At 73.8% G+C, this 57524-nt stretch carries 47 protein-coding genes (1 of these 47 running past the window's edge); 24 read left to right on the forward strand and 23 right to left on the reverse strand.

Translation table 11 applies throughout. From position 1 onward, the window contains the following. Positions 1-9317: SDR family NAD(P)-dependent oxidoreductase (locus ABTX81_RS29030; protein WP_350551487.1), on the reverse strand; the 9317-nt coding region annotated here is incomplete at its 3' end. A gap of 285 nt (positions 9318-9602) precedes the next feature. Next, a complete protein-coding gene (locus ABTX81_RS29035) occupies positions 9603-12305 on the reverse strand; it encodes a helix-turn-helix transcriptional regulator (protein WP_350551490.1) in 2703 nt (900 codons plus the stop codon). A 751-nt stretch (positions 12306-13056) separates the two neighbouring features. On the opposite strand from ABTX81_RS29035, the gene ccrA reads away from it, so the two are divergent. The 3 genes from ccrA to ABTX81_RS29050 all read left to right on the forward strand — a co-directional run bounded on the left by ccrA (position 13057) and on the right by ABTX81_RS29050 (position 15673). Beyond that, the gene (gene ccrA / locus ABTX81_RS29040) at positions 13057-14415 is read left to right on the forward strand and encodes a crotonyl-CoA carboxylase/reductase (protein WP_350551711.1); all 1359 of its coding nucleotides are present in this window, start codon (positions 13057-13059) and stop codon (positions 14413-14415) included. A 162-nt stretch (positions 14416-14577) separates the two neighbouring features. Further along, a complete protein-coding gene (locus ABTX81_RS29045; RefSeq protein ID WP_350551493.1) occupies positions 14578-15192 on the forward strand; it encodes a class I SAM-dependent methyltransferase in 615 nt (204 codons plus the stop codon). A 43-nt stretch (positions 15193-15235) separates the two neighbouring features. After that, positions 15236-15673, forward strand: a complete 438-nt coding sequence (locus ABTX81_RS29050; protein ID WP_350551496.1) for a GNAT family N-acetyltransferase — start codon at positions 15236-15238, stop codon at positions 15671-15673. A gap of 49 nt (positions 15674-15722) precedes the next feature. Here ABTX81_RS29050 and ABTX81_RS29055 read toward each other — a convergent pair whose 3' ends face one another. Next, a complete protein-coding gene (locus ABTX81_RS29055; protein ID WP_350551499.1) occupies positions 15723-17135 on the reverse strand; it encodes an amidase in 1413 nt (470 codons plus the stop codon). Between the two features lie 116 nt (positions 17136-17251). Between ABTX81_RS29055 and ABTX81_RS29060 the strand changes: the two genes are divergently transcribed. From ABTX81_RS29060 to ABTX81_RS29085, 6 genes are all read left to right on the forward strand, one after another. Continuing rightward, positions 17252-17905 carry a TetR/AcrR family transcriptional regulator gene (locus tag ABTX81_RS29060; protein WP_350551502.1) on the forward strand — a complete coding sequence of 218 codons (654 nt, stop codon included), beginning with the start codon at positions 17252-17254 and terminating at the stop codon, positions 17903-17905. A 131-nt stretch (positions 17906-18036) separates the two neighbouring features. After that, on the forward strand, positions 18037-18570 hold the full coding sequence (locus ABTX81_RS29065; RefSeq protein WP_350551505.1) for a hypothetical protein: 534 nt from the start codon (positions 18037-18039) through the stop codon (positions 18568-18570). 120 nt (positions 18571-18690) lie between these two features. Further along, on the forward strand, positions 18691-20094 hold the full coding sequence (locus ABTX81_RS29070) for a pyridoxal phosphate-dependent aminotransferase (RefSeq protein WP_350551508.1): 1404 nt from the start codon (positions 18691-18693) through the stop codon (positions 20092-20094). A gap of 89 nt (positions 20095-20183) precedes the next feature. Further along, entirely contained in the window at positions 20184-20720 is a 537-nt protein-coding gene (locus ABTX81_RS29075) for a GNAT family N-acetyltransferase (protein WP_350551511.1), read from the forward strand. A gap of 265 nt (positions 20721-20985) precedes the next feature. Beyond that, on the forward strand, positions 20986-21528 hold the full coding sequence (locus tag ABTX81_RS29080; protein ID WP_350551514.1) for a hypothetical protein: 543 nt from the start codon (positions 20986-20988) through the stop codon (positions 21526-21528). Between the two features lie 48 nt (positions 21529-21576). After that, positions 21577-22413: a class I SAM-dependent methyltransferase gene (locus ABTX81_RS29085; RefSeq protein ID WP_350551517.1), complete on the forward strand. Its 837-nt coding sequence runs from the start codon at positions 21577-21579 to the stop codon at positions 22411-22413. A gap of 7 nt (positions 22414-22420) precedes the next feature. On the opposite strand, the gene ABTX81_RS29090 is transcribed toward ABTX81_RS29085, so the two are convergent. From ABTX81_RS29090 to ABTX81_RS29100, 3 genes are read right to left on the reverse strand one after another with little or no spacing between them, the layout of a single operon-like run. Then, on the reverse strand, positions 22421-23068 hold the full coding sequence (locus ABTX81_RS29090) for an HAD-IA family hydrolase (protein ID WP_350551520.1): 648 nt from the start codon (positions 23066-23068) through the stop codon (positions 22421-22423). 10 nt (positions 23069-23078) lie between these two features. After that, positions 23079-24065 (reverse strand): YdcF family protein, encoded by a 987-nt coding sequence (locus tag ABTX81_RS29095; RefSeq protein ID WP_350551523.1) that lies wholly within the window; start codon positions 24063-24065, stop codon positions 23079-23081. A gap of 17 nt (positions 24066-24082) precedes the next feature. Continuing rightward, entirely contained in the window at positions 24083-24907 is an 825-nt protein-coding gene (locus ABTX81_RS29100) for an NAD-dependent epimerase/dehydratase family protein (protein WP_350551526.1), read from the reverse strand. Positions 24908-25223: 316 nt separating this feature from the next. Between ABTX81_RS29100 and ABTX81_RS29105 the strand changes: the two genes are divergently transcribed. Next, complete coding sequence (locus ABTX81_RS29105) at positions 25224-26357, forward strand: MFS transporter (RefSeq protein WP_350551713.1); 1134 nt, start codon at positions 25224-25226, stop codon at positions 26355-26357. A 172-nt stretch (positions 26358-26529) separates the two neighbouring features. Here the strand turns inward: ABTX81_RS29105 and ABTX81_RS29110 are convergent, their stop codons facing one another. After that, on the reverse strand, positions 26530-26922 hold the full coding sequence (locus ABTX81_RS29110; protein WP_350551529.1) for a winged helix-turn-helix transcriptional regulator: 393 nt from the start codon (positions 26920-26922) through the stop codon (positions 26530-26532). Positions 26923-26999: 77 nt separating this feature from the next. On the opposite strand from ABTX81_RS29110, the gene ABTX81_RS29115 reads away from it, so the two are divergent. Further along, complete coding sequence (locus tag ABTX81_RS29115; RefSeq protein ID WP_350551532.1) at positions 27000-27698, forward strand: NADPH-dependent F420 reductase; 699 nt, start codon at positions 27000-27002, stop codon at positions 27696-27698. Here ABTX81_RS29115 and ABTX81_RS29120 read toward each other — a convergent pair. Further along, positions 27664-28479: a thioesterase family protein gene (locus ABTX81_RS29120; protein WP_350551535.1), complete on the reverse strand. Its 816-nt coding sequence runs from the start codon at positions 28477-28479 to the stop codon at positions 27664-27666. The genes ABTX81_RS29115 and ABTX81_RS29120 overlap by 35 nt on opposite strands. 192 nt (positions 28480-28671) lie before the next feature. Here ABTX81_RS29120 and ABTX81_RS29125 point away from each other — a divergent pair, with 192 nt between their 5' ends. The 5 genes from ABTX81_RS29125 to ABTX81_RS29145 all read left to right on the forward strand — a co-directional run bounded on the left by ABTX81_RS29125 (position 28672) and on the right by ABTX81_RS29145 (position 32702). Beyond that, the gene (locus tag ABTX81_RS29125; RefSeq protein ID WP_350551538.1) at positions 28672-29691 is read left to right on the forward strand and encodes a hypothetical protein; all 1020 of its coding nucleotides are present in this window, start codon (positions 28672-28674) and stop codon (positions 29689-29691) included. 4 nt (positions 29692-29695) lie between these two features. Beyond that, entirely contained in the window at positions 29696-30046 is a 351-nt protein-coding gene (locus ABTX81_RS29130) for a paraquat-inducible protein A (RefSeq protein ID WP_350551541.1), read from the forward strand. Between the two features lie 34 nt (positions 30047-30080). Beyond that, positions 30081-30527 (forward strand): DUF4265 domain-containing protein, encoded by a 447-nt coding sequence (locus ABTX81_RS29135; RefSeq protein WP_350551544.1) that lies wholly within the window; start codon positions 30081-30083, stop codon positions 30525-30527. A gap of 161 nt (positions 30528-30688) precedes the next feature. Further along, positions 30689-31597, forward strand: a complete 909-nt coding sequence (locus ABTX81_RS29140; protein WP_350551547.1) for a helix-turn-helix domain-containing protein — start codon at positions 30689-30691, stop codon at positions 31595-31597. Between the two features lie 166 nt (positions 31598-31763). Continuing rightward, positions 31764-32702 (forward strand): aldo/keto reductase, encoded by a 939-nt coding sequence (locus ABTX81_RS29145; RefSeq protein ID WP_350551550.1) that lies wholly within the window; start codon positions 31764-31766, stop codon positions 32700-32702. Between the two features lie 15 nt (positions 32703-32717). On the opposite strand, the gene ABTX81_RS29150 is transcribed toward ABTX81_RS29145, so the two are convergent. The 7 genes from ABTX81_RS29150 to bioB form a co-directional block, all read right to left on the reverse strand. Next, positions 32718-33368 carry a hypothetical protein gene (locus ABTX81_RS29150; RefSeq protein WP_350551552.1) on the reverse strand — a complete coding sequence of 217 codons (651 nt, stop codon included), beginning with the start codon at positions 33366-33368 and terminating at the stop codon, positions 32718-32720. A gap of 33 nt (positions 33369-33401) precedes the next feature. Beyond that, complete coding sequence (locus ABTX81_RS29155; RefSeq protein ID WP_350551555.1) at positions 33402-34223, reverse strand: WD40 repeat domain-containing protein; 822 nt, start codon at positions 34221-34223, stop codon at positions 33402-33404. 102 nt (positions 34224-34325) lie between these two features. Further along, a complete protein-coding gene (locus tag ABTX81_RS29160; RefSeq protein ID WP_350551557.1) occupies positions 34326-34754 on the reverse strand; it encodes a hypothetical protein in 429 nt (142 codons plus the stop codon). Between the two features lie 44 nt (positions 34755-34798). Next, a complete protein-coding gene (locus ABTX81_RS29165; RefSeq protein WP_350551559.1) occupies positions 34799-35245 on the reverse strand; it encodes a hypothetical protein in 447 nt (148 codons plus the stop codon). Between the two features lie 118 nt (positions 35246-35363). After that, positions 35364-36137 carry a dethiobiotin synthase gene (gene bioD, locus ABTX81_RS29170; protein ID WP_350551562.1) on the reverse strand — a complete coding sequence of 258 codons (774 nt, stop codon included), beginning with the start codon at positions 36135-36137 and terminating at the stop codon, positions 35364-35366. Further along, on the reverse strand, positions 36134-37438 hold the full coding sequence (locus tag ABTX81_RS29175) for an adenosylmethionine--8-amino-7-oxononanoate transaminase (protein WP_350551565.1): 1305 nt from the start codon (positions 37436-37438) through the stop codon (positions 36134-36136). The genes bioD and ABTX81_RS29175 overlap by 4 nt, the downstream gene beginning before the upstream one ends. Before the next feature lie 68 nt (positions 37439-37506). Continuing rightward, the gene (gene bioB, locus ABTX81_RS29180) at positions 37507-38751 is read right to left on the reverse strand and encodes a biotin synthase BioB (RefSeq protein ID WP_350551567.1); all 1245 of its coding nucleotides are present in this window, start codon (positions 38749-38751) and stop codon (positions 37507-37509) included. 307 nt (positions 38752-39058) lie between these two features. On the opposite strand from bioB, the gene ABTX81_RS29185 reads away from it, so the two are divergent. Beyond that, positions 39059-39811 carry a hypothetical protein gene (locus ABTX81_RS29185; protein WP_350551570.1) on the forward strand — a complete coding sequence of 251 codons (753 nt, stop codon included), beginning with the start codon at positions 39059-39061 and terminating at the stop codon, positions 39809-39811. Between the two features lie 100 nt (positions 39812-39911). Here ABTX81_RS29185 and ABTX81_RS29190 read toward each other — a convergent pair whose 3' ends face one another. The 4 genes from ABTX81_RS29190 to ABTX81_RS29205 are packed head-to-tail and all read right to left on the reverse strand — an operon-like array spanning position 39912 to position 45842. After that, positions 39912-42404, reverse strand: coding sequence for a DEAD/DEAH box helicase (locus tag ABTX81_RS29190; RefSeq protein WP_502892888.1), 2493 nt, complete (start codon positions 42402-42404; stop codon positions 39912-39914). Positions 42405-42460: 56 nt separating this feature from the next. Next, a complete protein-coding gene (locus ABTX81_RS29195; protein ID WP_350551575.1) occupies positions 42461-43090 on the reverse strand; it encodes a hypothetical protein in 630 nt (209 codons plus the stop codon). A gap of 4 nt (positions 43091-43094) precedes the next feature. After that, complete coding sequence (locus ABTX81_RS29200; RefSeq protein ID WP_350551578.1) at positions 43095-45368, reverse strand: hypothetical protein; 2274 nt, start codon at positions 45366-45368, stop codon at positions 43095-43097. A 24-nt stretch (positions 45369-45392) separates the two neighbouring features. Next, positions 45393-45842 (reverse strand): WXG100 family type VII secretion target, encoded by a 450-nt coding sequence (locus ABTX81_RS29205; protein ID WP_350551581.1) that lies wholly within the window; start codon positions 45840-45842, stop codon positions 45393-45395. A gap of 224 nt (positions 45843-46066) precedes the next feature. Between ABTX81_RS29205 and ABTX81_RS29210 the strand changes: the two genes are divergently transcribed. Together ABTX81_RS29210 and ABTX81_RS29215 are read left to right on the forward strand one after the other, a co-directional pair. Continuing rightward, positions 46067-47278, forward strand: a complete 1212-nt coding sequence (locus tag ABTX81_RS29210) for an 8-amino-7-oxononanoate synthase (protein WP_350551584.1) — start codon at positions 46067-46069, stop codon at positions 47276-47278. A 242-nt stretch (positions 47279-47520) separates the two neighbouring features. Continuing rightward, positions 47521-48057: a hypothetical protein gene (locus ABTX81_RS29215; RefSeq protein WP_350551586.1), complete on the forward strand. Its 537-nt coding sequence runs from the start codon at positions 47521-47523 to the stop codon at positions 48055-48057. Here ABTX81_RS29215 and ABTX81_RS29220 read toward each other — a convergent pair. From ABTX81_RS29220 to ligD, 3 genes are all read right to left on the reverse strand, one after another. Beyond that, positions 48054-48920, reverse strand: coding sequence for an aminoglycoside phosphotransferase family protein (locus tag ABTX81_RS29220; RefSeq protein WP_350551589.1), 867 nt, complete (start codon positions 48918-48920; stop codon positions 48054-48056). The two genes, ABTX81_RS29215 and ABTX81_RS29220, sit on opposite strands and share 4 nt — an antisense overlap. Next, the gene (locus ABTX81_RS29225) at positions 48917-49558 is read right to left on the reverse strand and encodes a GNAT family N-acetyltransferase (RefSeq protein ID WP_350551592.1); all 642 of its coding nucleotides are present in this window, start codon (positions 49556-49558) and stop codon (positions 48917-48919) included. Before ABTX81_RS29225 ends, ABTX81_RS29220 begins: the two co-directional genes overlap by 4 nt. A gap of 67 nt (positions 49559-49625) precedes the next feature. Next, the gene (gene ligD, locus ABTX81_RS29230) at positions 49626-50636 is read right to left on the reverse strand and encodes a non-homologous end-joining DNA ligase (protein WP_350551594.1); all 1011 of its coding nucleotides are present in this window, start codon (positions 50634-50636) and stop codon (positions 49626-49628) included. 66 nt (positions 50637-50702) lie between these two features. Here ligD and ABTX81_RS29235 point away from each other — a divergent pair, with 66 nt between their 5' ends. Further along, a complete protein-coding gene (locus ABTX81_RS29235; protein ID WP_350551597.1) occupies positions 50703-51764 on the forward strand; it encodes an ATP-dependent DNA ligase in 1062 nt (353 codons plus the stop codon). A gap of 36 nt (positions 51765-51800) precedes the next feature. Here ABTX81_RS29235 and ABTX81_RS29240 read toward each other — a convergent pair whose 3' ends face one another. Then, positions 51801-53264: a serine hydrolase domain-containing protein gene (locus ABTX81_RS29240; RefSeq protein ID WP_350551600.1), complete on the reverse strand. Its 1464-nt coding sequence runs from the start codon at positions 53262-53264 to the stop codon at positions 51801-51803. 280 nt (positions 53265-53544) lie between these two features. Here ABTX81_RS29240 and ABTX81_RS29245 point away from each other — a divergent pair, with 280 nt between their 5' ends. From ABTX81_RS29245 to ABTX81_RS29260, 4 genes are all read left to right on the forward strand, one after another. Then, a complete protein-coding gene (locus ABTX81_RS29245; protein WP_350551603.1) occupies positions 53545-54447 on the forward strand; it encodes an ATP-binding cassette domain-containing protein in 903 nt (300 codons plus the stop codon). Continuing rightward, the gene (locus tag ABTX81_RS29250; RefSeq protein WP_350551606.1) at positions 54444-55100 is read left to right on the forward strand and encodes a hypothetical protein; all 657 of its coding nucleotides are present in this window, start codon (positions 54444-54446) and stop codon (positions 55098-55100) included. The genes ABTX81_RS29245 and ABTX81_RS29250 overlap by 4 nt, the downstream gene beginning before the upstream one ends. Before the next feature lie 327 nt (positions 55101-55427). After that, on the forward strand, positions 55428-56456 hold the full coding sequence (gene tdh / locus ABTX81_RS29255; protein WP_350551608.1) for an L-threonine 3-dehydrogenase: 1029 nt from the start codon (positions 55428-55430) through the stop codon (positions 56454-56456). Positions 56457-56498: 42 nt separating this feature from the next. Further along, a protein-coding gene (locus ABTX81_RS29260; protein WP_350551611.1) for a glycine C-acetyltransferase crosses the window boundary here: on the forward strand, positions 56499-57524 show its 5' portion. The gene runs 168 nt beyond the window's last position; 1026 of the gene's 1194 nt are visible here — the first part of the coding sequence; its start codon is at positions 56499-56501; its stop codon lies off the right edge, out of view.

A 57524-nucleotide genomic window follows, 5' to 3' on the forward strand; every position in this document is an offset into this window, starting at 1 on the left:
GCGACCCCGGAGGCGGCCTGGGTGTGGCCGATGTTGGACTTCAACGCGCCCAGCCACAGCGGCCGTTCCTCCGGCCGGCCCTGGCCGTAGGTGGCCAGCAGCGCGCCGGCCTCGATCGGGTCACCCAGCGTCGTCCCGGTCCCGTGCGCCTCCACCGCGTCGACCTGCTCGGGCGTCAGCCCCGCGTTCGTCAGCGCGGCCCGGATCACCCGCTGCTGGGCGGGACCGTTCGGCGCGCTGAGGCCGTTGCTGGCGCCGTCCTGGTTGATCGCGCTGCCCCGGAGCACGGCGAGCACCTGGTGCCCGTTGCGCCGCGCGTCCGACAGCCGCTCCAGCAGCACCATTCCGGCGCCCTCGGACCAGCTCGTCCCGTCGGCGGCCGCCGAGAACGCCTTGGAACGGCTGTCGCGCGCCAGTCCGCGCTGCCGGCTGAACTCGATGAAGAGGCTCGGCGTGGACATCACGGTGACACCGCCGGCCAGCGCCATCGAGCACTCTCCGCGCCGCAGCGACTCCGCCGCCAGGTGCAGCGCCACCAGCGAGGACGAGCAGGCGGTGTCGACCGTCACCGCCGGACCCTCCAGGCCCATGGCGTACGCGATCCGGCCGGACACCACGCTGGCCGCCTTGCCGGTCAGCAGGTAGCCCTCCAGGTCCTCGGGCAGCTGCCGCAGGTGCGAGGCGTAGTCCTGCCCGTTGGTGCCGATGAACACGCCCGTCGGCGTTCCGCGCCGGCTGGACGGGTCGATGCCCGCGCGCTCCACGACCTCCCAGGACGTCTCCAGCAGCAGCCGCTGCTGGGGGTCCATCGCCAGCGCCTCACGGGGCGAGATCCCGAAGAACTCCGGGTCGAAGTCGTAGGCGTCGTAGAGGAACCCGCCCTCCTTGGCGTAGGTCTTGCCGCGCTGGTCCGGGTTGGGGTCGTAGAGCTCCTCGACGTTCCAGTTCCGGTCGGTGGGGAAGGTGGAGATGACGTCGCCGCCGTCGGCCACCAGCCGCCACAGGTCCTCCGGGCTGCGCACGCCGCCGGGCAGGCGGCAGCTCATCGCGACGATGGCGATCGGGTCGTCGTCCGCACCGGCGGTGGTGCCCGCCACCTGCGCGGGTGCGGTGTCCGACTCCCCGAGGGCCGAGGTGTGGATGTACGCGGTGAGCGCCTCGGGGGTCGGGTAGTCGAAGAGCAGGCTGGTCGGCAGCCGCAGCCCGGTGGCGGTGTTCAGCCGGTTGCGGAGCTCCACCGCGGTCAGCGAGTCGAAGCCGACCTCGCGGAACGCCCGGGCCGGGGAGATCGCCTCCGGAGAGCCGTGCCCCAGGACGGCCGCGGCGTGGGAGCGCACCAGGTCCAGCAGGAACCGGTCGCGCTCCGGTCCGGGCAGCGCCGCCAGCTGCTGGGCCAGCGAGGAGGCGCCGGCGTCGGCGAGGCCCCGGGCCGCCCGCCGGTTCGGCGTCCGGACCAGGCCCCGGAACAGGTGGGGCACCGGCCGGGTGTCGGCCTGCGCCCGCAGCGCCGCTAGGTCCGTACGGGCCGGGACGAGCGCGGCGTCGCCGAGCGCGAGAGCGGTGTCGAACAGGGCCATGCCCTCCGCCGAGGGCATGGCGGCTATGCCGGAGCGGGCCATCCGCTGCACATCGGTGTCGTCCAGGTGGACGCTCATGGTGCTGCGCTCGGCCCACAGGCCCCAGGCGAGCGACTGGCCGGCCAGGCCGGCGGCCCGGCGCCGGCGGGCCAGCGCGTCCAGGAAGGCGTTGGCCGCGGCGTAGTTCGCCTGTCCGGCGCCGCCGATGGTGGCGACGACGGAGGAGTACAGCACGAAGGCGGTCAGGTCCAGGCCGGCGGTCAGCTCGTGCAGGTTCACCGCCGCGTCGACCTTGGGCCGCAGCACGGCGTCGACCCGCTCCGGGGTCAGGGCCGCGACGACGCCGTCGTCCAGCACACCGGCCGTGTGGATCACCGCGGTCAGCGGGTGCCCGGCGGGCACGGCGGCCAGCAGCTCCGCGAGCGCCGCGCGGTCCGCGACGTCGCACGCCGCCACCGTCACCGTGGCGCCGAGGGCGGCCAGTTCGGACCGCAGCTCCTCCGCACCCGCCGCGGCGAGACCGCGGCGGCTGGTCAGCAGCAGGTGCCGCACGCCGTACTCGGTCACCGCGTGGCGGGCCGCCAGCGCGCCCAGCGTCCCGGTGCCGCCGGTGATCAGCACGGTGCCGTCCGGGTCGAACGCCGGGGGGACGGCCGGGGCGTCGGCCGGGACCCGGGCGAGCCGGGGGACCAGCACAGCGCCCTCGCGGACGGCGAGTTGGGGCTCGCCGGAGGCCAGCGCGGCGGGCAGCGCGCGCAGCGACTCCGGGGCCGCGTCGAGGTCCACGAGCACGAACCGGTCCGGCTCCTCGGTCTGCGCCGAGCGGACCAGCCCCCACAGCGCGGCGTGCGCCAGGTCGGGCACGTCCTCGTCGGGGGCGGCCGCCACGGCGCCCCGGGTCACGAACACCAGCCGGGAGGCGGCGCACCGCTCGTCGGTGAGCCAGCGCTGGGCGAGGGCCAGGGCCCGGTGCGTGACGTCCCGTACGGCGTCCGCCGTGCCCGGCTCCGCGCCGGTGCCGTGCGGCGGCTCGGTGCAGGCGATCAGCACCGCGTCGGGGACGTCGGCGGTGTCCGCGTCCCAGTCGAAGACCGGCAGGTCGAGGCCGGCGCGCAGGGCGAGGCCGTCGTCACCGAGGACCGCCCACCGGCGCGATCCGGCGGATCCGCCGCCGCGCACCGGGCTCCACGCCACCTGCAGCAGCGACGGGTGGAAGGCGGGACGCCCGCCCCGGATCTCCTCCGGGCGCGTGGCGCGCAACGCCACCTCGCCGACGGCGGCCACGGGCCGGCCGGTCGGATCGGCGAGGGCGACGGACATCCCGTCGGGGCCGGTCGGGGTCAGCCGCACCCGCAGCGCGGACGCGCCGGTCGCGTGCAGCGAGACGCCCTTCCAGGCGAACGCCAGCCGGGCGTCGAGGTCCGCGCCCATACCGCCGTTCGCGTCGCCGCCCTCGCGGCCGAGCACGTCGGCCGCGCCCAGCGCGGCCTCCAGCAGCGCCGGGTGCAGGCCGAACAGCCCGGCCTCGCCCGCGGTGTCCTCGCTGAGGACGGCCTCGGCGCACACCTCGTCGCCGAGCCGCCACAGGGCGGTGATCCCGTCGGGCCGCTCGCCTTCCACCGGGACGGCGCCGGCCGGCGGCCAGGCCGTCAGGTCGAACGGCTCGGCCGTCCCGCCGGCCGCCAGGAGGCCGGTGGCGTGCCGCCGCCAGGGCCGGTCCGCCCCGCCCTGCTCCGCCCCCGGCTCCGTCTCGGCCTGCTCCGGCCGGGCGAACACCTCGAAGGTCCGCCGCTCGTCCTCGCCCGCGCCCAGCCGCACCTGGAGCACCACCGCGCCCTGGGCCGGCAGCGCCAGCGGCGCCTCGACGACCAGCTCCTCGATCCGCTCGTAGCCGACGTGGTCCCCCGCGCGGACGGCGAGCTCCACGAAGGCGCCACCCGGCAGCACCGGGGTGCCGAGCGCCGTGTGGTGGGCCAGCCAGGGGTGCGTCTGCACGGACAGCCGGCCGGTGAACAGGTGGCCGTCCGCCCCGGCGAGGGCGACCGCGGCGCCGAGCAGCGGGTGATCGGCCGGCTCCAGACCCGCCGTCGACACATCACCGCTCGGGGCGGGCCGGGAGAGCCAGTACAGCTCGCGCTGGAAGGCGTAGGTCGGAAGGTCCACCCGCCGCGCGCCGTGCCCGGCGAAGACGGCCGCCCAGTCGGGTTCGATGCCCTGGACCTGGGCCTGCGCCAGGGAGCTGACGAAGCGCCGCGCCCCGCCCTCGTCGCGGCGCAGCGTTCCCACGGCGGCGATCGCGGCGGTGCCGGCGTCCTCGGCGGTCTCCTGCAGCGCCGTCAGCAGCACCGGGTGCGGGCTGCACTCGACGAACCCGGTGAAGCCGGCGGCCAGCAGCTCCCGCGCGGCCCGCTCGAACTCCACCGTGTCCCGGATGTTGCGGTACCAGTACCGGGTGTCCAGTTCGCGAGTGTCCAGCCGCTCGCCGGTCACCGTGGAGTAGAACGGGATGGCGGAGGCCGTCGGCGCCACCGTCCGCAGCCCCTCCACCATGCGCTCGCGCAGCACGTCCACCTGGGCGGAGTGGCCGGCGGTGTCGACGCCGCGGATCCGGCGGGCCTGGACGCCCTCGGCCTCCAGGGCGGCCAGCAGCTCGTCGAGCGCCGCGGGGTCGCCGGAGACGGTCACGAACCTCGGGCCGTTGACGGCGGCGATCGACAGCCGGTCCGACCAGCGCCCGATCCGCTCGCGGGCCTCCTCGGCGGGCAGCGAGACGGCCATCATGCCGCCCTTGCCGGTGAGCTCCGACCAGAGCAGGCTGCGCAGGGCGACGATGCGGGCCGCGTCCTCCAGGGTCAGCCCGCCGGCGACGTACGCCGCGGCGATCTCGCCCTGGGAGTGCCCGATCACGGCCGCCGGTTCGATCCCGTACGACCGCCAGACGGCCGCCAGCGACACCATCACCGCGAACAGCGTCGGCTGGATCACGTCGATGCGCTCCAGCGAGGGCGCGTCCGGCTCGTCGTGCAGCACGTCCATCAGCGACCAGTCGATGAACGGCCGGAACGCGTCGGCGCACGCCCGCAGCTGCTCGGCGAAGACCGGCGAGTCCCGCCACAGCTCCTGCGCCATGCCGATCCACTGCGAGCCCTGGCCGGGGAAGACGAAGGCGACCTTGCGCCGCTCGGCGCCGGCGGCCTGCACCAGGTGGGGCGCGGTCGCGCCGTCCGCGAGCGCGTCGAGGCCCTGGAGGAAGCCCGCGCGGTCGTCCGCGACGATCGCGGCCCGGTGGCCGAACGCGGTGCGGGTGGTGGCGAGCGCGTACCCGGTGTCGGCGAGCCCGGTACCGGGGTGGGCCGCGAGGTGCACCCGCAGCCGCTCGGCCTGGGCGCGCAGCGCCTCCTCGGTCCGGCCGGAGAGCGTCCACGGGAGCGGGCCGGCCAGGCCGTCCGGCTCCGCGTCGGCGGACGGGGCCTCGGCCTCCTGCGGGGCCTGCTCGATGATGGCGTGGGCGTTGGTGCCGCTGATCCCGAAGGAGGAGACGCCGGCGCGCCTCGGCCGTCCGGTCGACGGCCACGGCGTCGGGTCGGTCAGCAGCCGCACCGCGCCCGACTCCCAGTCCACGTGCGGGGACGGCTCGTCGACGTGCAGGGTCTTCGGCAGCAGGCCGTGCCGGATGGCCATCACCATCTTGATCACCCCGGCCACGCCGGCCGCCGCCTGCGGGTGGGCGAAGTTGGACTTCAGCGAGCCCAGCCACAGGGGCTGCCCGTCCGCCCGCTCCTGGCCGTAGGTCGCGAGCAGCGCCCCGGCCTCGATCGGGTCGCCGAGGGCGGTGCCGGTGCCGTGCGCCTCGACGGCGTCGACGTCCCCGGTGGACAGGCCCGCGTCGGCGAGCGCCGCCCGGATCACCCGCTGCTGGGAGGGGCCGTGCGGGGCGGTCAGGCCGTTGCTGGCGCCGTCCTGGTTGACGGCGCTGCCGCGGATCACGGCCAGTACCTGGTGGCCGTTGCGCCGGGCGTCGGAGAGCCGCTCCAGCAGGATCATGCCGGCGCCCTCGCCCCAGCCGGTGCCGTCCGCCCGGGCGGAGAAGGCCTTGCAGCGGCCGTCGGCGGAGAGCGCCTTCTGCCGGCTGAGCTCGACGAAGATGCCGGGGCTGGACATCACGGTGACACCGCCGGCCAGCGCCAGTGAGCACTCGCCCCGGCGCAGCGACTGCACGGCCAGGTGGATCGCCATCAGGGAGGCCGAGCAGGCGGTGTCCACCGAGACGGCGGGGCCTTCGAGGCCGAGGGTGTAGGAGATCCGGCCGGAGATGACGCTGGTGGTGCTGCCGGTCAGCAGGTAGCCCTCGTACCCCTCCGACGGTTCCTCCATCCGGGGCCCGTAGTCCTGGGGCATCGCCCCGACGAACACCCCGCAGCGGCTGCCCTTCAGCGACGCGGGCCGGATGCCCGCGCGCTCCAGGGCCTCCCAGGAGGTCTCCAGCAGCAGCCGCTGCTGGGGGTCCATCGCCTGGGCCTCGCGGGGGCTGATGCCGAAGAAGGCGGGGTCGAACCAGCCCGCGTCGTGCAGGAAGCCGCCCTCCCGGACGTAGCTCTTGCCCTGCTTGGACGGGTCGGGGTCGTACAGGTCGGCCAGGTCCCAGCCGCGCTCGGTGGGGAATCCCGCGACCGTGTCCCGGCCGGCGGCGACCACCTCCCACAGCTCCTCGGGGGTCCGGACGCCGCCCGGGAGCCGGCAGCTCATCGAGACGATGGCGATCGGGTCGTGCTCGTCCTCGGCGGGGACGGACGGCCGGGGCGAGGCGGCGCGCTCCGGCGTGTCGGGGTCCACGGCGGAGGTGCGGACGTGGCGGGCCAGCGCGGCCGGCGTGGGGTGGTCGAAGAGGATCGTGCCGGGCAGCCGCAGCCCGGTGGCGGCGTTCAGCCGGTCGCGCAGCTCGACCGCGCTGATCGAGTCGAAGCCCAGCTCCTTGAACGCCCGGTCGGTGTCGATCGCGGCGGGCGTGGCGTGGCCGAGGACGAACGCGGCGTGCTTGCGGACGAGTTCCTCGGCGGCCTCCTGCTGCTCGGTCTCGTCGGCGAGGGCGGCCAGGCGGTCGCGCCAGGTGGCCGGCTCCTCGGTCGCGGCGGCGTCGAGCTCCGGGACCGGGGTGTCGAGCCAGTAGCGGTCGCGTTGGAAGGCGTAGGTGGGCAGGTCGACGCGGTGGGCGTCGGGGAAGACGGTGGTCCAGTCGATGGGCAGGCCGGTGGTGTGGATGCGGCCGAGCGCGGTGATCGCGGACTCGTCCTCGGGGCGGTTCTTGCGCAGGAGGGGGATGAACTCGCCTGAGTCGACGCAGGTTTGGGCCAGGGCGGTGAGGGTGGCGGCGGGGCCGAGTTCGATGTAGCGGGTGACGCCGCGTTCCCGCAGGGTGGTCATGCCGTCGTGGAAGCGGACGGCTTCGCGGACGTGGCGGACCCAGTAGTCGGGTGAGCGGACGAGTTCCGGGGTCGCGATTTCGCCGGTGACGTTGGAGACCAGGGCGATGGTGGGCTCGTGGTAGGTGAGTCCCTGGGCGATCTGCCGGAACTCCTCCAGCATCGGCTCGATCAAGGGGGAGTGGAAGGCGTGGCTGACGCGCAGGCGGGTGGACTTCCAGCCGCCGGCCTCCGCGATGGCCAGGACCGCTTCCTCGTCGCCGGAGAGGACGGTGGCGGTGGGGCCGTTGACGGCGGCGATGGAGACGCGGTCCTCGTGGCCGGCCAGGTGTGGCAGCACCTCTTCTTCCGAGGCGATGACGGAGACCATGGCGCCGCCGGTGGGCAGGGCCTGCATCAGTCGGCCACGGGCGGCCACCAGGGCGCAGGCGTCGGCGAGCGACCAGACGCCCGCGACGTGGGCGGCGGCGAGTTCACCGACCGAGTGCCCGACCAGGAAGTCGGCGCGCACGCCCCAGGATTCGACGAGGCGGTAGAGCGCGACCTCGATCGCGAACAGCGCCACCTGTGCGTACCCGGTGCCCTCCAGCAGTGCGGCGTCCGAGGAGATGACGTCGCGCAGCGGACGGTCCAGGTGCCCGTCGACGACGGCGCGGACCTCGTCGAACGCGGCGGCGAACACGGGGAACGCCGCGTACAACTCCGCTCCCATGCCGAGTCGCTGTGCACCCTGGCCGGTGAACAGGAACGCGGTCAGCCCGTCGGAGATCTGCGTGCCCGAGGCTTCGCCGGACGCCAACTCCTCCAGCGCGCGCAGCAGTTCCGCACGGTCCCGCCCGACCACCGCCGCGCGGTGCTCGAACGCGGTCCGGCCGGTCGCCAGCGAGTAGCCCACGTCCACCGGTGACAGCTCCGGCGAGGCCGCCACGTGCGCACCCAGCCGCCGGGCCTGCTCCCGCAGCGCCGCGGCCGACCTGCCGGACACCACCCACGGCACCACGGAGCCGGGAGCGTCGGTCGGGGGCCGCTCCTCCTCCGACCAGCTCGACAGCACCACATGGCAGTTGCTGCCGCCCATGCCGAACGAGCTGACGCCCGCGACCAGCGGTCCGCCGTCGGGGCTGGGCCACTCCTCGCGCTCGGTCTGGACGCGGAGGTTCAGCGCGTCGAGCGCGATGGCCGGGTTGGGCGTCTCGAAGTTGAGGCTGGGCGGCAGTTCCCGGTGGTGGAGGGAGAGGACGGTCTTCAGCAGCCCCGTGATGCCGGCCGCGCCCTCCAGGTGACCGACGTTGGTCTTGGCGGAGCCGACCCGCAGCGGGCCGTCGGCGGTCCGGGCCGCGCCCAGGACGGCACCGAGGGCCGCCGCCTCGACCGGGTCGCCGACCTTGGTGCCGGTGCCGTGCAGTTCCACGTACTGCACGGTGGCGGGGTCGACCCCGGCCAGCCGGTAGGCCTCGCGCAGCACCTCCTCCTGCCCGGCCCGGTCCGGCGTGGTCAGGCTGAGGCCGCCGCCGTCGTTGTTCGTCGCGGAGCCGTGGATCAGGCAGTAGACCCGGTCGCCGTCGGCGACCGCCCGGGAGAGCGGCTTGAGGACCACCAGGGCACCGCCCTCGCCCCGGACGTAGCCGTTGGCCCGGGCGTCGAAGGTGTGGCAGCGGCCGTCGGGGGAGAGGGCGCCGAACTTCGAGGCGCCGGCGAAGCTCTCGGGGGCGACGTTGAGGTTGACGCCGCCGGCCAGCGCGAGTTGCGACTCCCCGCGCCGCAGGCTCTCGCAGGCCAGGTGGACGGCGACCAGGGAGGAGGACTGGCCGGTGTCCACGACCAGGCTGGGGCCGTGCAGTCCGAGGACGTAGGAGAGGCGGTTGGCGATGATGCCGCGCTGCAGTCCGGTCAGCGAGTGCTGGGTGAGGGCCGGCACGCCGAGCCGGTGCTGGAGGGCCGCGTAGTCGTCCGCGATGGCGCCGACGAAGACGCCGGTGCGGCTGCCCGTCAGGGCGGAGGGAACGGCGCCCGCGTCCTCCAGCACCTCCCAGCCGAGTTCGAGCACCAGGCGCTGCTGCGGGTCCATGGCGGCGGCTTCGCGCGGCGATATCCCGAAGAATGCGGGGTCGAACCGGTCGATCTGCCCGATGAATCCGCCGCGGCCGCTTTCCGGGCCGGATCCGGCGATTCCGGCGCGGTCCCCGGGTATTCCGGTAATGGCGTCGACGCCGTCGCGGAGCAGTGCCCAGAATTCATCCGGACCGGTCACCCGCGGAAGCCGGCAGGCCACTCCGACGACGGCGATCGGATCGTTGTGCATCTCGGTGTTCCCAGACATCGCGACTCGGATCGCCTCTCCACAGGAAAATCAAATGCCGAAGCCAGATCGGGCAGTTGGAGCTGTTGGGAGGCTATCGCGCACGGTAGGGGCGACCAACCCCTAGATCCCAGGGGGCCACCCCTACCGTATTCGCGTCATTCAGGGGCCGCGCCGCCGGCCCCGGTCGCTCTTGATTCTCCGTGTACCATCCCGTGGCCCTGGCCGGAATGGCCTGGACCAGAGGGCCGGAACCGTCCGCACGGAGCCCGCGCGGCCTCGGCGATCCGGGTCCGGCCGATGCCGTCAAGCGAATCCGGAGGCCAGCGGGACGCGGTCCACCGCGAAGTCGATCATGAGCTGCCGGCGGCCGCGGATGTTGAGTTTCCGGTACACCCGGGTGAGGTGCTGCTCGACCGTGCTCACGGTGATGTACAGCTCGGCCGCGATCTCCCGGTTCGTGGACCCCTGCGCCGCGAGGGCGGCGACCCGGATCTCCGAATCGCTGAGCTTGGCCAGCGGGCCGGCCCCGCTGTCGTCCTCCCGGGAGCGCTCGTGCGCTTTCAGCCGGCCCGGCCGGATGGCCTCGCACAGCGCGTCGGCCCCGCACTCCTTGGCCATCTGCCAGGCCCGGTCCGTGATCGTGCCGGCCCGGCTGAACTCGCCCAGCGCCCGGTGCGCCCGGCCGAGGTCGGCCAGGGTGCGGGCCAGTTCCAGCCGGTCGCCGGACCGCTCCAGCTCGGCCACCGCCAGGGAGAGCGTCCGGGGCCGCAGCGCGGGTTCGCTGAGGCCGGCGTGCAGCCGCAGCGCGGTGCCCCGGATGCGGGAGCTGCCGGTCTCCTGCAGCTGGCTCCTGATCAGGCGCTCGGCGGGCTCCCGCTCGCCGATGCGCAGCCACGCCTCCGCGACGTCCAGGTTCCAGGGCAGGAGCACCGGCTGGTCGACGTTCCACTGCTTGCCGAGCCGCTCCGCCATGAGGAACTCGCCGAGCGCGGCGTGCGCCCGGCCGGTCGCCAGGTAGTAGTGCCCGCGCGCCCGCAGGTACTTCAGCCCGTAGATGCTGCGGAAGACGCTGTCCCGCACCGGGCGGCTGAGCTGGCGGGCCGCCGCGTTCAGCCGCCCCATGGCGGTGTAGGCGAGGATCTGGGTGGCGATCGCCCCCGCGGCGAAGACGTTGCCGACCTCCTCCGCGATCCCCTCCAGGGAGTCGGAGGCGTGCTCCACCGCCTTGTGCAGGTCGCCCTGCCAGAGCGAGATCTCGCTGCGGACCATGGCGAGTATGGTCCGCCAGCCCGGCGTCTGCCAGCCCTGGGCCTCGGCGGTCAGCAACTGCCACCAGGTCTCGATCTCGGCGGAGCCGCGGCTGCCCCGGGCCAGCGCGGACAGGGCCGTCACGGCGGGCTCGAAGGTCGCCTCGGTGAGCGCCAGGAGCTGCAGCGAGCCCTCGGCCACCAGGGCGACCGGCTCGTCGCGGAGCGGGCGCGCCGGGGTGGGGCCGGGCAGCGTGACGGCCGGCGCGGCGGAACTGTGCGCCGGCGCCTTCAGGGCCGAACCGATCAGCGCGGTGTCCAGCGCCCCGGGCGCGTCCGCGGTGCCGGGAGCGCCCTGGCCCTCGCCGCCGAAGCGGCGCAGCGTCCGCCGTGCCTCCTCGACCCGCCCCAGCGCGAGCAGCAGCCGGGCCAGCGGGCCCGCGCAGGACTCCGGCAGCCGGTCGCTGTCCAGCAGGGCGAGCGGCTCCATGAGATGGGTCTCCACCGCCGAGGGGTCCAGGCGCAGCAGGACGGCCGCGAGCCGCAGCCGGATCTCGGTGCGCTGCGCCGGAGCGGTGCAGGCGGCGCAGGCGAGCTCCAGGTAGCGCACCGCCAGCCGCACATCGCCGGCGAGCACCTGCTCGGCGGCGTGGCGCAGCACGTCGACGGCCCACTGCGGGAACGACGCGGAGGCCCTGGCGGCCAGCAGGTGCTCGGCGACCTTCAGATCGCCGGCGCCCACCCGGTGCAGCACCTCGGCCGCCCGCCGGTGCAGCTCGGCGCGTGCCTGCGGAGCCATCTCGTCGAGCAGCGTCCCCTGCACCAGCGGGTGGCGCAGCGCGCAGCAGTCCAGCAGCCCGACCGTGTTCAGCGCCTCGATGCCGCGGGTCACGGTGCCGCGGCTGACGTCCAGCATCAGGCTGAGCAGGTCGGGCGAGCCCGCGCGGCCGAGCACGGACAGGCCCTTCACCAGGTCCTCGGCGATCGGGCCGGAGCGGCGCAGGATGCTGCGCACCGCGGAGATGAAGGCCTCGCCGACCTCGGGCTCGTCCGGGGAGGGGAGGCGCCCCTGCGCGGCGGCGGTGTGGTGGTCCTCCAGCAGGGCGCGCAGGAGGAGGGGATTGCCGCCGCTGACGGCGTGCCAGGACGGGGCGCGCCGGCGGGCCTCGGCCGCGCCGAACGTCCTGCCGAGCACTTCGGCCACATGGTCCGTGCGGAGCGGGGGAAGGATGATCCGGCGCCGGTTGGGGTGCTGGAGGAAGAGGGTGCGCAGGGCCGGGTCGCTGCGCCGCTCGTGGACGGCGGAATCGGTGAGGACCAGCAGCATGGGGGCGCCGTGCATGGGGCTGGTGGCCGCCAGCAGGTGGCGCAGCGAGGGTGCGTCGACGTACTGGACGTCGTCCACCAGGACCACCACGGGCAGTTGGGAGGCGAGGTCGTGCAGGGCCAGGCAGAAGTCGTTGCGGCCGGACGGCGCTTCGGCCGCCGCCCGCAGCGGCGCGTGCGCCGGGGCCGGCAGGCCGGGGTCGTGGAGGAGCTGGCGCAGCGCCGCCAGCGGAACCTCGCGCTCCCCGGGATTCCCGGTGATACGGAGAACCGCCGCCCGACTGTGCTCCAACTGCCGTGCGAATTCCGTTAAGATTGCTGTCTTTCCGAATCCAGCTGGACCTTGGAGAACAACGACACCTGCATTGCCGGAGAGGCAGTGAGAGAATTCATCAGCCAGCTTGGTGAGTTGCTCGCCTCTGCCGGTCAGCATCCTCAAGTCTCCGATCGGTGGTCAGATCGCCGCCGGCCTGATCCGGTAGGGCTGACGACAGTTGGGGGGATGGTACCCGAGTGATAGGGGTGGCGATCAATAGGACGACCTCCACGGGTTTCTTCGTACACAAGAATCGGACGCCCGGAGCTGGCGGTGAGTCACATCGCCCTGGCCGGTGCGGGATCTCCGGCGCAGGTAGGGGTGCCGGGGGGTCAGGTTAGGGGTGTACATGACCGGTCCTTCCGGGATAAAACACTGCGGGGACACGTTTTCGGCCAGTTATGCGGGGTAACGGCCGGGGCAACTGGCGGGCCCGTGCCGTTCGCCGCACCCGCCGATGAACGGCGGTCGACTGTCGGGCATCAGCGATCTGCACGTTGGCTATCCGGAAAATCGGGCCATTGTCGAAAAAGATGTGTCCGGAATCCGACCTGAACCGGCTGCCGGCGGCCGGCCGCGCGGGCACGGCGTTCGCCGGCCGTTCGCCGGGGTCGGGCGGGCGCCCGGCGTATTGCGTCAACGGTTCGCCAAGGCGATCCGGACACCCGGAGACCACGAGTCGTGGAGCGTGCGGCGCAGCCCGCCCCGGTACCGGCCGGCGGCGCGAGTTAGGGGAGGTGAGGGCCCCGAGTAGGGGGTCCTCCCGTCCTACGATGGCCGCCGACGCCCCCCTCCGCCTTCCGATCGATGAGGGCCCGGCCGTCCCCACCGCCTCCCATCCGTCGCAGCAGCCAGCCGTCTTGAGGTGATCGACGTGGAATCCATCCTGAACGCCGTCGTGTCCGGTGAAGCCACCCGGCAGGACTTCGCCGCCCTGCCGCTTCCCGAGTCGTACCGGGCCGTGACGGTCCGCAAGCAGGACGTGGAGATGTTCGCCGGCATCGAGAGCCGGGACAAGGACCCCCGCAAGTCCCTCCACGTGGAGCAGGTGCCCGTCCCCGAACTCGGCCCCGGCGAAGCCCTGGTCGCGGTGATGGCCAGTTCCGTGAACTACAACTCGGTCTGGAGCGCGATCTTCGAGCCGCTGCCCACCTTCGGCTTCCTGGAGCGCTACGGTAGACAGTCCCCCCTCGCCAGGCGCCACGACCTGCCGTACCACGTCATAGGCTCCGACCTGGCCGGCGTGGTGCTGCGCACCGGCCCCGGCGTCAACGCCTGGCACCCCGGGGACGAGGTGGTCGCCCACTGCCTGTCGGTGGAGCTGGAGTCCGCCGACGGCCACGGCGACACCATGCTCGACCCCGAGCAGCGGATCTGGGGCTTCGAGACCAACTTCGGCGGCCTCGCCCAGCTGGCCCTGGTCAAGTCCAACCAGCTGATGCCCAAGCCCGCCCACCTGACCTGGGAGGAGTCCGCGGCCTCCGGTCTGGTCAACTCCACCGCCTACCGCCAGCTGGTCTCGCGCAACGGCGCCGGCATGAAGCAGGGCGACAACGTGCTGATCTGGGGCGCCAGCGGCGGCCTCGGCTCGTACGCCACCCAGCTCGCGCTGGCCGGCGGCGCCAACCCCGTCTGCGTGGTGTCCAGTCCCGGGAAAGCCGAGATCTGCCGGGCGATGGGCGCCGAGGCGATCATCGACCGGTCCGCCGAGGACTACCGGTTCTGGAAGGACGAGCACACCCAGGACCCGCGCGAGTGGAAGCGGCTGGGGGCCCGGATCCGTGAGCTGACCGGCGGCGAGGACGTCGACATCGTCTTCGAGCACCCCGGCCGGGAGACCTTCGGTGCCAGCGTCTTCGTCACCCGCAAGGGCGGTACGGTCGTCACCTGCGCCTCCACCTCCGGCTACATGCACCAGTACGACAACCGGTACCTCTGGATGTCGCTCAAGCGCATCGTCGGCACGCACTTCGCCAACTACCGCGAGGCCTGGGAGGCCAACCGCCTGATCGCCAAGGGCAGGATCCACCCGACCCTCTCCCGGACCTACACCCTGGACGAGACCGGACAGGCCGCCCACGACGTCCACCGCAACGTCCACCAGGGCAAGGTCGGCGTGCTCTGCCTGGCCCCCGAGGAGGGCCTCGGCGTGCGCGACCACGAGCTGCGCGCCAAGCACCTCGACGCGATCAACCGCTTCCGCGTCCCCTTGGCGGCCACCGACTGAACCGCCCCGGGGTGAACTGAGCCGGCGTCAAGGGCGTGGACGGAGCGACCGCCCAGGGGCCTTATGCTGCTGCGCATGCTGAGCGAGACACGCCCGGTCGGTTCGGGGGCGGCCATCTTGTCGGACCAGGAGTTCGTTCGGACCCGGACCCGGATCGGGCCGGTGCCTTTCGTGCCCGAGGTGCGCCTGCACATGGCGGAGGACGCCATCGCGCTGTGGGAGACCACCGAGTCCGCACGCGGCGAACGCGGGCTGCCGCCGCCGTTCTGGGCGTTCGCCTGGGCCGGCGGCGTCGGGGTGGCCCGCTATGTGCTGGACCACCCCGAACTGGTCGCCGGCCGGACGGTGCTGGACCTCGCGGCCGGCTCCGGCCTGGTCGGCATCGCGGCGGCGCTGCGCGGCGCCCGGTCGGTGCGGGCCGCCGAGATCGACGCGTACGCCGTCGCCGCCATCGAGGTCAACGCGGCCGCCAACGGTGTGCGGGTCGCGGCGGCCGTCGAGGACCTGCTGGACGGCGACGGCGCGCCGGCGGAGGTGGTGCTCGCCGGGGACGTCTTCTACGAGCGGACGATGGCGGCGCGCTTCCTGCCGTTCCTGCAGCGCGCCCGGGCGCGGGGCGCGGCGGTGATCGTCGGCGACCCGGGCCGCGCCTATCTGCCGCGCGAGCGCTTCACGGCGCTGGCGGCGTACGAGGTGCCGGTGGTCGCGGACCTGGAGGACGCGGCGCTGAAGACGACGACGGTGTGGGAGCTGGCGGGCGGGCCGTCCGGCTCCTGAAATTCCCGGCGGGTCGGCGCGGGGCGCTGGTAGACAGTCGGCCATGGCCGACTTCACCCTGCGCCCCGCCGTCCCCGACGAGATCCCCGCCGTGCTCGCGCTCTGGGCCCGCGCCGCCAAGGGCACCAGCATCACCGACGACGCCGAGGGCGTGGCGGCCCTGCTCGCCCGCGACCCGCACGGCCTGCTGGTCGCCGTCCGGGCGGACGACCCGGCCGTCCTGCTCGGCACCGTCATCGCGGGCTGGGACGGCTGGCGCTGCCACCTCTACCGGCTCGCCGTCGACCCGGACCACCGCCGGCGCGGCATCGGCGCCGCCCTGCTGGCGGCCGCCGAGGACCGCTTCACCGCCCTCGGCGGCCGCCGCGCCGACGCGATGGTGCTGGACGACAACGCCCTCGGCCACCGGACCTGGCAGGCCGCCGGCTACGGCCCGCAGCCGCAGTGGACGCGCTGGGTGAAGCCGCTGGCCGCGGACTGACGGGCCGGGGCCGGCGGCCGCGGCGCGGCGCGGTCCGGCGCGGTCCGGCTCAGCGGGGGTCGACCGGGGTGAGCACGCCGAGGCGGTCCTCGATCTCCTGGGCGGCGGCCAGGCACAGGTCCTCCCGGAAGGCACGCCCGATGACCTGCACGCCGGACGGCAGCCCATCGGCCACCCCGGTCGGCACGGCGACCCCGGGCACGCCCACGAAGCTGGTCACCGAGCACAGCCGCATGCCCGCGCCGACCCGTTCGTGCCCCGCCCGGTCGCGCGACTCCAGACCCGGCTCGACCGGCGGCTCGGTGAACACCGGTCCGAGCAGCAGCGGGTACTCGTCGAGGAACTCCGCCCAGGACCGGCGGATGCCCAGCCAGGACCCCATCAGCTTCATGAACTCCGCGGCGGTCGCGGGCGGGGTCTTCTCCATCGCCATCCCGATGTAGCGGTCCCCGCCCTCGCCGAGCAGGGTCCGCACCACCGGCCAGGCCGGAGCGAACTCGGTCACGGTGATCCGGCCGTACGCCTCCAGCGCCTCGTCCAGCCGCGGCACGTCCGCCACCTCCCGCACGTCGTACCCGGCGTCGCGCAGCGCTTCGGCCGCGGCCGCGACGGCCGCGCGGACCGTCGGGTGGACGCCGTGGCCGCCGGGGTCGGCGACGACCGCGACCTTCACCGGCCCCGGCAGCGGCTCGCCGTACAAGGGCACCGGGACGGCCCGGGGGTCCCGCGGGTCGGGCCCGGCCAGCGCCTCGTACGCCAGCCGCAGGTCGGCGATCCGGCGGGCCAGGGGCCCGTCGGTGACCAGGATCTGCGAGGCCGGTCCCGGGTCCTCCGGGCCGAAGACGCGGTGGTCGGCGGGGAACCGTCCGGCGGTCGGCTTCAGCCCGGCCACGCCGCAGAACGAGGCCGGGACCCGGACGGATCCGCCGGAGTCGTTGCCGAGTCCGAGCGCGGCCATGCCGGTGGCCACCGCCACCCCGTCGCCGCCGCTGCTGCCGCCCGGGGTCCGGCCCGGGTCCCACGGGTTGACGGTGTCGCCGAACAGCTCGCTGCGGGAGTGCATCCCCGCCAGGATCAGGGTCGGCATGTTGCTGTGCCCGATGGGGATGGCGCCGGCCGCCCGGAGCCGGGCCACCGGCAGCGCGTCCTCGGACGCCACCAGGTCGCGGAAGCGCGCCGCCCCGAAGGTGGTCGGCACGCCCTCGATCGCGGTGGACTCCTTCACCGTGAAGGGCACACCGGCCAGCGGCCCGAGCTCCTCGCCGGCGGCCCGCCGCCGGTCCGTCCGCCCGGCGGCCTCGCGGGCGCGCTCGGCCAGCAGTTGGGTGACCGCGTTGACCCGGGGGTTGACCTCGGCGATGCGTTCCAGATGGCTGTCGACCAGTTCGACCGCCGAGATCCCCCCGGTTCGGACCGCCGCCGCCTGGTCGGCGGCGGGCAGCTTCCACAGCGCGTCCCGCATGATCCTCGTGCTCCCCATCCACGTGTCGACGAGCCGTCGACGGGCTGTCGATGTGCTCGTGGCGGAACCATACCCCGGAAGCGATACGATCGTATCGAAATAAGGAGGGGCCGAGCATGCCCAAGCAGGTGGACTACGAAGGCCGACGCCGGCGGATCGCCGAGGCCGTCTGCCTCCTCGCCGACGAACACGGGCCGGAGGGAGTGACCGTGCGCGACGTCGCAGCCCGCGCGCAGGTCTCCGTGGGCGCTGTTCAGCGCTGCTTCCGCACCAAGGAGGAGATGCTCCTGTTCGCCGTCGGCCACGTCGGCGAACGCGTCACCGAACGCGCGCGGTACCGGCTGGCCGGCAGTCCGGCCCACTCGGCCGGCACCGCCCTGGGGCACGTGGTCGCCGAGGTCGCCCTGCTCCGCGAGGAACACCGCGCCGAGGCCCGGGTCTGGCTCGCGTTCGTCGCCAAGGCGGCCGTCAGCGAGCCGCTGGCCGGTCCGCTGAGAAGCAGCTACGCGGCCCTTCAGGACCTCGTCGCGCGCCTCATCGCGGAGGCCGCCGGGAGCGGTTCGGCCGGCGGTTCGGCCGGCGGTTCGGCCGGCGAAGGCGAAGGCGCCGCGCCGTCCGACCCGGGGCGCGAGGCCCGCACCCTGCTCGCCCTCGCCGACGGCCTCACCGCGCAGGTGCTCATCGGCCACCTGGCCGAGGCGGAGGCCGAGGAGGTCCTGCACGCGCATCTGGCCGGCCTCTGGGAACGCCTGCGCGTCGCCCGCCCCTGAACGGTGGTCGGACACTCCCGCCCGGGCCGGTTCGCCGGGACCTGCCGAAGCGGCAGCGTGTCGACGTGCACCGGCGCGGACGCGGGCGGGAGGCTGGTGGCTCCGGAGCGGGCAGGTGGTCGGGAGGGCATGTGAGAGTGCGTGATGCGGCGGCGGGCGGGGACGCGGACGCCGGTGTCCTCGGCACCGCGCTCGGCGTGGTCCTGGCGTTCTCGCTGGCGGAGGGCTCGTGGGAGTGGTTCTCCACGTACCTGGGATTGACGCTCCTCGCGGTGGTGCTGGCCTTCGGGCGGGTCCCGGTGCGGAGGGCCGTCGGCTACGGATGGCACCTGGCGGCGTACTCGCTGGTGGTGGGCCTCTGCGTGGCGCTCGCGCTGGCGCCGGCGTTGCAGCGCTGGGACTGGCTGTTCCCGATGCCGGGCACCAGGGAGGGCTGCGTGCAGGCGGGCCGGTACGAGAGCCTGCACACGAAGGCCGCGCTGGGGGACCTCGCCGGGCAGGACGCGGCGGCGCTGGCGTACGCGCAGGACCGGCAGAGCCGGGTGGCGGTGGACGACTGCCTGTCCGCGACCACGACCCGGTGGCTCCCGGTGTACGCGCTGGGCACGGCGCTGGTGGTGAGCGGGGGCGCGTGGGTGTGGGGGAGGGCGCGGCGGTCCTCGTGAGCGTCCGGTCCGTCGCCGGATGGGCGCGAACGGCTGGCGGGGGCCGCAGCGGCGTGGTGCGCTGGAGCCATCCGCATGCGAACCGTTCGCGCTGCCCTGCTGGAAGTGAGCCACCCCGTCATGACCGTTTCGACCGGCCCGACCGAGCCCGCCGAACTCCTCGCCCGGATCCCCGACTTCGAGCAGGCCCTCGCCCTCTACCGCGACCTGGAACCGGACACGGCGATCAACCTGTCCGTCGCGGAGAACGTCCTGGTGTACGAGGACTCGATGCAGAAGATGGTGTTCGACCACATCGACCTGCTGCCGGAGAAGTACATCCACTACGCCACCCCGTACGGCGACCCGCCGCTGCGCGAGGAGGTCGCGGCGCTGTTGACCAAGGCCTTCGACGCGTACGTCGCACCGGGGGACGTGTTCGGCACGGGCGGCGTCGGGTCGGCGCTGGAGTGTCTCGCGTTCGCCCTCCAGGACTCGCCGCGGGAGGGGGAGGCCGGCCCGCCGCCGCTGAAGGAGGGCGACGCGGTGCTGCTGCCGGCGCCGTACTGGCAGGGGTTCAACTGGTCGTTCGAGCAGCGGCCGAAGCTGAAGTGCGTGCCGGTGGCGCTGCCGACGGAGGGGGCGGACCGGTTCCGGCTGTCGCTGGAGGTGATCAAGGAGGCGTACTTCAAGTACAACCGGCTGTTCGGCGAATTCCCCCGGCTGCTGGCCCTGACCAACCCGCACAACCCGCTGGGCGTCAACTACGGGAAGCCGCTGCTGGACGAGATCTACGCCTGGGTGCTCGACGAGACCCAGATGCACATCATCTCCGACGAGATCTACTGCCACTCGCAGGTGAGGAGCGCGCGGGTGCCGTTCACCAGCGCGTTCGCGCTGGACGCGTACAGGAGGGCGCCGGAGCGGATCCATGTGGTGTGGGGGTTCGCGAAGGACTTCGGGCTCTCCGGCTTCCGGACGGGGTTCGTGGTGTCGAAGTACGGACCGGTGCAGCGGGCGATGCTGGGCACGTCGGGCATCGAGGAGAAGAAGCACCCGATGTCGTGGTTCACGCCGGTGGACTCGCTGAAGCACTACGTCCTCGGCGAGCTGCTGGAGAACACGGTGAACGGCAGCACGGAGCTGTACACCACGTACGCGATGCGGCGCTACCAGGAGTTGTTGAGCGACAGCTTCGAGAAGGTCCGGGCGAGGCTGGTCGAGAAGAAGATCGATTTCGTGTACACGGAGGGCGACAACCCGGCCCAGTTCTTCTGGCTGGACCTGACGGCGTACCTGGGCAAGCGGAAGGGCAAGGAGCCCTGCGCGCCGAAGGCGTTCACTCCGCCCAATGACATGGACCCCGACGAGCAGTGGCTCTTCGAGTACCTGCGCTGCGCACCGACGGAGGTCACCCTCCTCCCCGGCCAGACCATGCACAGCCCCGCCCCGGGGTTCTTCCGCCTGTGCTTCACGGCCTACCAGCCGGACGTGGTCTGCGAGGCGATCGACCGAGTGGCCGCCGCCCTGGCCCAGTTGACGTAGGGGAGCGGTGGAACGGTCGGGCCCCGGAGGAACTCCTTCTCCGGGGCCCACCTGACAGTGCGTCGTTCACCCGTGAGATGGTTGCTGTCATGACAGATGGCGCGACTCCGGGCAGCGAGGTCGTCCTCGAGACGACTCGCCTGCTACTCAGGCCTTGGCGGGTGGCCGAGGCTGCCGTCCAGCGTGAGCTGTGGACCGAACGTGATCCTCGAGTGCCGCCACACCGCCGGATCGACGCGGACGGACGCCCCACCGTCGCGGAGCTCGAGGATTCGATCCGCACCCACCGGCTGTGGTCGACCGGGCTGCTGGCGGTCGAGCGCAAGGCCACTCGTGACGTCATCGGCTACTGCGGTCTGGTCGACACCGGGCGAGGAGCGACCGGGGAACCGGAACTGGCGTTCGAGCTGCTGCGCCGGGTCTGGCGGCAGGGATACGCGACCGAGGCATCCTTGGCGGTTCTGGAATGGGCGAGGTCTTCGGGGTACGAACGGCTGTGGGCCACGGTCTGGGACTGGAACACCGCTTCTCGCCGGGTGCTGGCCAAGGTCGGGTTCACCGAGACCGAGCGCAAGGAAGTGCACGCGGAGTGCGGGACCACTCTGTTCACCACGAGACGGCTCTGACGCACCCGATGTCCGGTCCCATCAAGGATGAAGGGGCAGGCCGGAGGCGAGGATCGCTGCCCCTGACCCCGAATCCCCGGGCACAGGAAGTCGGCCCGTCCGACTTCCTGTGCCCGACGGAACCAGCCGATCCCCTGTCCCACAGGGACCGGGAGGCGCCACATGCTCTGTTCCCGCCCGGTCAAGACTCCCGGCCGGCCCGCCCCGCACGAACGAGGGAGGTCAGATACGCGTAACCGGTTGACGCGTGGTGGACGATGGGAGCGTGATCGACAAGGAGCGCGCTGTCGGACTCGTCGAGTCCTACCTGGCCGGCGACCGGTTCGAGGGGTCGCGGTACGAACGGGCCGTCCACGCCGTGGAGGAGTACGACGTCGGGTGGCTGGTGTTCTGGGGGCCGGTCCGGCCCGCGCGTGACCCGGACGCGGCCGGCGGGCCCGTCGGCGGGGACAGCCATGTCCTCGTGGACCGGGAGGACGGCAGCCTGCACTACGTCGCCGAGGCGTGGTGGGAGCCCGAGGGCTGGGAGGACCACTACCTGCTCCAGACCAAGGGCGTCCGGCGCCCCGATCCGCTGGCCGCCGAGGTCCGCGAGCTGGTGCGGTCCGCCGGGGCCGTGGCCGCCATGCGGCACCTGCGGCGGCGGGCCCCGCGAATGGGGCTGCCGGAGGCCAGGGCCTACCTCGCGGCCGTGCGGGACGGCGCCGAACCGCCGGAGGAGCTGGCGGCCCTCACCCGCGAGGAACGGACCGCGCCGTTCTGGCCCGTCGACACCCTGGCGGGCCCCGTCGAGCAGCCCGGGGGCTGACGTTACGTGAGCTGGCGGGCGTCCGGTGGCGGGGGTAGCGTGCCCGCCATGGATCATGACGAACGGTCAGCGCACGCCTCGTCCTTCGGCTCCGCGGCCCTCGCCTACGCCGAGCACCGGCCGGACTACGCGCAGGCCGCGGTGCGGTGGGCGCTGGAGGCCGCGCCCGGCCTGCGGGTGCTCGACCTGGGCGCCGGGACCGGGAAGCTGACCGCCACGCTGGTGGAGCTCGGCGCCGAGGTCGTCGCGGTCGAGCCGGACCCGGCGATGCTGGCCGAACTGCACCGCTCGCTGCCCGGCGTCCGCGCCCTGCGGGGCAGCGCCGAGGTGATCCCGCTGCCGGACGACTCCGTCGACGCCGTGCTCGCCGGCAACGCCATGCACTGGTTCGACCTGGCCGTCGCGGGCCCCGAGATCGCCCGCGTCCTCGCGCCCGGCGGCGTCCTGGCCGGCCTGTGGAACCTGCTGGACGACCAGGTCGACTGGGTCGCCGGACTCGCGCGGGTCAGCGGGCCCGAGGCGGTCGGCGTGCGGGACACGCCCGTCAGCTGGCGGGCCGGGACGGCGGCCCTGCACCTGCCGGCGCCTCACTTCGGCGCACCGGAGCAGGCCACCTTCCCGCACGGACAGCGCCGCACCGCCGACTCCCTGGTCGACACCCTGGCCACCCGCGCGGGCATGCTCGTCATGCCGGAGGACACCCGCGCCGCCCGGCGCAAAGAGATCCACACCTACCTCGCCGCCCGCCCCGAAACCGCCCACGGCGAGTTCACCCTCCCCATGCTCACCGGCGTCCTGCGCACCCGGCGGCTCTGCGAGGGGGCGCGTCGTGGTCCGCTGCTCCCGCACGACCCCGGGGACGGGTCCGTCGACCGGATCGGGTAGGACGCCGTCACTCCACCCGCAGCAGCAGGCCCTCGTCGAGGGCGCTCGCCCGGATGGGGGTCAGGTCGGGCACCCTGGCCGACAGCATCCCGTCGGGGAGGGCGGACAGGCCGGGGCCGAGGCCGATGCAGTGCATGCCGGCCGCGAGGGCGGCCTCGACGCCGGCCTTGGCGTCCTCGATGACCACGCAGCGGCCGGGCGGGGTGCCGAGGGCGGCCGCGCCCTTGAGGTAGCCCTCGGGGTCGGGCTTGCCGCGGTCGAAGTCCTCGGCGGCGAGCAGGACGCCCGGTTCCGGCAGTCCGGCGGCGGCCAGGCGGCCGCGGGCGACGCGGCGGGTGCCGGAGGTGACCACGCCCCAGCGGACGGGCGGCAGGGAGGCCAGCAGGGCCGGTGCACCGGGGATGGGGCCGAGGCCGTCGAAGTCGCGTTCCTCGCGCTCGGCGATGACGCGGGCCTCGTGGGCCGCGTCCAGGTGCGGGGCGATCAGGGCGATCAGGTCGATGTCGCGCAGCCCGTGCGACCTCGCCACCGCGTCGTCGCCGTCCAGGCCGTGGCTCGCGGCCCAGTCGCGCAGGATGCGTTCGACGGTCGGCAGCGAGTCGACGAGTACGCCGTCGAGGTCGAACAGGATCCGCTCGCAGAAGATCTGGCTCATGGCCGGTCAATCATCCTTTCGGGGCCGTGGTGTCGAGGCGCCAGACCTCCTGCGTGACGTCCTCCTCCACCCGGCGGAGCGGCCGCAGCAGCCGGTCGCGCCCGAAGAGGAGCGTCGAGACGATCGTCCTGCCGAGCGCGCCCTCGTCGTGCCGCCTGAGTCGTGCCGACTCCTCCGCCGGGAGGTCGGGATGGGACACCTCCACCACCCGGAAGTCGGGCCTCACCAGGCCGGCGAGGTACCTGATCCGGGCCGCGTGGTGGTCGGACGTCACCAGCAGCACCTCGTCGATCCCATGATGCCGTGCCAGCTCGTCCACGAACAGGACGTCGTCGTAGCTGTGACGGGTCTCCAGGCAGGCGAGGACGGCGGGCGCTCCGCCGGGGAGCGCGGCCAGCCAGGCCGCGCAGTGCCGCCAGTGTGGTCGGTCCGTCGTGTTGAACTGGGCCCCGAAGCCCCCGGTCAGCACCAGGTGCGTGCCGGGGGTGTCCAGCAGCTCCACGGCGCGCCGGGTGCGGGCCCGGGCGATGGTGCTGAGCGTGCCGCGGGCGTCGTTCGGGGCGGCGAGCACGACCGCCGCCCGCCGGCCGGTCCCCGTCGGCGGGCCCGGCGGCGCGGCGGGACGCCCGTCCAGGGCCCGCACGTACGCCCGGAAGAGCGGCCCGGCGGCACACCGCTGAATGCCTGTCAACTCGCCCCAGTCCGCCGAGAACCCGACCTCCCCCGACATCGCGAGGGAGGTGCCGGTGACCGTGTCACCGTTCGCGCGGAACCGCGCCAGCAGCTCGGCGGGCAGCCGGACGCGGAGCCGGGTTGCCGGCGAGTCGCCCCACCAGCAACCCAGCAGGTCGTCCGCACCGAAGACCAGGCCGAAGGAGGACGAGCCGGGACGAGGTGCGCCGTCGGTCACGGTCACCTGGACCGCGAGACGGGCGCGGTGGTCGTCCGGCGGACAGGACGGCAGCGTCTTGTCCACGACTTCGAACAGCTGGTCCACGGTGTCGTCCCCAGAACTCAGGAGTTGGCGAACTGACGGTAGTACAGAACCGTCTGTTCCATGTCCGACTCGCGGAACTCGGGGTGCCAGCCCAGCTTGTCCCAGCCCTCGCCCTTGGCGACCAGATCGGCGCTCTGCGTCTCGCCCTTGCGCATCGGCAGGTACTCGATGCCGGCCTTGGAGCCGGTCACCTCCAGCACCATGCGGGCGACCTCGTTCACGGTGAAGGAGACGCCGGTGCCGCCGTCGAAGACCTCGCGGTCGCCGAAGCCGAGCGCCTCGACGAGCATCCGGCCGAGGTCGGCCGAGAACACCAGGTCGACGGTCTGCTCGCCGTCGCCCCAGACCGGGATCGGCTGGTTGCTCCACGCCCGGACGGCGAAGGTGGGCACGATCTTCTGCACCCCGTAGTGCTTCTGGCCCGCACCGAAGGCGTTGAAGGCCCGCACATGGCTGACCGGCACGTCGAAGTTCGCGTGCCACGCGTAGGAGAGGTTCTGGGCGCACTGCTTGGTGGTCTGGTACACGTTCTGCCACACCTGCGGCATAGTGATGCCGACGAACCGCGCCCCGTTCTCGCGGCACACCTCCAGCACCCGGTAGGTGCCCTTGATGTTGACGTCGATGGCGTCCTCGACGGAGTCGAAGAGTTCCTCGGTGCCGAGGATGCCGGCCAGGTGGATCACGCCGTCGATACCGGCGAGGGCGGGCTTGAGCTTGTCGTCCAGCAGATCGATACCGGACCGACGGTCGATGGAAAGGGCCTCGTGGCCTTGTTCCTCCAGGTACTGCATGGCGTAGCGGCCGATGAAACCGTCGCCCCCGGTCACCGCGTAGCGCATGTAATTCCTCCCTCGTTCAGGTGGAATGGGATCCGTACATTTCGCAGTATCTTTATGTCAGATTGCGGGCGATTCGGAAAGGGCGTGAAGGGTCGTTGGCCCGGCGCGCAAAGTGGACGTTTCGACCGGAAGAGGGGCTGGTGTGGCGGATGCTCTGGGTTGATTTGTCCTTATTGGTGAGGATGAGGAGCGTGATGAATATCACGAAATAATATATTCCCAACGGAATACCCATGCGAACCATCAGGCCCGTGGGGGCCTCCTGCATCATCCGTCAAGATCGAGAGGGGTTGCCATGCCGACAGGTCGCAAGAAAATGGCCGAGGGATATCTCTCGGCTCTTTTCCTCTTATTTCTCGTGGGCATTTCCCAGTCCAGCACCGGCCCGCTGCTGCCCTTGTTCGAAAAGCGCTACTCGTCCGGCGCGGCGAGCGTTCCGTATCTGATCACCGCCTTCTTCGCGGGCAGCCTGGCCGCGATGGTGATCGCCTCGGCGGTCCGGTCCGTCGGCCGCCGGGCCCTGCCCGCCGCGACCCTCGTCTACGCGGTGGGCTGCGCCGGGATCTACTTCTCGGGGAGCCTCGCCGCAGGCCTCGTCGGCTGCGTGCTCGCCGGGTTCGGGGCGGGGAACGTCGTCCTCACGGTGAACGACGTCTTCGCCCGCCAGGACAACGGCGTGGGGATGGTGAACCTCCTCAACGGGGTCTTCGCGCTGGGGACCGTGGTCGGCCCGCTGCTGGCCGGGGCGTCCATGACGTGGGGCCGGCCCTACGGGTTCCTGGTGGTGGCCGTCGGATCCGTGCTCTGCCTGCGGGTGGCCCGGGTCGCCCGCTGGCGGACCCGCGAGGAGATCTCGGACGCGGCCGCGTCCAAGGCGCTCGGCCGGAGTTCGCTGGCAGCCTTCCTGCTGCTCTACCTGGGCTACGGCGGCCTGGAGACGGGGATCGGCGCCTGGGCCGCCAAGGACATCCAGAGCCAGGGCCACACGCCGGCCGCCGCGGCGGGCATCGTCGCGGTCTTCTGGGGCGCCACCGCGGTCTCGAAGTTCGGGGCGGTGGCCCTGGCCCGCCGGGTCTCGACGGCCGGCCTGGTCATTGCCGGACTCGCCGGGACCAGCGTCTCGCTCTTCCTGGCGTCCCTGCCGAACGGCGCGGTCGCCGGATTCCTGCTCGCCGGACTGGCGCTGGGCCCGGTCTTCCCGACCGGCCTCGCCTGGATCGCGCAGCGCGGCGGCGACCGCCGGTCCGTCGGGCTCGCCATCTCGGCCTCGATGACCGGCAGCATCCTCTTCCCGACCGCGATCGGCTGGTTCGTCGGCTACGACGTGCGGGTCATCCCCTGGGGGCTGACCGTCATCGGCGCCTTCGCGGTCCTGGCGGCCGTCGGGGTGCGGCGCGCGGCCGCAGGCGCCGCCGCCGTGCCGGAGCAGCCGCTGGCCGGCGTCCGCTGATCCACCGCCGCGCCCGACCGGCCGTCAGGAAGGCCCCGGCCGTTCCGTGACGCTGTCGGCGAAGTCGGGGCCTGGCGTGACGCCCCCGGGCCCGCACCCGCACCAGCCGCTTCGCACGACTTCGCCCCGCCGAGCACCAGCTCGGCGGGGCGAAGTGATCAGGGCCCCGGATTCACGAACAGTGTCGCTCCGTGGCCGGGGCCTTCCCCGTGCCCTGGTCGAGCCCGAGTTCCTGGGCGGCGAGGACCTCGTCGCCGTGCTCGAACGCCCAGGCGCCGACGGCGTCGATGGGCGCGAGGAAGGTGCGGCCCAGCGCGGTCAGCCGGTACTCGACGCCGGGCGGGGCGCCGGGCAGGGCGCGGCGGTCGACCAGGCCGTTGAACTGGAGGCGGCGCAGCGTCTCGGTGAGCACCTTGGAGCTGATGCCGCCGATCCGCTCCCGCAGTTCGACGGGGCGCAGCGCGCCGTCGCGCAGGGCCCAGAGCACCACGGCGTTCCAGGTGTTGGAGAGCAGGTCGAAGGCGAGCCGGGCGCGGCAGTCGGCGAGGAAGGCGTGGGTGGACACGTACCGAATGGTGCCCTACGGATTCCCTAGCGTCGGTGGGGACGGACGGTTCCGGACGACGAACGGAGAACTGGGCGATGAGGATCGGTGTGCTGGGCACGGGCAGCATGGCGGACGCGCTCGCCACCCACTGGGCGCGGGCCGGGCACCGGGTGACGGTGGGCGGGCGGGACGCCGCCGCGGCGGAGCGGCTGGCGCGGCGGATCGGGGGCGGCGCGCAGCCCGCCGGGCTGCGGGCGGCCGCCGCGTTCGGCGAGGTGGTCCTGGCCGCGCTGCCCTTCGGGGCGGGGGAGGAGGTGGTGCGGGAGCTGCGCGCGGAGCTGGACGGCACGGTGCTGGTCGACTGCTCCAACCCGGTCGGCCCCGGCTTCCGGCTGCTGACCGAGGGCGGGCCCTCGGCCGCGCGGCGGCTGGCCGCGGCGGCCCCCGGGGCCGAGGTGGTCAAGGCGTTCAACCTCTGCCACGAGGACGTGTGGCGGATGCGCCCGCCCGTCTTCGACGGCAGGCCGCTGGCCGTGCCGCTCTGCGGCGACGACCCGGCGGCCCTCGCCCGGGTGTCCGAGCTGGTGCGCGGCACGGGCTGCCGGCCGCTCGCCGGCGGCGGGCTGGAGCGGGCGGGCCTGCTGGAGGCGACCGCCGCGCTGTTCATCGGCCTCTGGGTCGGCGAGGGCGCGGACGCGCAGGCGATCGCCCCGCCGCTGGCGTACGCGACCGGCGACCCGGTCCGCCCGGCCGGCCCGGTCAGCCCAGGGGACGGGGCTGCGGACGGACGGTGAGGATCTGTTCGGCCTGGCCGACCGGTCCGTCCACGTCGTGCAGCACGGTGCTGGTGAGGCCCTGGCCGGCCGGGCCGAAGGTGACGGTGGTGTCCAGGCCGGTCCACGGGCCGCGCGGCGCACGGTGGAGATGGATGGTCAGGTCGACGTTGGGGAACATCCACGCGGCCGGGTCCTGCTGCGGGGCGATGCCGTTGGCGGTGTCCACCAGGGCGACGAAGGAGGCGAGCGGGCTGCTCGGCTCGCCCGCGACCAGGTCGACGTGCGAGGTCAGCCAGGCCGTCGCCCGGCCCCGGCGGGCCGGCGGCACCCGGCGGACCTCGATCGAGGAGATGTAGCCGCCCTCCCAGGCGTCGCCCATGACCCAGACGGGGAGGCTCCCGGGCGCGGGCAGCGGCTCGCGCGGGCTGTCGGCGACCGCCGAGGTGTCCAGGGTCGCCAGCAGCCAGGCCCGGGCCCGCACGACGGCGCGCCCGCCGATCGTCACGGTCGCTTCGAGGAGTTCTATGGTGCGGCCGGGGCGGACGGTCTCCACGGTGATCTCGCACTCGTCGAGCGCGATCCGGCCGAGGATGTCGTAGCTGATCCGGGCGAGCGCCATGCCGTCGAGGCCGGGGCGCCCGGCGAGGTGCCGGTCGAAGGCGTGCGCCACCAGGCCGGCCAGCGGGCTGAAGTGCTGCTCGTCGGCGCTCCACGCGCCGCCCGCGTGCGCGGTGGGTTTGAACGTGTGCGCGCCCGTCCGCTGGTAGTAGCTCTCGCGCTCGGTGGTGCTGGTGGTCACGGCGTCCGTCTCCTCGACCGGGGCAGGTGCATCGATCACGAATCGTAGGTGGCGCGGGCGTGGGCGGTCGCCGTGATCTGGCGCACAGTGGGTCAAACCGGCGGTGAACGGGACGACGGGCCCTGTCGGCCGGGACATCGGGACCGGGACCGTGAGGAGGGACCGATCCGCGACCGGGAAGCGGGGCGCACGATGACGGAGCACCGGAACGACCACGGCACGGACGTCGATCCGCACGACCTCGCGATGGTGGCGTTCCGCTCCGCGCGGCAACGGCGGGCGCGTGACGCGCTGCTCGCCGTCAACGCCGAGATGCGGCGCGACTACGCGTCCCTGAAGGCCGAGCTGACCACCCGCCTCACCCCGGTGATCGTCGTGCAGAACGACTCCCGGGGCGGCCGCTACACCCTCGTCGACGGCGGGGACCGGGAGTCGCTGCACCCCGTCGCCGAGGTGTTCGAGCTGGCGAAGTCGATCGCCCATGTGCCGCTCGGCACCTACACGATCCTCGCCCCGTACCTCAAGGGCCCCGAGGGGCGCGGCTGGGTGCGCCCGCTCCAGGACTTCGCGGCCACCCTGACCGCCGCCCGGCAGCAGCTCGACGCCGCCGGCCTGCCGCGCGAACCGGCGGCCTCCTCGCGGCGGATCCTGGACGCGGCGCTGCGCTTCGTCGCGGCGGCCGTGGAGCGCCCGATGTCGAGCGCGGAACTGATCGTGGCCTTCACCGACTTCACCGGCGGCGTGTACGGCGACATCCGCACCAACATGTACCACGCCGCCAAGGCCCAGATCGCCGGGGTGGAGGCGGTGATGCGGCGCTGGCGGCGCCGGGTGGGGGAGCAGCGGTGGAAGGGCCTCTACGTGGTCGTCCTCTCGCTGTGGACGACCTCGGTGCTCAACCAGAACAGCATCATCATCCGGCGCTTCATGGACCCGGCCGCCGTGGCCACCCACCTCATCGACCTGCCGACGGCCGAGACGCCCGCCGACCCCGTCCTCACCGCCCTCGACAACCTCGCCCGGATCGTGCAGGACAACGTGGCCGCCGAACTGGTCTTCCCCGTCGACCAGGAGATCGCCGACGCGCTCAAGGGGCAGGAGGACCTGCTCTCCGACACCATCCAGGAGCAACTGGCCTGCCCCTACCAGGACAAGCGGGCGGTGGCGGACGGAAAACGCGTCGCCCGGGCGCCCGGCCGCGTCCTACGGTGAGCACATGGCCCACGCGAAGACCTCCTACGTCTGCCTGCCCTGCCGGGCCTCCTACAAGCAGCGCTACGGCCGGCCGGGCGAGGAGCGGCGTTGCCCGCGCTGCGCCGGGACGCTGATCCACGCGGGCTCTGCCTTCGCCGCCCCGCCCCGTCGGGACACCGCGGCCTGGCGCACCCTCACCCTGCTGCTGCACGCCGGCATCGGCTTCCACAAGAGCTGCTGCGGCGGTCCGGGCTACCGCCCCCGCACCCGTCACGAGGTGCGCGAGCGCACCGTGTACGCCCGCCGCTCCGGCGAGCCGCTGGCCCGGGCGCTGCTGCACCGGGAGGTCCCCCGGGAGCGGACGGCGGGGTGAACCTCACCGGCCGGGCCGTGACAGGATCGCGCGTATGACGCTGCCCGACCCGCGGCCGGACTCCGGAACCGTCCATGTGCGGCTTCTCGCGGGCCGTGCCCCGTCCGGGAAGCCGGTGTTCGAGGTCCTGCCGGCCTACCCGCTGGAGGCGGGGCGGTGCGAACTGGCGGGCAGCCCGGGGCTGGTGCTCGGGTGCGCGGCCGGCGATGTGCTCGACGTCGGCGAGGACGGCGGCTTCGAGGTGGTCCGGCAGGGCGGGAACCTCTGCGTCCAGGCGTACCGGCCGGGCGGCTTCGCCCCCGGGGCGTTCGCGGACCTGCGGAACGTCGTCGGCGGTCTCGGCGGCTCGGCGGAGGCGCCGGCGGATCTGCGCTTCATCGTCGTCACGGTCGGCCGCACCGGCGCCGCCGACACCGAAGCGGCCATGGACGCCTGGGCCGCCTCCACCGACGGCGCCTCGTGGTGGTTCGGCAACGCGTAGGAAGCCGGCCGGTCCGACGTCCCGCACCGGAACTCCCGCCCGGTGGCGGCCCCGCCCCCCGCGCGGGGCCGGCACCGGGGGTGCCCGTTCAGCATGAGGCCGCGGGGCCGGTGGATGCTTGTACGAAAGCGAACTCGGTGAGTCGTGCGAGGGGAGAGCCGATGGCTTCGGAGGGCGGGACGATGGTGGCGGACGACCGGGGCGAGAACGTCGAACGGCGGCCGCCGGAGTGGATGCGCGGTGACGTGGTCCGGTGCCGCGGATACCGCTCGGTCGGCGTCCGGAACCCCAGGGTCACGCTGCCCAGCGCGGCCGTGACCCTGCTGGTGGGCTGGGGCGAACCGTTGCACATCCGGCAGGGGCTGGGCGGCGCGGAGCGCGAGGAGACCCGGCACGCGATGATCGCCGGCCTGCAGACGGCTCCGGTGCTGGCGGGCTTCCGGGGGTCGGGCCTCGCCCTGGAGATCGAGTTCACGGCCGTCGGGGCGTCCCGGTTCCTCGGCCTGCCGCTGCACCTGTTCGCCAACACCGCCGCCCACCCGGACGAGGCGATGGGCCCGGGCTGGACCGCGCGGCTCACCGAACGGCTGGCGGAGGCGCCGGACTGGGCCGCCCGCTGGGCCGTCGTCGACGCCGTTCTCGGACGGCGTCTCGCCGCCGCCCCGTCCGCCCCGGGGCTCGCCGTCGAGGCCTGGCAGCGGCTGAGTGACGCGCACGGCGGGCTGACCGCGCGGGAACTCGCCGCCGCCACCGGCCGGGGCGAGCGCCGGCTCCAGCACGTCTTCCGGGACCACGTCGGCGTGCCGCCGCAGACCGTGTCCAGGATCCTCCGCTTCCAGCGCGCGCTCGCGCTCTCCGGACGCGCGCGCCTCTCCCTCACCGATGTCGCGGCGATGAGCGGCTACCACGACCAGGCCCACATGAACCGGGACTTCCGCGCCCTGTCCGGCCGGACGCCAGGCGAGCTCCGCCTCGTCGCCGACCGGATGACGGCCGGCGCCGGGGTCGCCGGGGCGCGGGAACCCGGCTGCCTGAGCGACTTCTTCGAGATTTCTGCCACGGACTGGTAGCCGTGACGGCGGCTCAGCCCGCGCGGTCGAAGCCCTTGGCGAGCAGACGGACCGCGAGGGTGATCTCCCGGGCGAAGCGGGCGGTGACGGCAGGCGGGAAGGCTGTTGCGGGTGATCGCCGATCGGTCTTGAATGGTCCGGACCACAAGGGGAGGGATCCACACCCATGACCGTTCCTCAGCGAACCATCGTGCTGGGCACCTTGGGCTTCGGCACGCTCGTCGACGAGGAGACCTCGTTCCGGCTCCTGGACCACTACGTCGAGCGCGGCGGAACGGTCCTGGACACCGCGAACAACTACGCGTTCTGGCTCGACGGCGCGACCGGCGACGAGAGCGAGGCCGTCATCGGCCGCTGGCTGGCCGCCCGCAAGCTGCGCGACCGGGTCGTCATCAGCACCAAGGTGGGCGCCCGGCCCACCGTCCCCGGGGCCGGTCTGGAAGCGGCCGAGGGGCTGTCCGAGAAGGCGGTCCGGGCCGGCATCGAGGGCAGCCTGCGGCGCCTCGGCACGGACCACGTCGAGGTGTACTGGACGCACATCGAGGACCGCTCGGTGCCGCTCGCCGAGACCGTGGAGACCCTGGCCGACCTGGTGACGTCGGGGAAGGCGGGCGAGGTCGGCGCCAGCAACCACGCCGTGTGGCGGGTCGAACGGGCCCGCGCGCTCGCCGGCGACGGTCCGCGCTACGCGCACCTGCAGTACCGGTACTCGTACCTCCAGCCGCGCTTCGACGTGCCGCTGCCCTCCTCCGCCCATGTGCACGTGACCCCCGAACTCCTCGACTACGTCCGCTCCGAGGGCGACCTGCGGCTCTGGGTCTACAGCCCGATCCTCTCCGGCGGCCTGACCCGTGACGACGTCGAGATCGGCGCCGCCTACGACCACCCGGGCACGCCGAAGCGGCTCGCCGCCCTGCGCGCGGTGGCCGAGGAGACCGGCGCGACCGTCAACCAGGTGGCGCTCAGCTGGCTGCTCGACCACGAGACGGGGATCCTGCCACTGGTCGGCGTGAGCAGGGTCGCCCAGCTCGACGAGGCGCTCGGCGCCCTCGCCCTGACGCTGACGCCGGAGCAGCGGCGGACCCTGGACGAGGCCGCGCTGTAGGGCTCTCCAGAGCGTTCAGGCCGTCGGGTAGCCGATCTCGGCCGTGTCGTCGGCGAGTTCGTCCAGGCCGACGTCCTCGTTGAGGGCGGAGACGACGGCCTCGGTCAGCGGGCGCAGCGCCAGGACATGGGCGATCGCCGCCGCGTCGAGGCCGTCCTCCCGCTCGTAGTACTCCTCGGCCCACGTCCGGTACGCCTCCGCCGGGTCCTCGGCGGACAGCAGGTCGAAGAGGCCCACCCCGCCGGTGGGCGCCGCCGACGGCGCCCGCCACGCGGCGTCCCCGTCCTCGCGCCAGAAGCAGACGGTGGCGAGCGGCACGCCGTCCTCCTCACCGAAGGCCGGCTCCGTCACGCAGGAGCGGAACGCCTCCGGCACCTCCGGGAACAGCCGCGCCCCCGCGTTGGGCGCGGTGTGGTCGAAGCCGCGCGCGTACACCCCGGCCGCCGAGAAGACCATGAACCAGTCGTCGCCCTCCCCGTCCCGCATCGACGCCAGCTCCTCGCCCTCGCTCCACCGGGAGTCGAACGAGTAGTAGCGGTCCGCCCAGTCGGGCGCGAGGATCGCTTCGAGCATGGCCACACCCCGGCAGCGGTCGCGCAACGCGGGGACGGAGGGCAGGGCGGCGAGGAGTCCGCGCAGGTCAGGGGCGTGGGTGGTGTCGTGCATGCCGATAGTGGAGCACACGGCACCGACAGGTGGTCAACCGTCGCAGGGCCGCCGGTAGGGCAGCCTGTCGCCGACCAGCTCGTGCCATGTCTCGCGGGGGAGAGCGCCGTCGCTGGTGGCACAGATGCGGGAGATCGCGGCACCGACGTCGGGGTCCCAGAGGCGGACGGTCCCGTCGGCGCTCGCCACGGCCAGGGAGCGTCCGGCCGGATCGAAGGCGACGGAGTCGACGGCCCCGGCCGGACCGCTGAGCACGGGGCCGGGAGCCACCGGGCTTCCGGTGGCGGGGTCCAGGTCGTTGAGGCGGACGGTGCCGTCGCCGCTGCCGGCCGCGACGGTGCGGCCGTCCCGGCTGAACGCCGCTGCCGTGAGGAAGCCGGTGGCGACGGGCAGCGCGGGCCCGCGGACTTCGTCGTGCGCTGTTCCGGGGGCCCAGAGCCTCGTCGTGCTCTCCCAGCCACCCGCCACCAGCACCTGTCCGTCCCGGCGGAAGGTGAGTCCGGCGACGGGCCCGAGCGGAACGGCCGCTGCAGGGCCGGGTACGGCGGCCGGCCCGTCGGCGTCCGCGTCGGCCGAATGGCGTTCGACGCCCAGCGGGCCGCCGACCGCGAGGGTGCCGTCGGGGCCGAACGCCACCGAGGTCGCCGGGTAGCGGGGGGTGGCCGGCGCTCGCACGAGTCGCGGAGCGCGGCCGCGGTCGCCGAGGTTCCAGAGCCGGACGGCGCCGGATTCGTGGCTGGTCGCCAGCGCGCCTCCGTCGGGCCGGAACGCGAGCGCGAGGACTGCGTCGTCGTCGGGTGGCGGCGCGCCGAGCGGGGCCGGCGCGCCGGGGTGGCCCGGGTCGGAGGTCTCCACCAGCCGGACCGTCCCTCCGGCCCCGGACGCGGACCCGCCCGTCGCCGGACGTCCTGGCGCCGGCCGGGCTCGCGCCGGCCGGGTTCCCGCGGTTCGGTCACGTCACTCGGCGGCCGGGCGGTGCACGGTGAGGTCGCGGCCTGCCAGATACGCGCTGCCGCCGCCGGTGACGTGCGCGGTCATCGTCACCGCTCCCGGGGCCGGTTCGCCGCGCGCCGCCAGCAGGCCGTCCACCAACGCCCGTAGCTCGTCCGCGAGTTCGGGGTGGGTGACGAGCAGCCGGGCCAGCCGTGCCTGCCACTCGTTCACCAGCAGCACCCGCAGTTCGGCGGCGCCGGCGCCGGACTCCTCGGCGGCGAGCAGCTGTTCGCGGGCCTCCTCCAGATCGTCCGCCACCCGCTCCGGGCGGGCGCGCCGCCACAGGGCCAGCACGCCCGACTTCACCGCCGGCCAGGTGTCGGTCGCGATGGCGCCGACCAGTTGGGTGGCGCCGGTCGCGGCCAGGGTCGTCAGTTCCGAACTGAGGTCCATGGGCTCCACGATAGGGGGAAGCGACCTGAGGCGGGATCAGAACGTCAGGTGCTGTTGCTCAGCGCGTAGGTGCGGAAGGTGGCCAGCAGTGGCAGGACGTCGGTCTTGTTCGGCTCCTCGGTGACGGCCCGCATGGCGTCGATCACCGCGTGCGCGATCACCTTCACCACGGCGAGGTCGTCCCCGGCCGACTCGCCCCAGGCGCACAGCGTCCGGGTGAGCAGGGCGCTCATCCGGGCGCCGATGTTGGAGCTCACCGCGTCGGTGAGCTCGGCCAGTTCCTCGTCGGTCATGCTGGAGCGAAGCCCGAAGGCCAGCGCCATCAGCGTGTCCACGGCGTGCTCGCCGTACGCCGCGACCAGGGCGGCGAGCGGCCGCTCGGCCGGTCCCCGGGCGGCCAGCGCGGCCAGGGCCTCGTCGTCGTCCTTCCACGCCGCTTCGAGCGCGGCGAGGGCCCGCAGGGCCTCGTCCACCATCAGGCCATCCGTCATGCGGAGAACCGTATTGACCGCCACCGCGCGGCGGGCCGCGTCGGGCCGGGATCTCACCCGTTCGAGCGACAAACCCGGCCTTGTGGGCTGCGGGTGCCGGGCAGGCTGCTCCGGTGTCTCAGTCTGCGCCGTGGGCCGCCGTGAAGGCGGCGGCGTCCCAGTGTCCGTGCAGCGCCGGGGCGAGCGCGGCGGCGGCGAGCGCGGGGAAGCCGCCGGCCCGGCCGGCGTGTTCGGGCAGCGCGCCGAGCAGCGGGGCGCCCGCCGCGCGCGGCAGGTCGGCCAGGTTGCAGCGGTCCGCGAGGCCGGGGGAGTCCGGCCAGGAGCCGACCACCACGCCGAGCAGCGGCAGCCCGCGCGCGGCCAGCGCCTCGGCGGTCAGCGCCGTGGTGTTGAGCGTGCCGAGCCCGGCCGAGGCCACCAGCAGCACCTCGGCGGGCAGGCCGAGTTCGCGCACCGCGCGGGCCTGGTCGGCGAGCGTGCGGCCCTGCTCGTCGTAGCGGACCAGCAGCCCGCCCGCGCCCTCGACCAGCACCAGGTCGTGCCGCTCGGCGAGGCCGGCCACCTCCTTGGCGACGTCCTCCGCCGCCAGGCACGGCAGCCCGGACCGGCGGGCCGCCGTGTCGGGCGCCAACGGCTCCGGGTAGCGGGCGAGTTCGCACAGCGTCAGGTGCTCCGGGGCGGGCGCGGCGGGCCCGGCCAGCCGGCCGACCTCCTCGGCGTCCCCGGGCTCGTCCGGCGCGACGCCGGTCTGCCCGGGCTTGAGCACCGCGACCCGCAGCCCGGCGCGCAGCGCGCTCGCGGCGACGGCCGCCGTCGCGACGGTCTTGCCGACCTCGGTGCCCGTCCCCGTCACGAAGAGGACCCGGCCCTCCGGCCTGGTCGTCCCGCTCATCCGGCCACCGCCGCCGCCGTCACGGCCGCGGCGATCCGCGCCACGTCCTCGTCGCCGGTCACGTACGGCGGCATGGTGTAGACGAGGTCCCGGAAGGGCCGCAGCCAGACGCCCTCCCGGGCGGCGGCCTCGGTCGCGGCGGCCATGTCCACCGGGTGGTCCAGCTGGACGACGCCGATCGCGCCGAGCACCCGGACGTCCTTGACACCGGGCGCCCCGGCCGCCTCCGCCAGGCCGGCGCGCAGCCCGGTCTCGATCCGCTTGACCTCGGTGTGCCAGTCCTGCGCGAGCAGCAGGCCGATCGAGGCGTTGGCGACCGCCGTCGCCAGCGGGTTGCCCATGAACGTCGGGCCGTGGGCGAGGACGGGCATCTCGCCGCGGCTGATGCCCTCGGCGACCTCCGCGGTGCAGAGCGTCGCCGCGAGCGTGAGGTAGCCGCCGGTCAGCGCCTTGCCCAGGCACATCACGTCCGGTGAGACGCCCGCGTGGTCGGCGGCGAACAGCGCGCCGCTGCGGCCGAAGCCGGTGGCGATCTCGTCGAAGACGAGCAGCACCCCGTGCCGGTCGCACAGGTCGCGCAGCATCCGCAGGTACTCGGGGGAGTGGAAGCGCATCCCGCCCGCGCCCTGCACCACCGGCTCGACGATCACCGCCGCCAGCTCGTCGGCGTGACGCTCCATCAACTCCTCGAAGGCGCGTACGTAGGCGTCGTCGAGCGGGGCGTCGAACCCGGCCGGCGGCTCGGGCGCGAAGAGCTGCTCGGGCAGCACCCCGCCCCACAGGTGGTGCATGCCGCCCCGCGGGTCGCACACCGACATCGGGTGGAAGGTGTCCCCGTGGTAGCCGCCGCGCCAGGTCAGCAGCCGCCGCTTCCGCGGCCGGCCCACCGACTGCCAGTACTGCAGGCACATCTTCATCGCGACCTCGACGGACACCGAGCCCGAGTCGGCGAGGAAGACGTGCCGCAGCGGCTCCGGGGTGATCTCCACCAGGGTGGTGGCGAGCCGGACGGCGGGCTCGTGGGTGAGCCCGCCGAACATCACATGGCTCATCCGGCCCAGCTGCCCGCGGACCGCCTCGTCGAGCACCGGGTGCCCGTAGCCGTGGATCGCCGCCCACCAGGACGACATGCCGTCGACGAGCTCGCGGTGCCCGCCCGGGGCCGGCGCGGCCAGCGTCAGCCGCACGCCGGAGGCGGACTCCACCACGTATGGGGTGGCGGTGCCGGGCATCGGCCCGTACGGGTGCCAGACGTGCGCCCGGTCGAGCGCGAGCAGGGTGTCCGTGGACAACTGGGTCATGGAGGAGGGACTTTCCGGGGTGTGCGTCGAGGGTTCGGACGTCGAGGGCTCGGGCGGCGGGCCGGGGCTCAGGCGTTGGGCGCCAGCTCGGTGCCGGCGCCGCGGCGGCGCACCCGCACCAGGTCGGTGCGCGCCTCGTCGCCCGCCCCGGCCGCCTCGACCGGCTCGACCGTCTCCGGCTCGGTGCCCGTGTCGCCGTGGGCGTGCCCGCCGCACGGGCCGCAGCCGCCGCCGGTCCCGCAGCCGCCGCCGGCCGCCGGGGCCGTGCCGCAGCCGCCGCCCGCGTGCGCCGCCTGCGCCGCGACGTCCGCGCGGTGCCGCGGCAGGGTGCCCTCGCCCATGCCCTCGACCTCGAACCCGGCGTCGCGGATCATGTCGAGGTCGGCCTGCCCGGCCTGGCCCTCGCTGGTCAGGTAGTCGCCCAGGAAGATGGAGTTGGCCAGGTGCAGGCCGAGCGGCTGCATGGTGCGCAGGTGCACCTCGCGCCCGCCGGCGATCCGCACCTCGGTGTCCGGGTTGACGAACCGCACCATCGCCAGGATCCGCAGGCAGCGCTGCGGGGTGAGGTTCCACTCCTTGGCCAGCGGGGTGCCCTCGAACGGGATCAGGAAGTTCACCGGCACCGAGTCCGAGCCCAGCTCGCGCAGCGCGAAGACGACGTCCACCAGGTCCTCGTCGCTCTCGCCCATGCCCGCGATCAGGCCCGAGCAGGCCGACAGGCCCGCGCCGTGCGCCTTCTGCACGGTGTCCACCCGGTCCGCGTAGGTGTGGGTGGTGGCGATGTCGCCGTAGGTGCCCTCGGAGGTGTTCAGGTTGTGGTTGTAGGCGTCGACGCCGGCCGCCTTCAACCGCTCCGCCTGGTTGTCGGAGAGCAGGCCCAGGCAGGCGCAGACCTCCACCGCCGGGTCGGCCTCCTTGATGGCCGCCACCGTGTCGGTCACCCGGTCGATGTCACGGTCCGTCGGGCCGCGCCCGCTCGCCACCAGGCAGACCCGCTTGGCGCCGCCCGACACGCCCGCCTTCGCCGCCTCGGCGGCCTGGCCCGGCTTCAGCCAGGTGTACTTCAGGATCTCGGCCTTGGAGCCCAGGCGCTGCGAACAGTACGAGCAGTCCTCCGGGCACAGCCCGCTCTTCAGGTTCACCAGGTAGTTGAGCTTCACCCGGCGGCCGAACCACCGCCGGCGCACCCGCCCGGCGGCCGCGACCACGTCGAGCAGCTCGTCGTCGGTGGTGGCGAGGACGGCGAGCGCCTCCTCGCGGGTGGGGGTCTCCCCACGCAGGCCCTTGGCGGTGAGGGTATCGAGCAGATCCATGGGGCTGATCCTGCCTGCTGCCCCTTGAGGGACGCCAGAGGAAACCCACCAGAAGATCCCGGGGAAGCTGTGCGAGTTGTCACAGTGTCGCAGCTCACGGTAGTGGTGCAGGTCACGTCGGGTGCCGGGCGCTCCCCGCGGCCCCGGCCGGGCCCCCGCCCCCGTGATCTTCACCACCCGTGACCTGCATACAATCTGCCGCATGACCACGCAGGGGGAGCGCACCCCGTCATCGGCAGAGCGACCGGACGGGCCACCGGCAGAGCACATGTCCGAACGGCCGGCCGGGACGTACCGGGGCAGACACGTGACCGCCCGTCGGGTCGTCGGCTGGATCGCCGTCGTCGGTGTGGTGGCGGCCGGCGGCTGGATCGTCACCCGCCCCACGCCCGGCGACTACATACCGGGGCTCGGCCCCTCCAGCAGGGAGGCGTCCAAGACCCCGCCGATCGTCGGCGACGCGCAGCCGCGCACCGTCGCCGATCCCGAGGCCCTGGACGTCGACGCCCACTTCCCCGCCCAACGGGTCGTCGAGTCCGGCACCTACAAGGGCAAGCGCTCCGGGGTGCGACGCGGCGAGAACTGCACCGAGGTGCTCCAGGACCGCACCCTGGAACTGCTGCGCGAGGCCGGCTGCAAGGGTTACCTGGGTGTCAGCTTCACCGCCCAGGACAAGCCGGTGCTCAGCAGCGTCACCTTGCTGCGCTTCGCCGACGCCCCGACGGCCGCCAAGGCCGCCGAGTCGCTGCGGGGCAAGCCCGGCTCGGTGGCGTTCATCCTCCCGGACGCCTCCGCCGCCCCCGCCCTGCCGGCCGCCCTGGCCCGGCCCGCCACCGAGCCGCGCGTCGAACTCGTCGGCCACTACGTGACGGTGACCAGTTCGCGGCCCGCCGACGCGCACCCCGGCGCCGGGACGGCCGGCGGCTCGCCCAGCCCCTCCGGTCCCTCGGTGAGCCCGCTGCCGGTGCCCTCGCCGAGCGCCGCCAACCTCGACCAGCTGCTCGAGGAGGCCACCCGGGCGATCTCCTTCACCGCCGGCGCGCCGTTCGTCTGGATGTAGCGGGCCGGTACGCGGTGGAGCCCGCCCCCTCCGAGGGGCGGGCTCCACCGCGTTCACCGACTGGCCGTCGACCGTCCGTCGACTCCCGGCCGACCGTCCGTCAGCCGCCCAGCCGGTCCACGGCCGTGACCCGCAGCACCGCGCGGCCCTCCTCGTCCGAGCCGTACAGGTCGACCTCGGCGCTGATGCCCCAGTCGTGGTCGCCCTCCGGGTCGTCGAAGATCTGCCGCACCCGCCAGGCCGAGTCCTCCTGCTCGATGATCAGCATCTTCGGGCCGCGCGCGTCCGGACCGGTGCCCAGGTCGTCGTACTCCTCCCAGTACCCGTCCAGGGCGTCCGCCCAGCGGTCCGCGTCCCAGCCGTACTCGCCGTCCAGCGCGCCGAGCTCGTCGTACTGCTCCAGCGCGCACAGCTCCACCCGGCGGAACATCTCGTTGCGCACCAGCACCCGGAACGCCCGCTCGTTGGCCGTCACCGGCGCCGGCTTCTCGTCCAGCACCACCTCGGCGGCCTGCGGCTCGGTCGGGTTGGCCAGCTGCTCCCACTCGTCCAGCAGGCTGGAGTCGACCTGGCGGACCAGCTCGCCGAGCCAGGCGATGACGTCCTTCAGGTCGTCGTTCTTGACGTCCTCGGGAACGGTCTGCTCCAGCGCCTTGTACGCGCCGGCCAGGTAGCGCAGCACGATGCCCTCGGTGCGGGCCAGCTCGTAGTGGCCGACGTAGTCCGAGAAGGTCATCGCCCGCTCGTACAGGTCGCGCACCACGGCCTTCGGCTGCAGCTGGTGGTCGCCGATCCACGGGTGCGCCCGGCGGTACACCTCGTAGGCGTGGGTGAGCAGCTCCTCCAGCGGCTTCGGGTAGGTGATCTCCTGGAGCCGCTCCATGCGCTCCTCGTACTCGATGCCGTCGCGCTTCATCTCGCCGACGGCCTCGCCGCGCGCCTTGTTCTGCTGCGCGGCGAGGATCTGGCGCGGGTCGTCGAGGGTCGCCTCGACCACCGACACCACGTCCATCGCGTACGACGGCGAGGCCGGGTCCAGCAGCTCGAAGGCGGCCAGCGCGAAGGTGGACAGCGGCTGGTTGAGCGCGAAGTTCTCCTGGAGGTCCAGGGTCAGCCGCACGATCCGGCCCTCGGCGTCCGGCTCCGGCAGCCGCTCCACCACGCCGCCCTCCAGCAGCGAGCGGTAGATGGCGATCGCGGTGCGGATGTGCCGGCGCTGCGCGGCGCGGTCCTCGTGGTTGTCGGTGAGCAGCTTGCGCATCGCCTCGAAGGCGTTGCCGGGCCGGCCGATCACCGACAGCAGCATCGCGTGGCTGACCTTGAACCGGGAGACCAGCGGCTCCGGGTCGGCGGCGATCAGCTTCTGGAAGGTCTCCTCGGACCAGCCGACGAAGCCCTCCGGCGCCTTCTTGCGGACGATCTTGCGCTTCTTCTTCGGGTCGTCGCCCGCCTTGGCGACGGCCTTCTCGTTCTCGATGACGTGCTCGGGTGCCTGCGCCACCACCTGGCCGACCGTATCGAACCCGGCCCGCCCGGCCCGCCCGGCGATCTGGTGGAACTCCCGGGCGCGCAGGATCCGCACCCGCTGCCCGTCGTACTTCGAGAGCGCCGTGAACAGCACCGTGCGGATCGGCACGTTGACACCCACGCCCAGCGTGTCCGTCCCGCAGATCACCTTCAACAGGCCCGCCTGGGCGAGCCGTTCGACCAGCCGCCGGTACTTCGGCAGCATGCCCGCGTGGTGCACGCCGATCCCGTGACGGACGTAACGCGACAGGTTGCGGCCGAACTTGGTGGTGAAGCGGAAGTTGCCGATCAGCTCGGCGATGGCGTCCTTCTCCGCCTTGGAGCACATGTTGATGCTCATCAGCGACTGCGCCCGCTCCACCGCCTCCTTCTGCGTGAAGTGCACCACGTACACCGGCGCCTGGCCGGTCTGCAGCAGCTCCTCCAGCGTGTCGTGCATGGTGGTGCGGCGGTACTCGTAGAACAGCGGCACCGGACGCGTCGCGTTGCGCACCACCGTCGTCGGCCGCCCCGTGCGCCGGGTCAGGTCCTCCTCGAACCGCCGCACGTCGCCCAGCGTCGCCGACATCAGCAGGAACTGCGCCTGCGGCAGCTCCAGCAGCGGGATCTGCCACGCCCAGCCGCGGTCCGGCTCCGCGTAGAAGTGGAACTCGTCCATGACCACCTGGCCGATGTCCGCCCGGGACCCGTCGCGCAGCGCGATCTGCGCCAGCACCTCCGCCGTGCAGCAGATGATCGGCGCGGTCGGGTTCACCGACGCGTCACCGGTCATCATGCCGACCTGCTCGGTCCCGAAGATCTTCACCAGGTCGAAGAACTTCTCCGACACCAGGGCCTTGATCGGCGCCGTGTAGAACGTCCGCTGCCCCTCCGCCAGCGCCGCGAAGTGCGCGCCGGCCGCCACCAGGCTCTTCCCCGAGCCGGTCGGCGTTGCCAGGATCACGTTGTTCCCCGACACCAGCTCGATCAGCGCCTCCTCCTGCGCCGGGTACAGCGTGATCCCGCGCTCCTCCGTCCAGGCGGCGAACGTCTCGTACAGCGCGTCGGGCGTGGCGGGCTTCGGCATCAGATCAAGGAGGGTCACCCGGCTATCTTGCCTGCTCGCCGCCACCCCCGGCAAAGCTACCCCGCCACCGCGGGCGCCCGATCGGCGATCTGCACGTTCGGGCACCCTTCCTGCCGAACGACCTCGGCGGCGGTACGGCGGGCGATGTCGGCGAAGAGCTGCGTGCGCTCCCTGGTGGGCAGGTCCGAGTCGAGGAAGCCGCCCCAGACGCGGATCTGCCGGTAGACGGCCCCGGGCCGTGCCGACCGGCCACTGTCGCATTTCAGCAGCAGCAAGGAGGCGTGGGTGTCCTGGAGCCAGGCCTCGACCCCGGCTCCGAAGTCGAGCACCGTGTCCCACCCTTGGCCGACCCTCCCGGTCTCGTCATCTCGTGTGAGGCGGTACGAGAGCTCGTCGGCCTGCCTTACCTCGATCTTCACCACGGGGTCCGTCTCCACCGGTTCCCAGCCGACGTAGCACTCGGCCTTGGCGCTGCGGCCCGACAGGTCGGCGTCGGTCGGCACCTCGACGGCCTTCCCCTCATCACTCATGAGCGTCCGCAGGTCGCTCGCCGTGACCAGCCCCCAGCACGCACTTGCCGGCACGTCCGCTGATCTCCAGGGCTGCCACCACCACAGCCCACCACCGATGAGCACCAGCGCCGCGACGCCGGCTGCGATCGCCAGCCGGCTGCGATTGCGTCGCATCGTGTCACTTCTTCTTGTCGTCCTCATGGGTCACCTGCCAAGGAATACTGTTGCCATTCGCGAACGCGCCCCCGATCTCGTGTTCCACGGCGGGGGCCAGGTCGTTGAGGTATTTCCGTTCGAGACCGGTTCGGGTTGCGGCATCACGGATCGCGTCCTGGACGGACCCCTGGGCACCCTCCAACGCCTGGTTGTGGGCCGCTTGAGCTTTGTTGGTGGTCTGCGCCTCGGTGTTCACCTCGTAGCTCTCGGCGATGCCGTCCATGATTTTGTCGACCATGTCGTTGGCGACTGGTCCGACGACCGGTGCCCGGTCCACGATCTGTCCGGCCGTCGCCCCCCAGATCGTGCCCGCCCATTCGCGCGTGGTCTTGACGGCCGAGTTGAACTCCTCGTCGTTGTTCCTTCCCTGGGTAAAGACCTCGTCGACCATGCCCTTGCTGAGGAGCCCGGCGACCGTGCCACCGGGCTGTGCGGATGTGAGGGCTGCGGCGGTCAGGTCGCCGTGGTCGGCGGGATGCAGCAGGACGTCGTTGATCGCTGCGGTGGTGTACGCCTGCTGCGCGGCTGCCACTGCGGCGTAGGCCTCCGGGTTGTGGCCGAGGGTGACCAGCAGCCGCTGCACGTCGATCTTGTCGAGGCGGGCGATCTGCCCGTTGATCGGCAGCACGGTGGAATCGCTGGCCAAGGCCTTCTGCACATCGCCCATGTAGGCACCGGCCATCTTGCCGAGGGACCCCTGCAGCTCGCCGAAGAGCGCCTTGTCCTTGTCGTAGAGCAGCGCGGACGCGTTCTCTCCGCCGAATACGCCTACCGTCGTCCGCATCACCTGCGCCATCTCCTTGGTGTGCGGCGGCAGCGGCCCCGTCTCGTCGTCGTACGCCCGGCCGGTCGCCGCCGCCTCCAGGGCATGGCCGAGCGCCTCCACCTGCAATGGCCCCGCCTTGCCGTTGTTCGGCCCGAGCGGGTAGGAGACGTCGCGCAGCGGCGAGCGCTCGCCCGTGTCGGTGAGCAGTTTGAAGTAGAGGTTCGTCCCGCCCGTGCTCTTCACCGAGCCGTCCGGCCAGTACGTCGTCGGCGGGTCGGTGAAGAACTTGGTGGCCGCGTCCGGGCTGTGCCCGAGCGCGTTCAGTACCGAGCCCATCGGGTTGAACCCGTGGTAGTTGCCCTTCTCGTCCGGTGTACCGGTGAACCAGAAGTCCTGGAACGGCGCGCCGCCCTTCATCGCCACCGCGTCCCAGCGCGCCGGGTTCTCCTGGGTGAGCTGGGTGACGTGCTCGGCGATCGGCTTCAGGAACGCGGCGTCGTAGGTGCCGTGCTTCAGGACGTTGCCGAGGATCTGGTAGCCGTACGGGCTGGAGTCGTAGTCGGTACCGGGCGCCAGCTGGATGTGCCGGCTCCCGGCCCGGCGCAGCCGGTCGCCCCAGTCCGGGGGCAGGTGCGGCTGCTGTCCGGTGCTGGTCGCGGTCGCCAGGGTGAGGCCGAGCCCCTCCTGGATGCCCTTGACGGCGTCCTTGCGGAGGGGGCTGCCGGCGAAGTCGCCGCTCTGCGCCAGCGCGCCGTAGGAGGCGAGGAACGTGCCCGGGTCCTGGCCGCCGTAGAAGGCGGTGGCGAACCGGGGGTCGCCGGAGTGGTGCTGGAGCAGCGCCTTCAGCTGCGCGAGCTGGTCGTCGCCGGCGGAGCTGCCGAGGCTGAGGATCTGGGCGGCCTGCTTGGCCTCCGCGTCCGCCACGCTGCCCAGCGGGGTGCTGTTGAAGCTCTTGGTGTCGTTGCCGGTGTCCATCGAGAGGGCCAGGGCGGCGGCGGAGTCGGCCTCGGTGGCCCGGTCCAGCGCTTTGCCGATCTCCTGCGCGGCGGCCTGGGCACTCGCCCGTTGGGTCTCGGCATAGTCGAGGTCGTGCTTGTCGGCCGGGTCGGTGGCCGGCGGCCAGTGGACGCTGCCGTCGGCGGCGACGGTCAGTCCCTGCTCGGTGGCGTGCTGGACGGCCACCTGGAGGTCCTTCTTCGCGGCGGCGAACTCGTCGTGGGCGTCGCGCAGCGTGCGCGCGATGGCCGAGGCCTCCTCGAACGCGGCGCGGATCTGGTCGCGCGCCTGGGTGAGGGCGGTGGCCGCGGACTCGGAACTGGGCCCGGTCCAGCCGGACTGCTGTACCGGGCCGATCACCTCGTTCTGGATCTTGGTCGAGAGGTCCCAGGTGCGGACCATCTTCTCGAAGTCGCCCGCCGCCGCGTTGAGGCTGGCGAGGTCGACGCTCTGGAGCTGGGTGTACGTCACCATGGCGGTCGGCCGGTCCGTCCCTTCTCAGTGCTGCTGCGCGAACTGGCTGTGGATCGCGGCCTCGGTGCTGTCGTAGTTCTGCGCGGTGGTGTGCAGGTTCTTGCCGATCGTCCCGACGGCCTCGCCGAGCGTGTGGGCCTGGCCCGACCAGACGCTCCACGCGGTGTTGAGGGCGGTGGACAGGCTCCAGCCCGCGAGCGCGGCGACCGCGCCGGTGACGTGTTGCGAGGGCTGTGCGCACTCGGTGCGCACGGACTCGCGCAAGGCACCGGCGTTGGTGCCGGCCTGGCGGATCAGTCCGGGGTTGGCCTTGACGGACGGCCCGCCAGCGGCCGGCGTCAGCGCGACGGGGGCCGGGGTCCCGGCGGCGGCCGCCGCGAGGTCGGGGAACTGCTTCTTCGCCTCTTCGGTGAGGTTTCCGGAACTGTCGAAGAGCCACGGGTTCATCCGTCGCTCGAATTCGAGGTCTGCCACCACGTCCCCCCAGGACTGTTCGACTTGTCCGGACACTACCGGGGGAGCGCGAACGATCGGCCGTCTTTTCGGGAATCGGGAAAGGGTGTTCGATAAATCAAACAAAGGATGAATGGAGAATGAATCCCAGGTTTCCTTGAGGTGTCGTTCGGGTTCTCCTTCGCCCGGCCGTGTGCCCCGGCGCACGTTGCCGGGTTCGTGTGGGGCGTGCCAGAGTGCCGGGCATGGCCAACCGCACCGTGTTCCAGGCGTCCGAGGTGGGCGATGCCGCCGTTGATCCCGCCGCCGTGTTCGACTGGCTGGACGAGAGTGCCGGGCAGCGGGCGCGGGCCGGGCTGACGCGGACGTTGCGGAGCCGGGCCGCCGACGACGGGGTGCTCGACCTCGCGGGGAACGACTACCTGGGGCTCACCCGGCATCCCGACGTCACCCGGGCCGCGGCCGACGCCGCGCTCCGCTGGGGTGGCGGCGCCACCGGGTCGCGGCTGGTCACCGGGACCACCGCGCTGCACACCGAGCTGGAGGAGGAACTCGCGGACCTCTGCGGGGCCGAGGCGGCGCTCGTGTTCTCCTCCGGGTACACGGCCAACCTGGCAGCGCTCACCGCGCTCACCGATCCCGACACGCTGATCGTCTCCGACGCCTACAACCACGCCTCGCTGATCGACGGCTGCCGGCTCGCCCGCGCCGACGTCCACCGCGCCCCGCACAGCGACCCGGCCGCCGTCGCGGGCATCCTCGCCGGACGCGCTCAGCGGCGCGCCCTGGTCGTCACCGACTCCGTCTTCTCCGTCGACGGCAACGCCGCCCCGCTCGTCGAACTCGCCGCCGCCACCCGGCGGCACGGGGCCGCGCTGCTGGTCGACGACGCCCACGGGCTGGGTGTGCTCGGGAACGGTGGTGCGGGCGCCACCGCCGCCGCCGGCCTCGCCGGGGCGCCCGACGTCGTCACCACGGTCACCCTCTCCAAGTCCCTCGGCTCCCAGGGCGGCGCCGTCCTCGGCCCCCGCCGGGTCGTCCGCCACCTCACCGAGACCGCGCGCACCTTCATCTTCGACACCGGCCTCGCCCCCGCCGCCGCCGGCGCCGCCCTCGGCGCGCTGCGCCTGCTGCGCGCCGAACCGCAGCGGGCCGAACGCGTCCGGGAGGTCGCCCGGGCCCTCGCCGCCCGTCTCACCGCCGCCGGCCTGCACGCCTCCGCCCCCGACGCCGCCGTGGTCTCCGTGCGGGCCCCCGGCCCCGAGGCCGCCGTCGCCTGGGCCGCCGACTGCCGCCGCGCCGGCCTCGCCGTCGGCTGCTTCCGCCCCCCGTCCGTTCCTGACGGCGTCTCGCGGCTGCGGCTCACCGCCCGGGGCGATCTGACGGATGACCAGATCATCGAGGCGGTGCGGATCATCGCCGCCACCGCTCCCCGGGAGGCGGTCGGCCGGGCCTGAACGATGTCGCCGGCCGGCCCCGGCTGTCGGCCCGCCGGGCCGTGCGGATCGCGGCGGGCCTCGCGCGCTGCCGCTGATCGCCCTCGCGGCGGTGCCGGCCGGCGGGGCTCTCAAGCGGACGGCCGGTTCCTTCTGCGTCGCGTCCACGGTCTCCGAGTAGCGCGCCGCACCGGCCCGAACCGGACGGCACGGCTCCGCGTCCCTGAGGGTGAGGGGTCGAGGAGACGGAGTGAGGAGCGGTGATGGACCGGGACGTTCGACGGGCGGCGGCGAAGGCGCTGGTCCCGGTCGCGGCGGTGCTCGTGCTGCTGGTCATCGGCGGCTGCGCGACGGCCCACGCCGGTGAGGGGCTCGCCTACGCGGGCGGACTCGCCGGGACCCGCGGTGTGCTGGTCGCCGACCAGTGCCTGCGCACCGACCCGAACCGGCCCGCGCTCGGCCCGACCGGCGACTGCCGCGGCACCTTCTTCCCCGACGACGGCGGCCCGGCCGACGAGCACGCCTGGACGGACTGGCGGATCGACACCCAGGAGCGCGTCCCGGTCTCCTGCGCCGCCGACGGCGAGTGCCGCCTCGCCGGCACCGGCGGGGTGCTGTACTGGCTGAGCCTCCTGCTGCTCGCCCTCGCCGCCTTCCCCTTCGCCGGGTTCGTCGCCGTCCACGGACTGCTGCGCCACCGGGACCGCTCCCAGCGCAAGCGGGTCGTCCTCGGGGTGGCCACCGCCGTGCTGCCGGCCTGCGCGCTCGCCACCTTCGCGGGAGCGCTGGCCGCCCGCTAGAGGCCCGCCAGCTCCCGCAGGAAGTGGGTCCCGGCGTCCCGGCGGCCGGCGGCCAGGCGTGGGCCGGCGATCACCACCGCCGTCGCCCGGCACCAGGCCAGCACCCGCTCGACGTCCGCGCCCGGCACCAGCGCCGCCAGCTCCGCGATCCGGGCCGTCAGCGCCGGCCGGTCGGCGACGCCGTCCAGCGCCCAGTCCACCAGGTCGAAGTCCGGGTCGCCCAGGCAGGCGCGCGGGTCGATCGCCACCGGACCGTCCGGGCCGAGCAGCACGTTCGCCGGGTGCAGATCGCCGTGCACCAGCGCCACCGGGGCGCCGCCGCCGGTCAGCTCACGGGCCAGCGCCCGCGCGTCCGCCGTCGGCACCCCGGGCGCCCGGCGCCCGGTCAGCTCGAACAGGAAATCCAGCCGCTCCGCCAACGGCGGCAGTGCCACCCCGTCCACCGGCACCGACCGCAGCGCGCCGAGCAGGCCCGCCACCTCCGCCGGACGCCACCCGGACGCGCGCAGCGGCGTCCCCGGCGCGACGTCCGCCAGCAGCAGCGCACCCGACGCCGCGTCCTCCGCCAGCAGCCGCACCACCGAGGGCAGCTCCCGCCACGCGCCCAGCGCCGCCGCCTCCTGCCCGGCCACCGCCGAGTCCGGCGTCAGCTTCAGCCACACCGCCGCGCCGTCGGCGAGCCGCGCGCAGCGGAACACCCGTGACGTGCCGCCCCCGCCGGCCTCCCGCACCGCCAGCCCCCAGCGGGCCGCCAGCGCGTCCACCAGCTCCGGCAGCCCCGCGCACCACGCCCCGGCCTCCGGCCCGAAGCGCACCACCAGCCGCGCCCGCACCTCCTCGGGCACCACCGCGAGCGCGCTCACGGCCGCCCCACCACCAGCAGCGTCTCCGCCCCGACCGGCCGGTAGCCGGCCGCCTGGAAGGCCCGCACGCTGGTCGCGTTCCCCGGCGCCTGCTGCGACCACACCCGGTCGCCCTCCGGCAGCAGGTGCCGGGCCGCCAGCGCCAGCGCCCGCCCGAGACCGCGCCCGCGCGCCGCCTCGTCCACCTCGATCGCGCACTCCCAGCGACCGGCCACCCCGCGCCCGAGCACCAGCACCCCGCGCCCGCCGTCCGCCTCGAACACCCGCACGTCCTCGCGGTAGCGCAGCGCCCGCACCACCCGCGGATGCTCCCGGTCCTCGACCGCCTCCAGCGCGAGCGACGGGGCGCCCGGCAGCCGGTCCGCCACCGTCAGCAGGTCGATGTTGCCGTTCACCCGGCCCGTCCGTCCGGCGAACGCGCTCAGGAACGGCGGGCACAGCGGCGCCGCCAGCGGATCGCTCGGCACCGCCGCCAGCGCGGCGCGCACCCACGCCGGGTCCTCGTCGGTGAACACCACCGCGTGCGCGGAGAACGCCACCACCCCCGCCTCACGCGGCGACGGCTGCGCCACCACCGTCACCGACCCGTCCGCCGGCGGGAACACCCCGCCCGCCGCGTCCGCCAGAATCTCCCGCAACCCCCGTGCACCCACCGTGCGCCCACCCCTCCATGATCCTTCGTGGGCACTCAGCCTAGACCGTCGCTCAGGCCTTCTTCCGGGCCCGGCTCGGCTGCACCCGGGTCGGCTCGCCCGCCGCCTTCGGATGGTCCGGCGGGTACGGCAGCTCGCCGTGCGCGCCCTCCGCGACCTGCCGCTCGTACAGCTCCAGCAGCCCCTCCAGCCGGAACGGCTCGTCCTCCATCCCCGCGTGCACGTCCCCCAGGTCCGCGAACCGGGCCGGCAGCGTCCGCAGGTCGAAGTCCTCCGGCAGCACGTCGTCCAGCTCCTCCCAGCGCAACGGCGCCGAGGCCGTCGCCCGCGGCCGCGCCCGCAACGAGTACGCCGAGGCGATCGTGCGGTCCCGCGCCATCTGGTTGTAGTCGACGAAGATCCGCTCCCCGCGCTCCTCCTTCCACCACGCCGTCGTCACCCGCCCCGGCAGCCGCCGCTCCAGCTCCCGGCCCAGCGCGATCACCGCGTGCCGCCCGTCCGTGAACGTCCACTGCGGCACCAGCGGGACGTACACGTGCAGCCCCCGCCCGCCCGAGGTCTTCGGCCACCCCCGCAGCCCCTGCTCCTCCAGCACCGCCCGCAGCTCGTGCGCCGCCCGCACCGCGTCCTTGAAGTCCGTGCCGGGCTGCGGATCCAGGTCGATCCGCAGCTCGTCGACGTGCTCGGTGTCCGCGCGCCGCACCGGCCACGGGTGGAACGTCAGACACCCCAGGTTCGCCGCCCACAGCACCGCCGCCGGCTCGGTCGGGCAGATCTCGTCCGCCGAGCGGCCGCTCGGGAACGCGATCCGCGCCGTCGGCAGCCACTCCGGCAGGCCCTTCGGCGCCCGCTTCTGGTAGAAGAACTCGCCCTCCACCCCGTCCGGGAACCGCTGCAGCGTCGTCGGCCGGTCCCGCAGCCCGCGCAGCGCGCCGTCCGCCACCGCCAGGTAGTACTCCGCGACGTCCAGCTTGGTGAATCCCCGCTCCGGGAAGTACACCTTGTCGGGGTTCGACAGCCGGACGGTGCGCCCGGCGACATCCAGTTCCACGGCAGAGCCCATGCCCCTCACGCTAGGCGAGCCCCGCCCGCCGCGCGCCCCGGAGCGTTCGGCGCGAGGATCGGGACCATGGACCTGCCCGTGATGCCGCCCGTCGCCCCGATGCTCGCCAAGTCCGTTGCGAAGATCCCGCCCGGCATGCAGTACGAGGCCAAGTGGGACGGCTTCCGCACCATCGTCTTCCGCGACGGCGACGAGGTCGAACTCGGCAGCCGCACCGGCAAACCCCTCACCCGCTACTTCCCCGAACTCGTCGACGCCCTGCGCCGCGAGACCCCCGGCCGCTGCGTCCTCGACGGCGAGATCGTCATCGCCCGCGACGGCCGCCTGCGCTTCGAGGAACTCCTCGAACGCATCCACCCCGCCGCCAGCCGGGTCAGACTCCTCGCCGAACGCACCCCCGCCTCCTTCGTCGCCTTCGACCTGCTCGCCCTCGGCGACGACTCCCTCCTCGACCGGCCGCTCGACGCCCGCCGGCACGCCCTCGAAACCGCCCTCGCCGACGCCGCCGACCCCGTCTTCACCGCCCCCACCACCACCGACCGCGACCTCGCCGGGACCTGGTTCGCCCAGTACGAGGGCGCCGGCCTCGACGGCATCGTCGCCAAACCCCTCGACCAGCCCTACCGGCCCGGCGAACGCGCCATGTACAAGATCAAGCACGAGCGCACCGCCGACTGCGTCGTGGCCGGCTACCGCGAACACAAGAGCGGCCCCGTCGTCGGCTCCCTGCTGCTCGGCCTGCACGACGCCGGGGGCCGCCTCCAGCACGTCGGCGTCTGCGCCGCCTTCCCGATGGCCCGCCGCCGCGAACTCGCCGAGGAACTCGCCCCGCTGCGCACCACCGACCTCGCCGCCCACCCCTGGGGCGCCTGGGCCGACGAAGCCGCCCACGCCGACGCCCGGCTGCCCGGCGCCACCAGCCGCTGGACCGGCGGCAAGGACCTCTCCTGGGTCCCGCTGCGCCCGGAACGCGTCATCGAGGTCGCCTACGACCACATGGAGGGCACCCGCTTCCGGCACACCGCCCAGTTCCGCCGCTGGCGCCCCGACCGCACGCCCGGGAGCTGCACCTACGAGCAGCTGGAGGAGCCGGTCTCCTACGACCTGGCCCGGGTGCTCGGCGGCTGAGCGCGGCCGCGCCAGGGGCGGCCGCGCCCAGGGCGGTCAGGCCGACTGCTCCGGCGGCTTCACCGTCGAGGACGCCTTGACCGACGGCTCCGCCGACGGCTCGTCCGCGTCCTCCGGCGCGGCCGGCAGGTCGTAGACGTTCCCCGGCGAGACGATCTCCGTGATCGCCTTCGCGAACAGCGTCGACGGCGCCGAACCCCGGTACTCGACGTCGGTGTTCAGCAGCACCACCAACGACGCCTGCGCCGACGGCAGGTACACCGCCACCGACTGGTAGCCCGGCAGCGAACCGTTGTGCCCGATCCACCCGTGGTTGTTGAACACCCCCAGCCCGTACCAGGTGCCCGGCACCTGCGAGGGCTGCGGTTCCAGGCGCTGCGCCTGGGTCTCCGGCTTCAGCAGCGTCCCGGTGGCCAGCGCCTTCGCCCACTTCTTCATGTCCGCCTGGTCCGAGATGGCCGCCCCCGCCGCCCAGCCCCACGACGGGTTCCAGTCCGTGGCGTCGGCGATCGTCCCGTCCGCCGTCTGGTTGGTGTAGCCGCGCGCGTGCGGCTGCGGGAACGCGCTGTCCGTCGGGAACACCGTGCGGTCCAGGTCCGCGGGCTCGAACACCTCCTTCTTCAGGAACTCCCCGAGCGGCCGCCCGCCCACCTTCTCGATCACCTTCCCCAGCAGCACCGTGTTGGTGTTGGAGTACTCGAACTCCGCGTCCGGCGCGAAGTTCACCGGGTGCCGGAACGCGTACGCGAGCAGCTGATCGGGCGTGAACGCGCGCTGCGGGTCCGCCTGGAGGGTGCGCACGAAGTCCTCGTCCTGGGTGTACGAGAACAGGCCGCTGCGCATGTCCGCCAACTGGCGCAGCGTGATCTTCTCGCCGTTCGGCACGCCCGTCAGGTACTTGCCGACCGGGTCGTCCAGCCCCAGCTTGCCCTGGTCCACCAGGCGCAGCACACCGGTGACGGTGAAGGTCTTGGTCAGGCTGCCGACCCGCATGTTGAGCCCGGTCACCATGGCCGTGCCCGGTACCCGTTCGGACACCCCGAAGGCCTTCAGGTACTCGCCCTGCGGCGTCGACACATTGACGATCACCCCCGGCACCGAGGCCTGGGTCAGCACCCGCTTCACCGCCTCGTCCAGCTTCGCCGTGACCTCCGGCGTCAGCGGCACCGTCGTTCCGCTCGTCGTGGCGGCCGGGGGAGTGGGCGACTTCGGCGACGGGCTCACCGGTGTGACGGTCGCCGTGGGGGAGGGGCTGATCCGGGGGGACGGGCTGATCTTGGGCGACGGGCTGGCCTGGGGCGACGGGCTGAGCGCCGCCGGTGCGGCCGTCACCGCCCCGGCGGCCGGCGGCTCCGACGGCGAGGTGCCCGAACAGCCGGCGGCGGCCAGCAGCCCGGCCAGCGCCAGCAGCAGTGCGAGCGGGGCCGTGGGCCGCCCGGGGGGAGGAACGGCGGGCCGCCGCCGGGGAGTCGTGGCTCGGGCCGTCACGCGGTTGGTCATCTTCGGGGCGCCTCTCTGGGCCGGACGGACCCGGAGCAGGGCTCCACGGGCCCGCAAGGGGGAGCGATCGCCAACGTATGCGTCCTCGCAGCGCCCCGCGCGCCCACCGGCCGCCCGCTCGACCGAACGGACCCACGCGTCAGCCACCCGCCCCAACCCCGCTCGCGCGCCACCGCCGCACGCCCTCGCCGCCGTTACCCGCCCCCTACCCGCGCCCGAGTAGTGTGCGCACCGCCGGATCCGACGGGAGGGGGACACCGAGGTGCTGCACTGCGAGGCCGTGGCCGTCGGCAAACGCTACGGGCGCGGGCCGTGGATCCTGCGCGACATCGACCTGCGGCTCGCCCCCGGTGACGTGCTCGCCGTCCTCGGCGCCAACGGCTCCGGAAAGTCCACCCTGCTGCGCATCCTCGCCGGCCTCACCCGCCCCACCACCGGCCGGCTCACCGGTCCCGCCCCGGGCAGCCGCCGGGCCGCCGTCGGCTACGTCCCCGACCGGTTCGCCGCCCAGGAACGCCTCACCGCCGCCGGCTACCTCACCCACCTGGGCCGGATCCGCGGTCTGCCCGTCACCACGGCCCGCCGCCGCGCCGGGGACCTCCTCGACCGGCTCGCCCTGGTCGGCGGCCCCGACGCGGCCCTGCGCACCCTGTCCAAGGGCAACGCCCAGAAGGTCGCGCTCGCCCAGGCCCTGCTGGTCCCGCCGGACCTGCTGGTGCTGGACGAACCCTGGTCCGGGCTCGACGCCTCCGCGCACACCGTCCTCGCCGAACTCATCGCCGAGACCGCCGCCGACGGCGGGGCGGTGGTCTTCACCGACCACCGGGAGGCCGTCGCCGAGGCCCGGGCCACGGCCACGCGCGCCCTCGCCGGCGGCCGGCTGACGGCGCGCGCCGACGCCGTACCGTCCGCGCCCGCCCCGCCCGCCCCGCCCGCCGAGATCGTGCTCACCGGCCCCCCGGGCCCGGCCGCCCCCGACTGGCAGGTCCTGCCCGGCGTGCTCGCCCTCGCCCGCCGTGGCCCCGAACTCCACCTGCGGGTCGAGCAACCGCACACCGACGCCGTCCTGCTCACCGCCCTGCGCCACGGGTGCTCCGTCCGCGCCGTCACCCGCCCCGCACCGCCGTCCGCCCCCGACGCGTCGTCCGCCGCCGCACCCGCCCCGAGGACCGCCGCCCGATGACCGCCCTCGTCCGCTACCAGCTCACCACCCTGCTGCTCTCCCAGCGCTACCTCGCCCCGCTGCTCCTGTTCACCGGCCTGGTCGCCGTCCTCACCAGCAACGACAGCGGCCCGCTCACCGCCGCCCACGGCGCCGCCGCCGCGGCGATGCTGCTCGCCGCCTGCTGGCTCACCATGGCGCTCACCGGCCTGGAGGACCGGCCGCACCGCGCGCTGCTCACCGCCGCCACCGGCAGCCGGCTGCGCCTGCTCACCGGTACCGTGCTCACCGCCCTGCTCGGCTGCCTGCCGCTCACCGCCCTCGGCCTCGCCCTGCCGTTGCTGGTCGGCACCCACACCCCCACCGCCGCCGACCTGCTCCTCGGCACCGAGGCCCAGCTGACCTGCGCCTGCACCGGCACCGCCGTCGGCCTGCTCGCCTCCCGGCCCGTGGTCCGCCGCCAGGGGTACGGGCTGCTGCTCGCCCTCGCCCTGCTCCTCGCCCTGACCGTGAGCAAGGGCCTGCCCCCGGTCAACCTCCTGCTCACCCGGCTCTCCGCCCACCACGACTCGGCGGACCTGCTCGCCTCCACCGCCCTGCTGCTGGCGCTCGCCGCCGCCCTCCTCGCCGCGGCGGCCGCCCTCGCCCACACCGTCGCCGCCCGCCGGGACTGACCCGGCGGGCCGCCCGCCGGGTCCGCCCGCACCGGGGGCGCGCACCCACCGGCGCAGCGCCCCGCGCGCCCTGAACGCGCCCCGCGCGCTCCGCCGTCGGAGTGCCGACCGGCACGCCGCGACCGCCCCCGACCCCAGCTCGGGCACGATCGTTTAGCCGAGCTGTCGCGGCCCTTAAGAATTCCTCGATGGACCGCACCCCCTCCCACCAGGCAGATTTCTGCCTGCCCGGAAAGCGGACACCATCGGCCCCGCAGGCCGCCACCCGCCGGGCCCCGCCGGCCTGCCCACACCAGGCCGCCCCACCGTGCGTCAGGAGCCACCGCCGTGAAGGCACTCGTCAAGCAGAACGCCGAGCCCGGACTCTGGATGATGGACGTCCCCACCCCGGTGATCGGCGCCGGCGAGGTCCTCATCAAGGTGCTGCGCACCGGCATCTGCGGCACCGACCTGCACATCCGCAAGTGGGACGGCTGGGCCCAGCAGACCATCAGGACCCCGCTGGTCCTCGGCCACGAGTTCGTCGGCGAGGTCGCCGAGACCGGGGCCGGCGTCACCGACATCGCCGTCGGCGACCTGGTCAGCGGCGAGGGCCACCTGGTCTGCGGCAAGTGCCGCAACTGCCTGGCCGGCCGCCGCCACCTGTGCCGCAACACCGTCGGCCTCGGCGTCAACCGCGACGGAGCGTTCGCCGAGTACGTCGCGCTGCCCGCCTCCAACGTCTGGGTCCACCGCGTCCCCGTCGACCTCGACGTCGCCGCGATCTTCGACCCCTTCGGCAACGCCGTGCACACCGCGCTGTCCTTCCCGCTGGTCGGCGAGGACGTGCTGGTCACCGGCGCCGGCCCGATCGGCATCATGGCCGCCGCCGTCGCCAAGCACGCCGGCGCCCGCAATGTGATGATCACCGACGTCTCGCCCTACCGCCTCGACCTCGCCCGCAAGGTCGGCGTCTCGCTGGCGCTCGACGTCTCCGAGCACACCATCGAGGAGGGCCAGCAGAAGCTCGGCCTGCGCGAGGGCTTCGACGTCGGCCTGGAGATGTCCGGCCGCCCCGAGGCGCTCCAGTCGATGATCGCCAACATGACCCACGGCGGCAAGATCGCCATGCTCGGCCTGCCCGCCGAGGAGTTCCCGGTCGACTGGGCCTCCGTCGTCACCTCCATGCTCACCATCAAGGGCATCTACGGGCGCGAGATGTTCGAGACCTGGTACGCGATGTCCGTCCTGCTGGAGGGCGGCCTCGACCTCAGCCCCGTGATCACCGGCCGGTACCCCGCCGGCGACTTCGAGGCCGCCTTCGACGAGGCGGCGAGCGGCCGCTGCGGCAAGGTCATCCTCGACTGGACCGCCTGATCCCCCTCGCCACCCCCGTTGCCACCCCGCTTAGGAGCAGCTGTGATCGACACCGTGCGCGACGACCTCGCCGCCACCCTCGACGAGATCCGCGAGGCCGGCCTCTTCAAGCCGGAGCGGGTGATCGGCACCCCGCAGAGCGCCGCCGTCACCGTCACCGCCGGCGGCACCCCCGGCGAGGTGCTCAACTTCTGCGCCAACAACTACCTGGGCCTCGCCGACCACCCCGAGGTGCTCTCCGCCGCCAAGGACGCCCTCGACCGCTGGGGCTACGGCATGGCGTCCGTCCGCTTCATCTGCGGTACCCAGGACGTGCACAAGGAGCTGGAGGACCGCCTCTCCGCGTTCCTCGGCCAGGAGGACACCATCCTCTACTCCTCCTGCTTCGACGCCAACGGCGGTGTCTTCGAGACCCTGCTCGACGAGCGCGACGCCGTCATCTCCGACGCCCTCAACCACGCGAGCATCATCGACGGCATCCGGCTCTGCAAGGCCCGCCGCCACCGCTACGCCAACCGCGACCTCGCGGACCTGGAGCAGCAGCTCAAGGAGAGCCAGGACGCCCGCCGCCGCCTGATCGTCACCGACGGCGTCTTCTCGATGGACGGCTACGTCGCCCCGCTGCGCGAGATCTGCGACCTCGCCGACCGCTACAACGCCATGGTCATGGTCGACGACTCGCACGCCGTCGGCTTCGTCGGCGCGCACGGGCGCGGCACGCCCGAGCTGCACGGCGTCATGGACCGCGTCGACATCATCACCGGCACGCTGGGCAAGGCGCTCGGCGGCGCCTCCGGCGGCTACGTCGCCGCGCGCCGCGAGATCGTCGCGCTGCTGCGCCAGCGCTCGCGCCCGTACCTTTTCTCGAACTCGCTCGCGCCGGTGATCGCCGCGGCCTCGCTGAAGGTGCTGGACCTCGTCGAGCAGTCGAGCGAGCTGCGCGAGCGGCTGGCGGCCAACACGGCGCTGTTCCGCTCCAGGATGACCGAGGCGGGCTTCGAGATCCTGCCCGGCGACCACCCGATCGCCCCGGTGATGATCGGCGACGCCGCCAAGGCCGGCCGCCTC

Origin of the sequence: Kitasatospora sp. NPDC097605, assembly GCF_040302725.1 — a bacterium.
GTDB lineage: Bacteria > Actinomycetota > Actinomycetes > Streptomycetales > Streptomycetaceae > Kitasatospora.

What these genes read in the sequence shown, in the direction of transcription:
- ABTX81_RS29035 (WP_350551490.1), bottom strand. Translation starts at nt 12,305, where the DNA reads ATGCTGACCGGCAGAGGCGAGCAACTCACCAAGCTGGCTGATGAATTC.
- ABTX81_RS29050 (WP_350551496.1), top strand. Translation starts at nt 15,236, where the DNA reads ATGGCCGACTTCACCCTGCGCCCCGCCGTCCCCGACGAGATCCCCGCC.
- ABTX81_RS29055 (WP_350551499.1), bottom strand. Translation starts at nt 17,135, where the DNA reads ATGCGGGACGCGCTGTGGAAGCTGCCCGCCGCCGACCAGGCGGCGGCG.
- ABTX81_RS29060 (WP_350551502.1), top strand. Translation starts at nt 17,252, where the DNA reads ATGCCCAAGCAGGTGGACTACGAAGGCCGACGCCGGCGGATCGCCGAG.
- ABTX81_RS29070 (WP_350551508.1), top strand. Translation starts at nt 18,691, where the DNA reads ATGACCGTTTCGACCGGCCCGACCGAGCCCGCCGAACTCCTCGCCCGG.
- ABTX81_RS29075 (WP_350551511.1), top strand. Translation starts at nt 20,184, where the DNA reads ATGACAGATGGCGCGACTCCGGGCAGCGAGGTCGTCCTCGAGACGACT.
- ABTX81_RS29085 (WP_350551517.1), top strand. Translation starts at nt 21,577, where the DNA reads ATGGATCATGACGAACGGTCAGCGCACGCCTCGTCCTTCGGCTCCGCG.
- ABTX81_RS29090 (WP_350551520.1), bottom strand. Translation starts at nt 23,068, where the DNA reads ATGAGCCAGATCTTCTGCGAGCGGATCCTGTTCGACCTCGACGGCGTA.
- ABTX81_RS29100 (WP_350551526.1), bottom strand. Translation starts at nt 24,907, where the DNA reads ATGCGCTACGCGGTGACCGGGGGCGACGGTTTCATCGGCCGCTACGCC.
- ABTX81_RS29105 (WP_350551713.1), top strand. Translation starts at nt 25,224, where the DNA reads ATGGCCGAGGGATATCTCTCGGCTCTTTTCCTCTTATTTCTCGTGGGC.
- ABTX81_RS29115 (WP_350551532.1), top strand. Translation starts at nt 27,000, where the DNA reads ATGAGGATCGGTGTGCTGGGCACGGGCAGCATGGCGGACGCGCTCGCC.
- ABTX81_RS29125 (WP_350551538.1), top strand. Translation starts at nt 28,672, where the DNA reads ATGACGGAGCACCGGAACGACCACGGCACGGACGTCGATCCGCACGAC.
- ABTX81_RS29130 (WP_350551541.1), top strand. Translation starts at nt 29,696, where the DNA reads ATGGCCCACGCGAAGACCTCCTACGTCTGCCTGCCCTGCCGGGCCTCC.
- ABTX81_RS29135 (WP_350551544.1), top strand. Translation starts at nt 30,081, where the DNA reads ATGACGCTGCCCGACCCGCGGCCGGACTCCGGAACCGTCCATGTGCGG.
- ABTX81_RS29140 (WP_350551547.1), top strand. Translation starts at nt 30,689, where the DNA reads ATGGCTTCGGAGGGCGGGACGATGGTGGCGGACGACCGGGGCGAGAAC.
- ABTX81_RS29145 (WP_350551550.1), top strand. Translation starts at nt 31,764, where the DNA reads ATGACCGTTCCTCAGCGAACCATCGTGCTGGGCACCTTGGGCTTCGGC.
- ABTX81_RS29150 (WP_350551552.1), bottom strand. Translation starts at nt 33,368, where the DNA reads ATGCACGACACCACCCACGCCCCTGACCTGCGCGGACTCCTCGCCGCC.
- ABTX81_RS29160 (WP_350551557.1), bottom strand. Translation starts at nt 34,754, where the DNA reads ATGGACCTCAGTTCGGAACTGACGACCCTGGCCGCGACCGGCGCCACC.
- ABTX81_RS29165 (WP_350551559.1), bottom strand. Translation starts at nt 35,245, where the DNA reads ATGACGGATGGCCTGATGGTGGACGAGGCCCTGCGGGCCCTCGCCGCG.
- bioD (WP_350551562.1), bottom strand. Translation starts at nt 36,137, where the DNA reads ATGAGCGGGACGACCAGGCCGGAGGGCCGGGTCCTCTTCGTGACGGGG.
- ABTX81_RS29175 (WP_350551565.1), bottom strand. Translation starts at nt 37,438, where the DNA reads ATGACCCAGTTGTCCACGGACACCCTGCTCGCGCTCGACCGGGCGCAC.
- bioB (WP_350551567.1), bottom strand. Translation starts at nt 38,751, where the DNA reads ATGGATCTGCTCGATACCCTCACCGCCAAGGGCCTGCGTGGGGAGACC.
- ABTX81_RS29190 (WP_502892888.1), bottom strand. Translation starts at nt 42,404, where the DNA reads ATGCCGAAGCCCGCCACGCCCGACGCGCTGTACGAGACGTTCGCCGCC.
- ABTX81_RS29195 (WP_350551575.1), bottom strand. Translation starts at nt 43,090, where the DNA reads ATGCGACGCAATCGCAGCCGGCTGGCGATCGCAGCCGGCGTCGCGGCG.
- ABTX81_RS29200 (WP_350551578.1), bottom strand. Translation starts at nt 45,368, where the DNA reads ATGGTGACGTACACCCAGCTCCAGAGCGTCGACCTCGCCAGCCTCAAC.
- ABTX81_RS29210 (WP_350551584.1), top strand. Translation starts at nt 46,067, where the DNA reads ATGGCCAACCGCACCGTGTTCCAGGCGTCCGAGGTGGGCGATGCCGCC.
- ABTX81_RS29215 (WP_350551586.1), top strand. Translation starts at nt 47,521, where the DNA reads ATGGACCGGGACGTTCGACGGGCGGCGGCGAAGGCGCTGGTCCCGGTC.
- ligD (WP_350551594.1), bottom strand. Translation starts at nt 50,636, where the DNA reads ATGGGCTCTGCCGTGGAACTGGATGTCGCCGGGCGCACCGTCCGGCTG.
- ABTX81_RS29235 (WP_350551597.1), top strand. Translation starts at nt 50,703, where the DNA reads ATGGACCTGCCCGTGATGCCGCCCGTCGCCCCGATGCTCGCCAAGTCC.
- ABTX81_RS29240 (WP_350551600.1), bottom strand. Translation starts at nt 53,264, where the DNA reads ATGACCAACCGCGTGACGGCCCGAGCCACGACTCCCCGGCGGCGGCCC.
- ABTX81_RS29250 (WP_350551606.1), top strand. Translation starts at nt 54,444, where the DNA reads ATGACCGCCCTCGTCCGCTACCAGCTCACCACCCTGCTGCTCTCCCAG.